Below are 57671 nucleotides of genomic sequence, written 5' to 3'. Positions count from 1 at the left end.
CTTTTCAGAGACTTTGTTCCAATCCTGGGACGGCGAGTCAGGGTCAACCAGACCCATCTTGTTGGCGTCATAATAGAATTGGAGGATTTTCTTGTACATACTGTTGTCGTCAACGAGCGGAACAATATCGCCCTTTGCATTCAACTGAATGGTTGAGGTTCCGTTCGGCTGCTCATAACCGTACCAGTTGCTTAACCAACGGACATTCTCCATACTTCCGTTGTCCCAGTCCTTCCACAGGGTAATCGGAACAATAGGTTTGCCGTCCGGTGTCTTGGGATATTTCTCCTGCATCTGCTTCAGGGCATTCATCAGATCCTTAAGATTGTTCAGCTTGGGAGAGCCAATCCCCTTGTAATAGTCCCAAGGCATAATCGGGCTGGAATAAGGGAGTTCTTCCGAAAAGGTTGTCGGAGAAGTGTCCGATGTAAAAGTCGGCAGCGCATAAATCTTGCCATCCGGATTAAGGCTCCCGAATGCAGCATTGAAAGGCTTAAAGTGATTGTCTACATATTGGGACAGGTATTTCGTATTCTTGATTTTGTCCGTGAGATCCATAATCATACCCGCCGGAATCAATTCCTCCAACTGGCTGTTCTCAATGATGAGCAGGTCTCCTAAATCTCCCGATGCCGACCTTGTCTTGTATAGCTGATCGCCGGCAACCTGCGGAGACAGAATGTTTAAGGTGATGTTGAACTTATCCTTAATCAGCTTTCCGTACCATCCGGTCTGCTCGCCCTGGTAATTTGCCGCGTTGTCGAACACGGTAATGGTCAGCGGTTTGCTGTGATCGATGCCTGCACCCGGATCGGCTGACTTCGTTGCTGTCCCTGCCGCATTGTTGGAATTGCCGCTGCATCCGCTGAGTGCCGTCGCTCCCAGAAGAAGCGTGGTGCCAAAGAGCAGCAGGGATTTTTTTGCCAGCTTATGATGTGTATTCATGTACAGCCCCCCAAATGATTAATGTATTATAATAGTGCAAATTAACCTTTGACTGCACCGATTATAATTCCTTTTACAAAGAATCTTTGGAAAATCGGATAAACCAGCAAAATGGGTGCGACAACGATGATGGTAACGGTCATACGAATGGATGTAGTGGTCTGCTTGGTAGATAGACTGGCAATGGCGGTTGATCCGGCATTTTGCAGATTGACCATGGTGGACAAGGAGCTGGCCTGATTGATGTAGTTATACAGAATAAACTGCAAGCTATACAATTTGCTGTCCGTAACCAGCAGCAGCGTATCCTGAAAGGAGTTCCACTGGTTCACTGCCGAGAATATGGCGACTGTAGCCAATATCGGTTTGCTGATGGGCAGGATCACCTTGTAAAAGATAGTGAAAGTTCCGGCGCCGTCAATGCTGGCGGCCTGCTGCAGTTCCTTCGGCGTGGATTCTACAAACGTCTTTACAAGAATGATGAAAAATGGAGCCACGATAGACGGCAGGATGTATGCCAGGAAATTGTTGGTCAGGTGCAGGGATCTCATGGTCAGATACCAGGGGATAATGCCGGCATTAAAAAACATCGTAATAATGGTAAACCTGTACCAGAATTTTTTCCCCACATATCCTCCTGGGCAAACATGAAGCCCAAAAAGGCAGAGGCCCCGACCGTCAAAATCGTGCCTATTACCGTTCTCCCTATAGAAATGACAAACGCATTCCACAGTCCCGGTATTTTAAATACATCCACATAGTTCTGGAAATGAATCCCCTTCGGCCAAAACACAATCTCGCCTTTGGCGCTGAGATCATTGGCGCTGATCGTATTGATAATAATCGAGTAAAACGGATATACGCAGATAAATGCAAAGAGCGAAAACACGATATAAATCGTCACAGAAATCATTTTGTCGGTTGCACTGACCTGCATTTTAATTTTTTTGGAGTAGCGGCTGTTATGATCTGCAGCATTTGGCGTCAGTCCTGTCAGGTTGTCACTCATACGATGCCCTCTCCTCTTAACATTTTAGACAGCCCGTTTACGGAAAAGAGAAGCACAACGCTAATCAGGCTTTTCAGCATACTGATCGCTACGGAAACGGAATAGCTGCCGCCGCCCATGGCGAGGTTGTATACATATAAATCCAATACCTGTATGGTGTCTTTGTTGAATGCATTCTGGAAAACAAAATACTGCTCCAATCCGTTGTTCAGGAAGCTGGCAATCTGGAGCATCAGCAGCACAAAATAAGTCGGCAGCATGCTTGGCAAAACCACATGCCGGATGACCTGCATTCTAGTCGCACCGTCTACATAAGCCGCTTCATATAGGGATTCATCGATGCTCATAATCGCCGCGATATAGAGAATAGCCGACCAGCCCAATGTTTTCCATGTGGCCCATATCCACATCGTAATCCAGACATGGTCCGAGTTCTGAAGAAAGAGTACAGGAGAGTCGGTAAGACCTAGCTGGCTTAAAAAGCCGTTGACGACACCTTCACTGGAGAACATGGAAAATGCCAGGGAATAGACGAGTACCCAACTGATGAAGTTTGGAAGGGTGGTTACGGTCTGGATAAATTTGCGGAAACGCACCGCTTTGATCTCTGTCAGGAAGATCGCAAAAATCATGGGCAGCCAAGAGAAAAGGATACCCAGCCCGCTCATGCCGAACGTGTTTTTGATGACTTGAAGCAGCTGGTCGACCTTTACCTGGTTTTCTACCAGGGAACGGAACCATTTGAGACCGACAAATGGCGCTTGTGACAGCGGAATCGGCGGCATATAGTCGAAGAAGGCATATACCCATCCATAGAGCGGATAGTATGCAAAGACAGCAAGTAAAACCATAAAGGGCGAAATATAAAGAAATTTTCGGATCGAGTTGGTTTTCATGCTGTGGCTGCGCATCGTTTCACTCCCCTTTGTATAATTGAAGCTTTCGCAGAGCTGCTATACCCTTAAATATACTGTCCGGTATGCCATCCTCCTTCCAATAGAAAAATAATTTTCAACTTGCCCGATGGGCTTTGCCGAACATTATTTCCCCTATCTCTTTTGGATGTTAGCGCTTTCATATCTATGCAACTATAATAAATTATCGTCTGCATTCAAACAATGACCGATCCTCACCAGTTATTGATCTATTATTAGATGAAACCGCAATCGAATAACAGAAATAATTCAAATTTTCAATTATTATATATATTTATTAAATATTAACTTTTGGCGGACGGCTGCTATGCCCGGCAAATGGGCGCCCCTTATGTTAAGAAGAACCAGTGAAATGCTGTTTCGCTCAACACACAAGATTCTGTACAACATAAAAACCGTTTGCGGAGTTGACACAATACATCTTGTTTCATACCGTTGTTCTTTGCATCTGCCAAATCTAAGAATAAAGACAAAAATGCCCAAGTTGATCTTGGACATTTTTGCTGCTGCAACTTGCTTATTTGTCTTTCCAGCGCTGAACGCTGATTGAAACGGTAGAAGCTCCAGCTGTTGTAGTCAATGAACGGTTTGCGATATCGCTTCCGTTGCTGTTTACTTCCACGGTTGCCCAGGAACCTCTGGTGATTTTGTATTGAATATTCGTACCGGCGGCAACGTTCAACTTGATGCTGTAGGTACCGTCAGCGTTTCGAGTCAGCTTATAATTGGCATCTGCGGTATTCCAGCCCGTAAGATTCGAAGTGAGATACAGATCCTCGTTTGCCGGTGTGTTAGCAGGAACTGAGATTACAATGGTAACACCGTCAGGCTGCGGGAAGCCAGATATAATGGTACCATTAATGAATGTTGATACGCCGGCCAAGAACTTATAATTAGCGCCTCCGTTGTTATCCCACATACCTGAACCGTTATTAAAGGCAGCTGTCAACCCGGTTGCGCTGCCCAAAGTGATGGTGGATTTACTGTAGCCGTTGTACTCGGAATCCGCCATCGCTACGCCTGGAGCGGTCGTCCACTTTTCTCCATCAGGCTGATAATGAATGTATGGGGTAGCAAATCCTTTCCGGTAATAAATTGTAGCAGTATTGCTGGCCTTGGCGATAACGGTTATCGTGTTGCTTGCTGAGGATTCATTTCCGGAATGATCCACCGCTTTAACCATAAAGGTATATGAAGATCCGGTTGTAAGTCCGTTTACCTTATAGTTGGTTGACTGTGTAGTACTGATTTTGATGCCATTAGAATAGATATTATATCCGGCAACCCCTAGATTGTCCGTTGATGCAGACCAGGATAATGTGACGGTGGTATCCGTAGTGCTTGTGGCTGTAAGATCACCCGGTGCCGTCGGCTGACTTTTATCCAGGGAAACTTGATATTCGTTCCACAAGGTGTCTACGTCAGTTCCGGTAATTTGCTGGAACACAGCCGGTGTCCAGGTTTGGCCGTCAAACGGATTTAAGCTCGCGTTCAGCTCACGCAGAAATCCGGTATGCTTCTTCTCATCGATCCAGCGAAAAAAGTTGCCGCTCGTTCCGTAGCCGTCATGCCATGTGCCTCCCGGTGTCATGCTGTACCGGTCATGGTAGCCATTCTCAAAACGTACCGCATCGGCCATCCCTTCGATCATATAGCCGATATCCGGCGTACCTCGATCATCGAACTGGTACACATGTGTGAGTTCATGATATAAGATACCTAGAATCTCCTGACGGAGCGGTTTCCCGGAATCTGCATAACTTTTAAGATAGCGGGAGCTTATCGTGAGATCCGCATCTGTCGGACTTCCGCTAACACTTGCTACACCATCATAATTACCGATAGTTACATGCAGAGTTCTCGGACGAATCGGTACATCAGCCGGACTTGCGTATAGCGTATTGCAAACTTGACGAATGACGGCTAGGATATCGCTCTGCGGATCCGGAATGGCTTGATCAAATAAGTAGCCGTTGGTCGTATCCAAATTGTGCATGTCGATAATAGGCGCAACAGTATGCCATGCGTCATCTGGACGACTGAACGCAACTTCCCCGATTTGAAGTGCGTCGCCGGAATGATTGTACAATTCAAAGCGGTAATAACGATACGCCTTTTGATTCGTCGGCAGCACATAGTGGTTGCGCTGGTGCCGATAACGGAAATCTTCGCTGTTTCTGGAGTCGATCGTAATCCAATTCACATTGTCGGTAGATGCTTTCAAATCCCATATTTTCGGGTCGCTGTCCGGAGCACTGTTTGCAGCGCTAAACGCATAACCGTCGATGACGATCTGTTGTCCGAAATCAAATTGAAGCCATCCGCTGCTTTGCGGAGTCAGCCAACTTGTATTGCTGGTACCGTCAAAAGCATTGGCTTTGCCATGATCAGGGAGGGTTTCCCCACTTGCTGAAATGAGTGGATTCGGCTTTGCATAGGTTTCCTGCGATCCGTCGAACAACTCAATTTCCGACAGCTGCACAATAGTCTCGCTTAGGCATTGGAAATTGAATCGGTAATACTTGTAAGCAGTCGTGTTGCTAAATGAATAGGATTTCGATTGAAACCGGTAGGAAAAGTTCTCATTCTGCCGGCTGTCAACAGCGGTCCAAATCACGCCGTCGATGGAAGCCTCCAATGTCCAGGCTTGAGGATCCCGCTCGGGGTGATCGTTAGCAGATGTAATCTTGTAGGAATTAAGAGCATATGTGGATTGGCCTGGGAATTCGTACTGAATCCAAGCTGTTGGCGAAAACACCAGCCATTTTGAGAAATAATTTCGATCCGACGCATTTTCTTTGGTTTCCGCGTCAGGACTCGACGTATCGCTTACAGTGATAGTGCCGATTGGAGCTAAGTTACGCGGATAGGAGGTATCCGCAGCGCGAGCAGGTATAGAAAAAAAGCTGGCGAAAAAAACAATTGTCAATAGAAACAGGGACAGCAGTATGGTTTGCTTTTTCAACATAATCTCTCTCCTCGTATATATCGTAATTGTAAGATCTTTTCGTTCTTTTTCCAGCTGATCCGGGCAGCTAAACAGGAACGGATTGAATTTCCAGTTAGGGCCCTAACTGGAGAGAACCGAATCCGTACCGCAGCCCGAGGGGCGAGGAACGGAACCAGGGACCTTGGCTTGAAGAAAAGCTTTAGCTTCCAAGTACTGCTGTTAAAGCTTGCTACCCGTGATCCATCACTCACGTTCTAACCGTTGGTTGCGCCGCCGCATACGTTCCGGGAAGTAGCATCCCATCAATTGTCGGATGCTTGCAGATGAGTGCTAATGACGAGGCTGAAGTCGGTGGTTTCCACGGGCACCCAGGTCCGGGTTTTGCTTGATTCTCTAAACAACGGGAGGTGATTCTATGTCACCAATGCTGATTGGAATAGACGTAAGCTTATGCTCTCACCATGTGCATTTTATGGATAATTTCGCATATTCAACTACTTGACATGCTCCTTTTTGTATAGATGCAAAAAACTTGTTATTTGTCAAAGCCCCCCTTCTTTGTTTGGACCAATTGGCCATATTTTTTCCTTTGCAAACGCCCGCTAAATATATTGGGAGATCACTCAGGGCAATGGCATGATTTCCATTCAGTCCGAGAATCCCCAAACTGTGGATACGAAATAAAAGCCCTTTCACTCTGCTGCTTTCCTCTGATTCAATTATTAGGTGGTTCAAACGTTTGCATTAATGAAAGAATATCACGGAATAAATGGGAATCATAGTAACTAAACGTATTTTTGTATAATAGATCATAATATTCCATTATTCGACACGAAATAACCTATGTATTCGACAGGATTATCTATTTAACCATAGGTTGAACAAGCTAGAACCATGCAGCTAATTACGCCAGTGTAAATCGTTTGCACTGATTGTAATCGATTCCGTCATTAGCATCGAAATTCATGAAGTTATTCCACATATAAAGAGAGCTGGGGCCTCAATCTGCCCAAAACAATACCTCGCCTGCACCATCCACGTGCGGCAAGCACAGTGGGGGAATTTGATCTTTTTTACGCAAAATGCAACAAATGTCGATATGAAAGCAACGTCACGCTATAGATTCAAAGAGTCGTGTATGATTAAATACGAAATGAACATCGGCCGCTGTTCTTGCACCTACTCTTTGGGTAACACGAAAGGACGAATCTTTGTATGAACAAACAACTACTTGGTTTGAAGCCTCCAATGGGTTGGAATTCATGGAACACCTTTACCTGGGATATTAATGAGCAGTTAATCCGGGAAGCGGCAGATTCCATTGCTGCTGAAGGATACAAGGATGCGGGGTACGAGTACATTGTTATTGATGACTGCTGGAGCCTGAAGGAAAGGGACGGGGACGGCAGGCTGGCCCATGATCCAACCAAATTTCCGAATGGGATGAAGGCGCTTGCAGATTATATTCATTCCAAGGGATTGAAATTCGGGATGTATTCTTGTGTGGGGACACATACGTGCGCCGGGTATCCGGGGAGCTTTGAACATGAATTTCAGGATGCGGCCTCACTGGCTGAATGGGGCGTCGATTTTTTAAAGTATGATTACTGCTTTAAGCCCAGACATATGTCGGGAGAGCTGCTGTACAAACGTATGAGTCTGGCGCTGAAAAACTGCGGCAGAGACATTCTGTTCTCGGCATGCAATTGGGGAGAGGACAATGTATATCATTGGATTCGTGAATCCGGCGCGCATATGTACCGGTCCACAGGGGATATTCAAGATAACTGGGATTCCATCAAAAGCCTGGCTTTATCGCAGCTTGATAAAGCATGCTATACAGGAGCCTATTGCCATAATGATCTGGATATGCTGGTTGTCGGCATGTATGGGGGCAGTAACAGCGATTTTATCGGAAGCCAAATCGGCGGTTGCAGTGATGTGGAGTACAAGACCCATTTTTCTTTATGGAGCATGATGGGATCTCCGCTTATGATTGGCAGCGACATCCGTAAAGCCAGCCAGGCCACCAGGGATATTCTGATGAACCCGGATTTGATTGCCATTAATCAGGATGTGGAAGGACGCGGGGCTTACCGCATCAAGCCGGAGCCACAGTGGTTTCATAAGGATGATGTGTTTATGCTGGTAAAAGTGCTAACGGACGGAGACCTTGCGATAGGGTTCTTCAATCTGAGTGATGGCCAGAGGGAAATGTCGCTGCAATTCTGGGATTTGGGTCTTCCCTATGCTTCCGGCAAATCGCTGTCACTGTATGACTGCTGGGAGCATAAAGAAATCGGTGTATTCAGAGAAAGATATGCTCCTGTAGTTCCGGCTCACGATTGTCTGATTGTGCGGGCCAAGCTGGTTTAAAGAAGAGCATGAACATGAATAGAACATGCCGGAAATGCGGAGTTCCCCTGATGACGGACGATGTGGCAATTTACCTGAAGCTTGTTACGCGGGGTGCGCAAGACTTCCTGTGTATAGACTGTCTTGGGGAACAACTGAAATGCGGCCGTGAGCCTATTGAGCAATTGATCCAATATTTCCGCAAATCCGGGAATTGTGTGCTGTTTCGTTAAGTCGCCGTACTTCTGCCGCTGAATGCTTTTTTATATTCTGACGGGGTATACGAGGTTGCTTTTTTAAATACTTTTGAGAAATACATCGGGTCCTGATAGCCAACCGAGTAGGCTAACGATTTCACAGACAACTGGGAAGTTGTCAACAATTCGCAGGCACGCTGAATCCTGAAATCGGTTAGGTAGCCGGAAATGGATGTGCCGGTTGCCTCTTTGAACAGCCGGAACAAATAGCTGCGCTCAATCTTCACATATTCCACTACGTCCAGAACGGATAAGGGAGCCTTCCAAAAGTTGCTTTCAATATATTCCCTTGCTGATAATACGTAGTCTTTTTTGCGAAAAGCTTTGTTACTGGGGTAGTGCTCCATGTAGTATGACAATAAAAGATGTAGCCCTGCATCCGAACGCTCTCTTTCGAACGGCTCCAGTCCGCCGGTTGTGACCATATGAAACAATGGCTTGAAATCTTGCGGAGATGCCTTTACAAACGGGGAATCGGGCGCAAAATTAATCATCGACAAGAGGCGTGTGGTCTGAGCACCGTTATTGAATTCAATCCAAAAATACTCCCAAGGATCCTGCGGATCAGGGTAATAGTACACTTCCCTATGTGGAAAAATAATGAAGCTTTCGCCTGTTTCCACAGGAAAGGTTGTATGGCCTGTCTTCAAATAGCCCTTTCCGCTTACAATATAATGCAGGGCATACACATCGCGGACACCCGGGCCCCATTTATGTAAATTTGACGGTTTATAGCCATGGGCTTTACAAATTGATTTCATAGGCTGGAATTGTATCCTTTGCATCAAGCTCATATTTTTACCGCAGAGCTGCGTCAACCGCTCTCTAGCTGCAAACATCCCAATTATAACACTATCATCTATTAATTAAAGCCAATTGGAGGAGTTAAAGAATGACGACTGCCAGGAAACACGATTCAGTCACATATAATAATCCGATTATGCCTGGTTTTTATCCGGACCCGTCGGTATGCCGGGTCGGGGAGACTATTATTTGGTGACATCGACCTTTGCTTATTTTCCGGGTGTGCCGATTTTCCATAGCCGTGATCTTGTGAATTGGAAGCAGATCGGCAATGTGCTGGACCGTCCTTCACAATTGAACTTACAGGGAGCCGGGCACTCCCAGGGGATTTTTGCTCCAACGATACGTTATTATGAGGGCAAGTTCTATATGATAACGACCAATGTAACCCATGGGGGGAATTTCGTTGTTACAGCAACCGATCCTGCCGGACCATGGTCGGAACCTCATTTTATTCAAGGCGCGGTAGGGATTGACCCCACGATTTTCTTTGATGATGACGGGAGAGCTTATTATTTGGGTACAAGGCCCAACTCAGCTGGAGTACGCTACGACGGCAACTGGGAAGTATGGATTCAGGAACTGAACCTGGAGACCATGGAGCTTGCAGGTGAGAGCTATGTACTTTGGAGAGGCGCCATGGCGGACGTGATTTGGCCGGAAGGGCCGCATTTGTACAAGAAAGATGGCATCTATTATTTAATGATTGCTGAGGGAGGAACAGGTCTCAATCACGCAGTGACCGTTGCACGCAGCCAGAAGCTGACAGAAGGCTATGCCGGGAACCCGAACAACCCGATCATTACGCACCGCCATCTGGGCAGGCATTATCCGATTATTAATGTGGGGCATGCCGATCTGGTTCAGGCTGAAGACGGTCAATGGTTTATGGTGATGCTCGCTTCACGTCCTTACGGGGGCGGCTATAGTAATTTGGGGCGGGAGACGTTCCTTGCTTCAGTGAGCTGGGAGGATGGGTGGCCTGTAGTTAATGAGGGCCGGGGAATTCTGGAGGAGCAGGGGGTTATGGGACTGACGCCGGTTCCGGTGGAGCCGCAATTGCGCTGTGACCATTTTGACAGTGACAAGCTGGCACTGAAATGGATGTTCTTAAGAAATCCGCAGGCGGATTTGTATTCATTGACAGAACGCAAAGGATATTTGCGGTTGAAGCTAAAGCCTCAAACGTTCAAGGATCAGGATAACCTCAGCTTTGTCTGTTTGCGGCAACAGCATTTTGATTATACGGCTGCCGCTGTGATGGAGTTTGAAGCGCGCAGCATCCATGAAGCGGCAGGGCTTGCTGTCATTCAAAATGATAAGTTTCATATCCGGTTCGAGCGCGTATTGCACGACGACAGGCAAGCCCTGCGTGTTGTGACCTGCTTCAATGGCGGGGAGACGAACGTTGCGCAGACAGATGTAGAGGCTCAGCGATTGTATCTGAAGATGGCTGCGAGAGGCCAGGAGCTGAGCTTCTATTACAGTACCGACGGAGATCAATATCATTTGGTTGCGGAACATGTGGATACGAGCAGTTTAAGCACCGAGGCGGCAGGCGGATTTGTAGGCTGCTGCATAGGAATGTATTGTACGGGTAACGGTACGGCCACTGATAATGTTGCAGATTTTGATTGGTTTGAATATGGTGCATATTAAAGCGTCTATCCAAATTAAAAAGAGTTTGACCATTTGCTGGTCATACTGGTCATATAGAAATAAGGACAGTCGGGGATGGAGAAATTCCGCCCCGGCTTTTTGCCGTTTATATCTGAACAGCGCATTTCCGTGAGATTTTAAAACAAATCGTGCATCGCTCTCATATAAACTTCTATATATAATTGTTACTATAACGGTGTAGCAAGATAATACAGAATAAATTGGAGGGTTAAAGATGTTGAAATGGAAGCGTTCTCTTACAGTCTTGGCCATGACAGCCTTGCTGGGGACGATGACAGCATGCGGCGGCGGCGGGAACAATAACAATGCGGAATCTTCTGCAGAACCTGCTGGTACGAATACTGCCGCAACGGCTGCACCAAGCAATGAACCGGTTAAGCTGCGCATTATGTGGTGGGGTTCCCAGCCGCGCCACGAGGCAACCCTGGCTGCGCTGGACTTGTACACAAAAAACAACCCGAATGTTACGTTTGAGCCGGAGTATTCCGGCATGGATGGATACCTGGACAAATTATCGACTCAAGCTGCGGCTAATAACGCACCGGATATTGTTCAGCTTGATCCGGGCTGGGTGCCGGACTGGATGTCCCGTAAGCAATTAACTGAGCTGGCACCTGAGGTGGATGTCAGCAAATTCGACTCCAAATTACTGGCCGGAGGTCAGCTTGACGGCAAGCAATATGCGGTACCTCTGGGTTCGGTAGCGTTCGGCATGGTGTATGACAAAGCTGCTATGGATAAGCTCGGGATTGCGAATCCGGCCAATGGCTGGACTTGGGATGACTTCTTCGCTTTAGCGAAGGAATCCAAAGCCAAACTGCCAAGCGGACAATATTTTACCCTGGATTATGCAGGCAACTACTTTATGTATTCGGCCTACCAATACGCCAAAGGTAAAGGTCAGGTTATCACGGATGATGGTCATTTCAACGTAGATCAGGCTGCCTACCTGGAATGGACCAAGAAATTTGAAGAGCTGCGCAAGGAAGGGCTGGTTCCTCCGGCGGACGTAAACGCATCTGACAAGGAAAATGATCCGCAAATGGACTTGCTGGCAGCGGGCAAAGTGTTGTTCCGGTACAGCTTCTCCAACAACCTGGGAACATGGGACAGTATTAAACCAGGCGCTTACGCACTTGTAACTATGCCGCGTGCGGAAGAAGCAGGCGGATGGTTGAAACCGTCGATGTACCTGTCTGTCTCCAAAAACTCCAAGCATGCCGAAGAAGCCAAAAAATTCATTAACTGGTTTGTGAACGATCAGGAGGCGGGCAAGATTCTGCAAACCTTCCGCGGCCTGCCGGCCAACAAGGAAATTTCCACTTCCCTGGAAGCAAGCATGAGCGATCTGGACAAGGTTGGATTAGAACTCCTCCGTGCCACGGAAAAGGATGGCCAGACCTGGTCCGCTGGAGCAGGAGGCTGGACGAACTTTATTGACAAGGACTGGGTGCTTGTCCGGGATCAGCTTAGCTTTGGAAAAGTCACACCGGAGAAAGCCTTTGAGCAGTTGAAAGAAGCGGCACAATCTTACGAAAAATAATTTGAGGGACGAAGCCCGGAACAAGCCTTGTTCCGGGCCTTGCATTTGATTTGGCATAAGGAGGATTTAATCATGAGTAATTCTGTGTTGTATCACCCCGGAGACGGATATCTGGCCTGGCAGCAGTACCGCCGGAACAGGGCGGGGGCGAATGTTGATCAATATGCGGTGTACAAACATATTGTAGTTGATGCCCAGGAGGATGTTATTATTCGTTCGGCGGTGACCGAGCTGTCTCAAGGCCTGGAGGGGATCACGGGCACCAAGGTGTCCGTATCAGGTAACACTGAGAGTACTCCCGGTATTATAATAGGAACTTTCGGAACCGGCACCGGTATAGATGAACTGTTCAATGAAGATATAAGCAGTGCTGTAATAGCGGAAGGCTATGCGATTCAAACCAACAGCCTTACCGGTAATATTGCCATCGGAGCAGTCACATCCGCTGGTATATTGTATGGAGTATTTCACCTGCTGCGCATTATGGGGACAGGCGGCTCTGTACAGCATTTAAATATAGTAGAGAATCCTGCCAATCAGCTGCGCATGATTAACCAGTGGGACAATATGGACGGGAGTGTGGAGCGGGGATACGCCGGGGAATCTATTTTTTATGAAGATAACCGGATCACAGGCAATCTTCAGCGTATCCAGGATTATGCCCGCCTGCTGGCCTCCAGCGGGATCAATGCCATCGCGATCAACAACGTGAATGTCCACCGGGTGGAGAGCCGGCTGTTGACGGAATTCCTGCCGGATGTGGCGAAGCTGGCAGCGGTCTTCCGCGCCTATGCAATCAAGCTGTTCCTGAGCGTCAATTATGCCAGCACGATGGAGATCGGCGGCCTGCCATCGGCAGATCCGCTGGATTCAGACGTCCGGGAGTGGTGGAGGGCCGCAGCGTCGGAACTATATGCAGCAATTCCTGATTTTGGAGGATTTCTGGTCAAGGCCGATTCGGAGAACCGGCCGGGACCGTTCACCTACGGAAGAGATCATGCCGACGGCGCCAATATGCTGGCCGAAGCACTGAAGCCGCATGGCGGCATCGTCATCTGGCGCTGCTTCGTGTATAACTGCAAGCAGGACTGGCGCGACCGGACCACGGACCGGGCGCGGGCGGCCTATGACCATTTCCAGCCGCTGGATGGTCGCTTCATGGATAATGTCATCCTGCAGGTGAAGAATGGACCGATTGATTTTCAGGTCAGGGAGCCCGTCTCGCCGCTGCTTGGAGCCATGCCGCAGACCAATCAAGTCATTGAATTTCAGATTGCCCAGGAGTATACCGGACAGCAACGCCATGTGTGCTATCTGGTCCCCCAGTGGAAGGAAATTCTAAACTTTGATACCCATCTCCAAGGTGAAGGAACTACGGTCAAACGCATTGTGGATGGAAGTGTTCACGGCAATGCCTACAGCGGGTTTGCCGCCGTCTCCAATATTGGAAATGACACCAATTGGACGGGCCATCTGCTGGCCCAGGCGAATCTGTTCGGCTACGGCCGTCTGGCCTGGAATCCGGAGATGTCTGCCGAGAAAATTGCTCTGGAATGGATTATGCTCACCTTTGGCACCCATGAGCTGCTGGTTCAGACCATACTGGACATCCTGATGAACTCCTGGGAGATTTATGAATCGTATACAGCCCCGCTGGGCGTCGGGTTCATGGTCAATCCTGACCATCACTACGGCCCTAATGTGGATGGATATGAATATTCAATGTGGGGGACTTATCATTTCGCAGACTGTTATGGGATTGGTGTGGACCGTACCACAGCAACCGGGACCGGGTATACCTCCCAATATGCCCGTTATAACATGGAACTGTACGAGTCGCTTGAAACCTGTCCGGATGAGCTGCTGCTCTTTTTCCACCATGTCCCGTATACCCATGTGCTCCATTCCGGCAAAACCGTGATTCAGCACATTTATGATACACATTTTGCCGGTGCGGAGCGGGCAAGCCAGCTGGCCGCCGCCTGGGAGCTGGTGAAGGACCAGGTAGGTGAACAGGCATACCGGCAGGTAGCGGACCGTCTGGCAGAACAGGCCGGGCATGCCAAAGAGTGGCGGGACCGAATCAATACGTACTTTTTCCGGAAGAGCGGCATTCCCGATCAAGGGGGAAGAACCATCTATTAATGCTTTGGAATGCAGAGGCGGTGAATACCGCTTCTTTTTGAAGGATTGGGCTCCCATCCGCAGACTGAAGCGGACAGAGGAGCCCTTATTTTGCCAAAAATCTTACTTTTTCAGCAGTTACGGACTCAGGAGCCGTTATCTCGTTCGAATGAGCCTGGAATCAAGGGGAAAGGGACAAATAAGGGCATCTCAGTCCGTTTACCTCTGGAATAGACGAATCTTCCTGCAATAACGGCTTTCCTGTCCGTAACGGCTGCGGATCAATCGTGAAGGAATAGGGCGATCCGTCTTCAGCATGCCCCTGTTGATTTTGGAGCGGTTGTTTTTTTTATCGTTATATTTTGAAAGAATTCGAGCATTCCCCTCCTTTAGCGGGCGGTGGGCGGATTATATACTTAAAGTATAAAAATTGACCACAAGAGGTGACCACAGATGAACCGTTCCACAGCCGCTATAGCCCAATCTGCTGCCAAGACGAAAAAAAGCTCATACTTTCGCAGCAGATGGAACGCTCCGCTTGCAGGCTATTTGTTTATTTCGCCTTGGCTGATCGGATTTCTGGCGCTTACGGCGTATCCGTTATTCTTATCCCTGTACTATTCATTCACCGACTACACCTTGTTGCAGCCGATGAAGTGGATCGGGACCCGCAATTATGAGCGTATCTTTACAGCGGACCCCAAATTCATCCAATCCGCCAAGGTAACCTTCATGTATGTGCTGGCTTCCGTACCCTTGAAGCTTATAGCCGCTCTCTTCGTTGCTATAATTCTTAGCAGGGCCGTAAAAGGAATAAGCTTTTACCGCACGGCGATTTATTTTCCGTCGCTGATCGGAGGGAGTATCGGAGTATCGCTGCTCTGGCGCAACATTTTTGGGGTAGACGGGATTTTTAACAAACTGATTGGCGTCTTTGGCTTTGAAGGGAAGGGCTGGATTACAAGTCCCGATACGGCGCTCAGCACGCTGATCCTGCTGACGGTCTGGCAATTCGGTTCCACCATGGTTATTTTTCTGGCGGGTCTGAAGCAGATTCCAAACGACCTGTACGAGGCATCATCTGTGGATGGGGCCAACAAAATCACACAATTTTTCCGCATCACACTGCCGATGCTTTCACCCATTCTCTACTTCAACCTGATAATGGCCGTTATCGGTGCCTTCCAAATGTTCACTTCAGCCTTTGTGATCACGAACGGCGGGCCGATGAACTCCACTTATGTGTATGCGATGTACTTGTATGAAAGGGCATTCAGCCGTTATGAGCTGGGTTATGCTTCGGCACTGGCCTGGATTATGCTGGTCGCTATTATTGCTGCAACGGTTCTGATCTCTTACACCTCGAAGTATTGGGTATTCTATGAAACAGACACTGGAGGGAAAAAACGTAAATGACCACTCTAAAATGGAAGCCGGCGTTCCGTCATCTGTTCATGATTCTCTTCAGCCTCATTATGGTTTATCCGGTGCTCTGGTGGGTCGGTGCTTCACTGAAGCACAGCACTGAGCTGGGCTCTCCGTCGATTTTCCCGACTGCCCCGCAATGGAGCAACTTCACCAAAGGCTGGACATCGGTTCCCGGACACACGTTTACCGATTTCTATCTCAATACCTTCGGACTGGAATTCGCGGTAATCATTGCAACGCTGCTATCCTGTACCCTGGTGGCCTTCGGTTTTGCGAGACTGGACTTTCCGCTCAAGAACTTCTGGTTCTCCATCCTGATGCTGACCCTGATGATGCCCGGACAAGTGCTGATCATCCCTCAATACGCGCTGTTCCATCAACTGGGCTGGGTGAATACGTACTTGCCGTTTATTGTTCCGCATTTGCTTGCTACCGGGGCGGGCGGCAGCTTCTTCGTCTTCCTGCTGATCCAATTTATCCGCGGCGTTCCAAGAGAGCTTGACGAATCGGCGAAAATTGACGGCTGCTCCTGGTTCGGTATCTTCTGGAGAGTCGTTATGCCCCTTGCCTTTCCGGCAATCGTTACCGTGACGATCTTCTGCTTCCTGTGGAACTGGGACGATTTCCTCGGCCATCTCCTGTACATCAACAGCGTGGACAAGTATACGGTCGGACTCGCGCTGCGTATGATCAATGACTCGCAATCTGCGGCGGAGTGGGGCCAATTGCTTGCCATGTCACTGGTATCTATACTTCCGGCAACCATCGTCTTCATGTTCCTTCAGAAATATTTCGTTGAAGGGATTGCAACCACAGGAATTAAAGGATAAAATGTAAAAAAACATTGGTCCGTTAACGGTAAAGCGTCGAATGCCCTTCGCAGCTTTACCGTTTATTGTGTCTGAACGGGAGTACGAAGGAAGGTAGAGCATTTGATCAATCCTTTTAAAAAGTATAGAATCGACCGTCTGTTCTTTCATAGCTTTGCCATTGTCCTTATTGCCCTTATCGTTGTTACCGCATGGACAAGCTACAGCAATTCGTCCAAGGCGCTCGTACAGACCACCTCCCATTATCAGCAGCAGCTGCTGGATGAGCTGAATAATGAAATTACGACCAAGCTGGTCATGATCGAGCAGATATCCCTGTCCAGCTCCCGCGACAGCGAGCTTACTAATTTCCTCCTGAACCGGCAGGATGAATTTGAGAGGTACCGCAGGCGTGCAGGTGTTGAAAGCGCACTCGCGAATTTGACCTATGCGATTCCGCTGATTCAAGGGATTGACCTGTATATGGCTAACCCTATCCCGAGTGAACGGCAAAGCTATATCCAGTTCCGGAACCTTGCGGATCTTAACAAGCAGGTAGGGGCCGGGTGTCTGGAGAAAAGCGATTTTTGCTGGTCCAGGGAATATAAATTCCCCAGCGCGCAAGGTGAGGTTCCGGTGCTCAGCTTTTCCCGGAAAATCATAAGTGAGAATGACTATTTAGGTGTCCTGGTCGTCCACATCAAGGCCAACGAGATCCGGAAGCTGCTGACCGGCAACTCCGACGGATCTAACCGGATTATGGCGGACAGCGAAGGACAGCAGATTATGAAAATAGGCGATGCCATGGACCAGAGTGACTGGTCCCGCTGGATTGATCTCAAAAGCAATAAATCGGGTTATGTCCATATCCCGGCCACCGATGGCTCCCGCGATACGCTGCTCGTCTATTCCAGGATGGATAATTCCATCTGGACCCTGATCGAATTCACCTCCTGGAAGCAGATCACGGCAAGCAGCCTGAAGCTGGCGGAGTGGATCGGCCTGATCGGTATCGCTGCAGTGCTGCTGGTATTGCTGCTGACCCATTTTTTGAGCAAACAGTTTACCAAGCCGATCAAAAATCTTGTAACTGCGATGCGCATGTACTCCGTTGGAGGCGATAATGTGGAACTTCCCGTGGATTATGAGAATGAATTCGGTTATTTATTCTCCGGCTACCGCAAGCAGAACGAACGGATTGAGGAGCTGTATCTCTCGCTTGAGCGGCGTTATGAACAGCAGCGGAAAGCTGAAATTGAGGCGCTTCAGGCCAATATCAATCCGCATTTTCTATATAATATGCTGGATCAGCTTAACTGGATGGCGATTGAGGCCGGACAGGATGAGCTTAGCCGTATTCTGGAGCTGATGGGCCGCATGTTCCGGATCGGCTTGTCTAACGGCAACAGCTTTATCACGATAGCAGATGAACTGCTGCATATAGAGTGTTATCTGGAAATCCAGCAGCTGCGCTGGGGTGAAGGGCTTGAATACAGGATTGAGGCAGCGCCTGAGCTTCAGGAGTTATACATTCCCAAGCTTACACTACAGCCGTTCGTGGAGAATTCCATCGTTCATGGCTTCAACAAGCAGCGCAGCGGCTATGTGTCTATCGTAATGGAGAGACTTGATGATGCTCTGCACATTGTCATTGATGATAACGGAGCCGGACTGAAGCAGCCCGGTCACAGCCCCCATAAACGCCATACAGGCGGCTATGGAATACGCAATGTGCGGGAGAGAGTCGCCGGGTATTTCGGGGAGAGTTACGGGATTACGCTAAGAGAACGTGAAGAGGGTGGAACAAGAGTGGAAATTATGCTGCCGCTGCTGACAGAACCTCCTGCCGGGAAGGACTGATCCTTATCATTCAGATGCAGAGCTGTAGACAAGATACGGAACGGTGTGCGGTAAGCGCTTCCTTACTGTAGAGCAGATATTGTCGTGCTTAGTTTTTACGGAGTTTAAGGAGGTAGGGGTAATGTGGAAAATCGCAATCATTGATGATGAGCGCCAAGTTCTAAAGGGGATGAAAGGGGCGATTCCCTGGGATGAGCTGGGAGCTGAATGGGTTGGGGAGGCTATGAACGGAGAGGACGGACTGGAGGTAATCCGCCGTACACAACCGGACATTGTGATCACTGACCTGTATATGCCCGTGATGAGCGGCCTGGATATGATGGAGCAGCTTAGGAAGGAAGGCTTCCAGGGCAAAATCATTATACTGAGCGGTTATTCGGATTTTGAGCATGCGAGGGCAGCGCTAAGGTTTCATGTGACCGATTATGTCTCCAAGCCGATCAGTCTGCCGACGCTGAAATCGATTCTAAGCAATGTCGTACAGGAGCTTGAGGAAGAAGAGGAGAAGCGGATCAGGCAATGGGAGCTTGAGTTTAAAATGACGCTGTACGAGCCTTTTGTGGAAAAAGAGTGGGTTCGCTCCGCAGCTGTCGGTACTCTGGACCATGCCTACAAAGACAGCACACGCCTTCCGCCGTCATACCTTTACTGGCAGGAGCGTAAGCATGTCACGGTTGGCATCGAACTGATCCGTGATGAACGGGCCAGATGTCTATCCGTCTCCGACTGGAACCTGTTCCGGTTTGCGGTCAGCAATATTGCTTGTGAAGTAGCGCGCAAGCTGTTCCCGGATATGGAATACACAGAGCTGCACAGTACCCGGGCGTTATTGATTATTCATCCGGGTCCAAGGCATCCCGAACAGTTAGAGGGGAAGCTGGAGGAACTGGGGATCAGGCTGAATGACAGCATCGGCGGCTATCTTAAGCTGGTGACACGGATAGGGATCGGGGGAGTGAAGGATACATGGACGAAGCTCTCCGACTCCACGGAGGAAGCTTTCCGCGCAATGGATCAAAGAGCCTTGCGCGTTGCTTCCGCACATGAAGTGTACATGTACCGGGAGGACAGCAGCAGCGAGCTGGGAGATGTCGCCCTCTTTCCGGTCAAGTTCTCTTATAAGCTGGCGACAGCGATGAAGGCTTCGCAGGAGGCCGAAGCCCACCAGCTTGTACTGGACTATATCACGGAAATGAACAAGCAGGAGGGACTTTCCCAAGGATACGTGCAAATGCTTGGAAGCGAGCTGTGGGGAATTATAACCTACTCGTTATATGAATCCGGATTGGTACTGGATGACCTGTTCACCAATGACCAGATTGCCAAGGAGATCAGCAGCCTGATCGTACCGGATCAGCTGGCAAGGTGGCTGATGGATAAGATCACCAGGATCTGCAGCAGCAGGCAATGGAAAGGCAGCAGCAAGCATAGACAGGTTGTCGATTTCATGACCAGTTACATTCATGAGCACTATGCGGAAGAGCTGACACTTGCCGAGCTTTCGGATAAGGTATTCATTTCGCGGAACCATTTGTCCATTATTTTCAAAAATATTACCGGTGAGACCTTCAATAACTACCTGACCCGGGTGCGGATCGAGAAAGCGCGCGAGCTGCTCATGGAGCGGAATATGCTGGTCTATGAAGTGGCCGAACGGGTCGGCTATAAGAACATTCCCTACTTCAGCACACTGTTCAAAAAAATTACCGGTATGAATCCTACGGAGCTGATAAAAAACTAGACATTGACGCAAGCCTTCTACTTCGGGAGGTTTGCGTTTTTTTTGGCGAATCTGCCAGGTGAAATTCCGGCGATCCTGGTAAAACTGCGGATAAAATTGGCATAGTCGCTGAAGCCGGATTGATAACAGGCCTCGGTAAGACTCAGACCTTCACGGAGATAGGACTTGGCCAAGGAAACCCGGCGATCCAATATATAGGAACGGAGTGTTAAGCCCGTGTGTTTTTTGAACTGGCGGCTAATATATGTGCTGTTCAAATGAAAGATTCCGGCAAGTTGTTCAAGCGTAATGTTCTGTCCGAGATGGGCTTCAATATAATCCATAGTTTTGCGGACCAGCTCCGGCATGATATCAGCAGGAATAAAGCTCGCATTGTGAAAAATAGTGTTGGTCAGGACTAATAATTGAGCGATAGCGCTGTTGGCTATAATATCTGATCCATACGCCTCCGATGAGAGTGCCTCCTCCAGAGTGCCTGTGAGCCCGAGAAATTGCTGCAGCTGGGATTCCTCCAGGTGTACGATATTGCCTTTCCCCTTCGGGCGGTAGTCGAAGCACCCGGATAGCTGCGTGGCCGGAGTAGAGAGGCGGTGCAGATAAGACTTCTGGAGGTTAATGGTAATCCGCTCATACTGGGATTCATCCAGGCTGAAGGAACGGTGCATTTCCTCTGGATTGATCACAAGCAAATCACCGCGTACTAAATGGTAGCAGCTGTTTTCAATGTAAAAGTTGACGTTGCCGCGCAAAAACAAATACAGCTCGTATGCTTCATGCCGGTGATAAAAAGTCCCCATGTTATAAGTAGTAATCCGGTGCAGGTAGAGAAAGTCTTTTTTGATGGGATCATAACGAAGTTCAAAAGGATCGTTCATCTGCTACCTCCAGGTCAATTCGCGCAATAAATACCGCGGGATATGCAATGATTATTCTCTGGAACTACTTTAAAATGTCATTATCCTAGCATGTTGGGATGAACATTGCAAGCGATTTTGGGTATACACCAGACTGGAGGATATGCATATGGAGCTGATCATAACTGCAAGAAGCAAATTTCAAGAAGATACTGAATATAACGGATTAAATGGGCATGGACTACACGCATCCATAGAGATCACAGGCGGTACAGGCAGTGCCAAACAGCCGTTTCAGGCAAGGGTACGGATAACGAATCTAAGCGGCGCAACGTGGTCGGGAGTGATTCATGTGGAGCTGCCGTTTGCCAAGGCCAATCCGCGCTTTTTTTTGCCGGCTTTTATGTATGGCCGTAACCGCGGGGAAGCTCCGCAGAATGTTCCGAATGAGTTCCCCAGATTGCGGGAAGGCAGCCCCTCACGCCCTTCCTCTCCTTGGTGGATGGTACGAAGCGACCGGCTGTCACATCCGGCGGCGCTTGTATATGACAACGGCAAGATATTTGGCCTTTGTGCCAGTCCGTATTTTGTAAGCAAGGATGGGGGCAAAACCCAATGGAAGCCGGAGCTGACCGGTGAATTCTACCAATACAGCGGCTATACCTGCTCACTGGCCAAAGGAACGGTCGGGTATACACTCGGGTATGAGAACGCTCCGTTGTTGTTCATCAAATCGCGTCTGGTCAAGGAACGGGCTCCTCTTGGTGAGAATTGTTTTGAACTGGCGGCTTCGGAGTCTGTGGAGTTCACACTGGATTTGTATGAGTACGAAGCTGAATCTGAGCTGGGCATCAATGCTGTAATTGAAGAAATCTATTCCCGCTATCATCAGCCTCCAAGACCGGGCAGCGATCTCCAGACGGCTGCAGCCGATCTGTCTCAGGCGATTTATCAATATGCGTGGCTGCCCGAAGAACGCAGTTATTCCACCTTTGTATATGAGGACAAGGAAACAGACGGATACCGGTACAATAAAATAATCTCGATCAGCTGGACGGACGGATTGCCTGTGGCCGTTCCGGTTCTAATGGCTGCCCTGCGGCTCGGGGACGAGCCTATGCGCCGCCAGGCGCTTTCCTGTATTCAGAATATTGCCGAAAATTCCTTGAACCCGGCTTCCGGGCTGCCTTATGAGGCGTATCAGGAGGGGAAATGGAGCATTAACGGCTGGTGGTTTGACGGAATGCGCACACCTGGACATTCCGCTTATCTGTGTGCGCAGGCTTTATTTTATATTATGAAGGCCTATGAATTTGAGAGACGGCTCCACAATATCCTCCATGAGGACTGGATGGTTTTCGTGAAGAAGGTTCTCCTGGTATTGGAGAAAAGCAAAAATTCGGATGATGAATACCCGGCCATCCTATCCGAGCGGACCGGTGCCGGGCTTGAATATGATTCCTTCAGCGGAACATGGTGCATGGCTGCTATGGCATACTACAGCTGGCTCACCGGGGACAGCACGCATCTGGACAGCCTGAAGCGCAGCGAGAAGCATTATTATGAAACCTATGTGAGACGAATGGAATGTTATGGAACGCCGCTTGATGCGGATAAAGCAGTGGACTCCGAAGGGATTCTGGCATACATCAAGGCAGTCAGATATCTCCACGCCCTCACTGGCGATGCTCTGTATCTTGATCATATGAGAGATGCGATCGGCTACGAGTTCACCTTCAAGTTCGCATACAATTCACCGGTTAAGGTGCCGCCGCTCAGCACCGTGGGCTGGTCCAGCTGCGGGGGAAGCGTTACCTCTGTCGCTAATCCCCATATTCATCCAATGTCAAGCAACCTGGTGGATGAGCTTTATTACTTCGTGCAGCAGCGTAAAGATCCTTACGTCCGGCAGCGGATGCTGGATACCATCGGTTGGGGATGCCAGACCTATAACCGTTATGACCGGGAATTTGATCACGGGAAAAAGGGATGGATGTCCGAGAGATATTGCCATTCCGAAGGGCTGGTAACGGAGACCTACAGCGACGGTTCCCCGGCAAGCACCTGGTTCTGTCTGATGCCTTGGGCCAGCGGCAGTATTATTGAAGGCCTGGTTGGCGATTACTGGGAGGCGGATGTCAAGTAGTCGTTAATTAGCATTTTATGGATTTATATTTCCCCGGGGGCATGCCGGCTATTTTTTTGAAGCTTCTTATAAAATTGGCATAGTCGCTGAACCCGGAAAGCTCACAGGCCTCGGCTACAGTCTTTCCGGCGGACAGGTGGTTCATGGCCAGTGAAATGCGCTTGTCAACAATATAGGAGCGTATCGTCAGTCCGGTATGCTCCCTGAATTGCTGGCTTATATATTTGCCGCTGTAATGGAACTCCTGCTCCAGCTGCTCAGAAGATATAGATTCGACCAGATGCTCCTTGATATAGGTCATCGTATTGCTGACCAGCTCGGGCATGAGATTATTCGATTTGTATGTGGAAGACTGATACAGGGAGTTGACGAACACAAGCAGCTGGGTAACATAGGATTCCGCCAGAAGATCCTGTCCGTATGCCTCCGAGTGGAGGCAGGAGATCAATTTCTCTGTGAGCCCGCAATAAAACGCAATCTGGTCCGGGGAGAGCCGAGTCAGATTGTTCTGCCCGAAGGGATGGGATTCGAAGCAGGATAATAGATTAGAGCGATGGCTTGAAAGCCTCTGCAAGGCGGACTTCTTGATATTCAGCCCGATTCGTTCATACATTTGATTGTCGATACAGATACACCGGTGCATTTCGCTGGGACTGATGATGATTAAATCGCCAGGGGCCAATCTGTAGCAGGACTGCTCAAGATACATGTAGGCATTGCCTCTTAGGAACAAATAAATTTCATAGGCATCGTGGCGGTGATAAGGCAAGGCCGGGTTGATAAGCTCCGTATCTGTTGCTTTATGGAAGCAAATCAATTCCTCTTTAATCGGGGCGAAAATATAGTTTAGATCCAGACTCATAATATCAAATCCTTTTTATTGTATCTTTTGGAATTATAAGTACCCACGCAATATAATGTTGTTTATTTGCAAGGATTATTCAGCAGATACTTAATATAATACAGGAAAAGGAAGCGCTTGCAAGTGCTGCAAGAAATATAGACAAGCTTATTTTAGGTGCTGCTGCCGCTTCGGTCAGACAGGAGGTGACAAGAGCAGGGTTTTGGCGGAAATTACTTTATGAGGAGCTGAGAAGAATGATTTCAGGGGTAAAAAAATCACTGTGTACATTATTGGCATGTGTTACTGTGCTGTCGGTAATGCTGGTACCTGCACCTCCAAAGGCTTCAGCAGCAAGCAATGTGACCGTCAATTTGTCAGCAGAAAAACAAGTGATCCGCGGGTTTGGCGGCATCAACCTCCCGGCTTGGATTGGAGATTTGACTGCGGCGCAAAGAGAAACTGCTTTTGGCAATGGACCAAACCAGCTAGGGTTCTCTGTCCTGCGGATCTATGTGGACGAGAATAAAAATAACTGGTACAGAGAAGTAGAAACTGCCAAATCTGCTATCGCACACGGAGCTATCGTTTTCGCCTCACCCTGGAACCCTCCCAGCAGCATGACGGAGACCTTCAACCGCAACGGGGACACGTCCGCCAAACGGCTGAGGTACGATAAGTACGCCGCGTATGCGCAGCATCTGAACGATTTCGTTACGTACATGAAGAATAACGGTGTGAATCTATATGCGATTTCTGTACAAAATGAACCGGATTATGCACATACCTGGACCTGGTGGACGCCGGCGGAAATGCTTAATTTTATGAAAAATAATGCCGGTTCTATTAACTGCAGGGTTATAGCACCCGAGTCGTTCTCTTACTTGAAGAATATGTCTGACCCTATCCTGAATGATACACAGGCTCTAGCGAATATGGATATTCTGGGTGCGCACACTTACGGCACTTCGTTCAGCAACTTTCCTTATCCGCTTTTTAAGCAAAAAGGGGCAGGGAAAGAGCTCTGGATGACAGAGGTGTACTATCCCAACAGTGACAACAACTCTGCGAACCGCTGGCCTGAGGCCCTGGATGTTGCTTATCATATGCACAATGCTATGGCAGAGGCAGATTTCCAGGCCTATGTGTGGTGGTATATCCGCAGACAATACGGTCCGATGAATGAGGATGGCACAATCAGCAAGCGCGGGGACAGCATGGCCCAGTTCTCCAAATTTATCCGTCCGGGATATGTAAGAGTTGACGCCACGAAGAATCCCAACACCAACGTCTACACCTCGGCATACAAAGGCGATAACAAGGTTGTCATTGTTGCCATTAACAGAGGCACTTCAGCCGTAAGCCAAAACTTTGTCCTGCAGAATGGCACTGCATCGGGCGTATCCACATGGATCACGGACGCCAGCAGAAAAGTTGCCTCCGGCGCATCTATTAATGTGTCGAACAACTCCTTTACCGCCCAGCTTCCTGCCCAAAGTGTAACTACCTTTGTAGCTGCACTTGGGAACGGCAGAAGCACCGTCAGCGAAACTACTTATGAAGCTGAAACCAGTATTACTGTGCCTGCCCAGTAAGATTATGTAGTGCCATAAATAAATTTTATCTTGGCTTGTGAATCAGCAGCTTACCTAGTGCGTTTACAGGCCAAGATTTTTTTTACGGAAATATCGGAATTCACGCAATATATTAACGATAACATACAAGGATACTATCGCGGACACTTAATATAATACAATAAAAAACTATTCAAGTTCCGCCGGCGGGAACCACCGGCGGAATATTTTTTGTCAGAAGGGGGACCCGATCGTGTTCAAAGTATTGCTGGTAGACGATGAGGTATATGTCCGCAAAGGGCTGCTGGAATTAATCCCGTGGGAATCGCTCAAATTGAGCATCGTGGGAGAGGCGAACAATGGCGCGGAAGCGCTGGACATGATCACGCAGCTTGAGCCTGACCTGGTAATTACAGATATCCGGATGCCTATTCTGGACGGGCTGGATCTGATCCGCAGCGTGAACGAACATGCCGGCTTGGATTTGATATTCATCATTATCAGCGGCTTCCACGACTTCAAGTACGCCCAGCAGGCATTGCGCTATGGCGTTCACGACTACATTCTGAAGCCCATTGATGAAGAGGAAATGACCGCAGCGCTGCGGAAGCTGTCCTATGCCATGGGCAGGAAGAGGATCGCCGCTCTGACTAATGAGGATCTCACAACCAGTGCCATCATGGAAGCGCTGGTGCAGGAGAATCTTCAGGCGGAGGATGCCGAACCTTATGCAGCAGCACTGGGACTGGAAGGAAAGAGCGGCTTCCTGTACGCTGTGACCGAGATTCATGCGGGCGTGCGGGACAAGCCAGCCACTGTGAAGCAGTTCCAGGAGGCGCTTCATTCCCTTGAAGAGGGAGGTGCCGGCATTCCGGTGTTTGAGCAGCAGCCGGGGACCTTCGGAATACTGCTCAGTACGGACGGGATCACAGGCGGACACGGCGGTCTTATGCTTCATTTGGAGCAGCTTCGTGCGGCCCTATCGGAACGGCTGGATACGGGTTTGAGCCTCTATGCGGGCGATCCCGTTGACACGCTGGACCATGTTCACCGCTCGTATGCGGAGGCTAATGAAGCAGCCAGGCATAAATATGCCGAGCACACCGGAGTCATTATGTATTCGGACATCAAAGATAAACCCCTGTACGTATTTGATATGAGTCCGGTTCTCGCAAACCAGCTGATCATGCAGCTGGAAGAGGGAAACAAGAAGGACTACCAGGAAACCGTGAACCGCATGTTCCGGTTGTTCCATGAGCAGCGTTTCACCCCGCAAGCCGTGGCCGGCTCCCTCTCCCGGTGCATGACGGGAATCATTGGCGTAATGAAGGAAATGGACGGCAATGAGGAGGAAATTCTGCGGCTTAAGGAGCTGGCTGAACGGAGACACGGGCATTGGAATCTGCAGATGCTGGAGGAGCATTTCCTGCAGGCGATCCAAGAAGCGGCAGAATATATTGCCCGGCTCCGCAAGGAGCACTGCCTGGGAGGAATCAAGCTGGTCAAACGATATATCGATACCCGCTACCGCGAGAATATCAGCCTTAAGAGCATAGCAGCCGAGTTCTATATGAATGCTGTGTATCTGGGGCGGTTGTTCCGCAAAACTTACGGCATCTATTTCAACGATTATCTCCTGGAGCTTAGGATACAGGAAGCCAAAAAGCTGCTGCGGCAAAGCGATCTGAGAATGTATGAGATTGCAGGCAGAGTCGGCTTTCAGAATGCCGATTATTTCGTGACCCAGTTCGAAAAGCTGGAACAGATATCGCCGTCTGAATACCGGAACATGCTGATTGACAAAGAATAGCGGGGCGGTCCTATGAAAAAATTCCTGAACTATTTGAAGCTGCGCGACAAGCTGCTGCTGATGTACGTGCTGTCGGTATTTATTCCCATAGTGCTGACCAATGTTGTGTTCTATAACGTGACTACCTCCAATCTGCGGAATCAAAAAATCCGCGACGCGGACATGGCGCTGGACAATCTGAAAAACGAACTGCGGGTGACTATCGATCAAGGGGTAGGCCTTTCTTACTCCCTGTATGGCGACTCCATTTTCAACAAAACAATTACCCGCAAATTTACCAGCGAGAAGGACTATGTGGAAACCTTCAATTCCTACCTGAGGGGGGCTCTTGCCGATCAAAATGCGCAGGGGGTCCGCTGGTATCAGGTGTATACGGACAATCCTACCGTATTGGCCTCCGGCTATATTGACCGGTTAACCGACAAGCTCCGCGATACCGACTGGTATAGACAGTCCAAGGCCTCTTCCTCCCGTTATCCGACCTTTATCTATTCCGAGCAGAAGTTCAGTCTGATTCAAAAATTAAACAATTACCACACCAGCGGCATCGAGCAGCTCGTCAAAATAGACTTGAACATGGAACGGATTCACCAGATCTTTTTTGGAAGTACATTTAATGGCATGGTCTATTTGGTGGACCCCCAGGGGAGAGTACAGTACGAGAACGATGCGGCGAAGCTGCCGGAAGGTGTTCCTTTTAAGGAGATCAGCTTTCCCAAGAACTCTCTTGCATTCAAAAATGTTTACAGCGGAATTAATTATCTGGAGGGATGGACACTGGAGGGTGTCATGGATGAGGAAAATGTGCTGAAGGAGGTCCGGAAGTCGCGTTCTTTCGTCATTTGGCTGGCCTGCATCAACTTTGTGCTGCCTTCGATCATCATCGCGGCCATGTCTAGGTCAATCCACGTGCGGCTGGTACGGATTCTCAAGCATATGAAAAAGGTGAAGGCGCAAAATTTCCAGACGATTCCCCACGAAGAGGCCAGAGACGAAATCGGCCAGCTGACCATCGAATTCAACCGGATGACCGAGACGGTCAACAGTCTGATTAATGAAGTCTATGTGGCGGATATCCAGAAGAAGAATCTGGAGCTGAAGCAGCAGCAGGCGCAGCTTCATGCCCTGCACAGCCAGATCAATCCCCACTTCCTGTTCAATTCGCTGGAATCGGTCCGCATGCGAAGCCTCATCAAGGGGAAAAAGAAACTGCGAAGATCATTCAGCATATGGCGAAAATGTTCCGCAAATCGGTCTCCTGGAGCCATAACTATGTTACTGTCCGCGAGGAGCTGGAGCTGATTGAAAGCTTTCTTACGATTCAGCAATACCGCTTCGGTGACAAGCTGGAGTACAGTATCGTCGCTGACCCCGCAGCACTTGAGCACCGGATTCCCAAAATGGTTCTGCTGCCCTTCGTGGAGAACGCCAGTATCCATGGTATCGAATCGAGCCCGGATAAAGGGATTATCGCGATCTCAGTCGTAGCGCAGAGGGATAGGCTTATCTTCAGACTGGAGGATAACGGGATCGGCATGTCCCCGGAGAAGCTGGAGGAGCTCAAGGGGTATCTGGAAGAGAATGACGACATCGGCGAGCGGGTCGGCATGAAAAATGCATATTACCGTCTGAAGCTTTGCTTCCAGGACCGCTTTAAGTTTGCGATGGATGCCCGGGAAGGGACGGGAACGCATATTGAGATTTCCCTCCCGCTGATGGAAGCGGCGCCTTAAAATACCGGTGGGATAGATATGTATTTCAAAGTACAAGGTATGGTTTGCCGGGTAATCAAGAAAGCGGTTTCTTGTTATATTGAAAGAGCTTACAAGACTGAAGGTGATTTAAAAAATCTAAAGGGGGATGAAGTCCAAATGTTTAAAGGAAAAATTCTAACCGCTGGATTGGCACTTGTCTTGGCTGCAGCTTTAGGAGGCTGCGGCAATGGCAGCAACTCGTCTGACGGTGCGTCGAACAGTCCGGCAGCTAAGGGGAACTCCGCATCCGGAAGCGGGGATACCTCGCCTGTTACCTACAAGTATTTCAGCTTTGGCGCACCCAAAAAGCAAATCCTGGGCAGTGAAACCACTATTGGGAAAGAATTGCAGACCCAAACCGGTGTTGACTGGAACATAGAATATCTGGTTGGCGATGGCGATACCAAAGCCGGAGTTATGATCGCCAGCGGAGACTACCCAGACATTATCGATTCCAGCGGCCAGATGGCAAAGCTCATGGACGCAGGTGCTTTCATTCCGCTTGATGATCTGATTGAAAAGTATGGCCCGAACATTAAGCGTGTATATGGACCTTACTTTGATAAATTCAGACAGAAAGACGGTAAGCTCTACTTTTTCCCTTATGGAGCCAATATCGGCTACGTTTCCGAGCCTAATTTTCAGACCGGGTTCTATATTCAGCGCTCCATCCTGAAGGAATTCAATTACCCCAAAATTACTACACTGGATGAATATTTCGATCTGCTGAAGCAGTATAAGGACAAACATCCGCAGGTGAACGGCCAGGATACCATCGGGTTCGCTACCTTCGCCGGTGAACAGGGCAGCTTCTTTACCCTTCAGAATCCGGCCATGCACTTGGCCGGTTATCCCAACGACGGCAGTACGATGGTGGATATGAAGACCCATGAGGCCAAGCTGGTGGCGGGCTCCGAATATCAGAAGCGGTGGATGCAGAAGCTGAACGAGGCTAATGCCCAGGGCCTGGTCGATCCGGAATCCTTCACCATGAACAGGGACCAGTATTTAGCGAAGCTGACCTCCGGACGCGTCCTCGGTTATTTCAGCTATTCCTGGCAGGTTGGGGATGCGACCAACAACCTGAAGAAAGCCGGTGACGATGATAAGCGCTATGTTGCGCTGCCTATCGTATTCGACAAAGGAATCAAGGATCAGTATATTGACCCGCCTGGATTTGTCAACAACTACGGGGTTGGCATCACTGTGAAAGCCAAAGATCCGGCCCGTATTATTAAGTACTTCGATAACCTGCTGAAAGAGGAAAATCAGATCCTGGTTCAATGGGGCATCAAGGACCAGAGCTATGCCGTGGATGCGAACGGCCGCTTCACTTACGCCAATGACGAACAGCGCCAAATGCATGAAGATCCCGAAAAAAGTCAAAAATTCGGGTTCGACTATTTCAATTACAGCTGGCCGCGTTACGGCAACAACTCCGTTCTGGAGGATGGCAATGCCTACGGTCCGGGCAATCAGCCGGAAGTAGCATCCTTCGGATATACGGAGGGTGACAAGAAGCTGCTTGCAGCCTATGGCGTGAAGACCTTCAGCGAGCTTTTCAGCAATCCGGATGAGCGTCCATGGTCTCCTGCCTGGTCTATCGCACTGGAACAAGGATCGCCTGAACAGATGTTTATCACCAAAGCGGACGATCTGCAGCGGAAATACCTGCCTGCGATGATTTTAGACAGCCCGGCCAACTTCGATAAGAATTGGGACGACTACATGAACCAGTTCAACAAGCTGGATAAGAAAACGTATGAGGATTTCATTACGAAAAAGGTACAGGACCGAGTCGCCGGCAAATGGTAATGCAATGATTGTGAACGGTTGTTAGATACCCGGGGTCGGATGTCGAGAGGCTTTCGGCCCCGAGGTTTATTCTGTAAGGAGCCGGAAGGGAGTTAATACAAGTGGAGAAACCATTATATTCTCGAAACTCGGACCCGCAAGCCAGCGGTACGGGAATGAATCAAACCCATTTATTCTTCAAACGCCTTATCCAGCAGAAGACACTGGCTTTCATGTGTATTCCTTTCGTAATTTGGGCCTTCGTGTTTAAATATCTTCCCCTTTGGGGCTGGACCATGGCCTTTCAGAATTATAAGCCGGCCAGAAGCTACTCGGAGCAGGAATGGGCGGGGCTGAAGCACTTTAGAATTCTGTTTGAGGACAGTACCTTTTATCGGGTCCTGCGAAACACCTTAGTGATGAGTACGATTCAATTGGTGCTGGGATTCGTTACAGCGATTACGCTTGCCCTTCTGCTAAATGAGCTGAAAAATCTTATTTTTAAACGTGTCGTTCAGACCGTCAGCTATTTGCCGCACTTTATCTCCTGGGTTGTAGCGTCCAGTATTGTGCTGACCGTGTTATCGCCGGACGGCATCATTAATCTGCTGCTGACGAAGCTGCATCTTCTGGATAAACCGGAGCTGTGGATGGGGAAAGGAAATTATTTTTGGGGGATTCTCGGTGTGACCCAGGTATGGAAAGATGTAGGCTGGAACACCATTATCTATTTGGCGGCCATTACTTCGATCGACCCTTCCCAATATGAGGCGGCTGAAATCGACGGAGCGAGCCGCTTTCAGCGGATGCTTAATATTACGCTTCCCGGACTCAAGCCGGTTATCATCATCCTGCTGATTATGAACTTGGGGAATATTCTTGAATCCGGATTTGAGCCGCAATATTTGCTGGGCAACGGGATGAATTTGGATTATTCAGAAAACCTGGATATTTTTGTGCTGAAGTATGGTTTGGGGATGGGCAACTTTTCCTTGGGGACAGCGGCAGGCATATTTAAAACCGTAGTCAGCTTCATCTTCCTTTTCTCCGCTAATCATATTGCCAAGAGAATGGGAGAAAGCAGATTATTCTAAAAGGAGGTCTACGTCATGCAATCCGGAAAATCGTCCCGCTTGCGCAATTCCAGTCTGGGGGACCGGATATTTGATATATGCAATATCATTTTTATGGTGTGTCTGATGATCGTCACCATGTACCCTTTCATTAATATGATCGCCGTTTCTCTTAACGACGCCAACGATGCCGTGAGAGGCGGCATTTATTTGTGGCCCCGGATGTGGACCTTGAACAATTATAAATATATCTTCGGGGAATCAGATATTTACCATGCGACCTTAATTTCACTTCTGCGCACCGTGATTGGAACTGCGGTTTCCGTCTTCTGCACAGCAATGCTGGCTTTCACTGTCAGCCGCCAGGAGTTTGTGCTCCGCAAATTTGTGACCCTGTTCTTCGTGTTCACCATGTATTTCAGCGGAGGCCTGATCCCCGGGTATCTGCTTATTCGTAATTTGGGTTTGACGGATTCCTTCTGGGTCTATATTGTTCCCGGGGTGATCGGGGTGTTCAACATGATTGTCATCCGCTCTTTTATTGAAGGCCTCCCCGAAGGCATTCTGGAATCGGCCCGGATTGACGGAGCCGGAGAATTTACTACTTTTATCCGCGTCGTATTGCCGCTAACGATTCCAGCCATGGCGACCGTATCCTTGTTTGTGGCTGTGGGACAATGGAATTCCTGGTTTGATGTATTTCTGTACAATTCCTCGAATATCAAATTAAGCACGCTGCAGTATGAACTGATGAAAATCTTGCAGACCACCAATACCTCTGCAACGGCAGGAGCGGTGGAAGCCTACCAATCTGCGGAAAATGCGGTTAGGGTTACGCCCACTTCGCTGCGGGCGACGATGACGATTATTGCCAGCGTTCCGATTCTGATGGTCTATCCGTTCCTGCAGAGATATTTTGTTCAGGGGATGACTGTCGGCGGGGTGAAGGGCTGATTCTACGCCCTTTTTCCACTTGGAGTTGCCGTACAATTGGTGGGAGTCGTTCTCCAGGCAATATTAGAATACATCAATTATATTTCTGCTTAGATCATTGTTTTAGACAGGGGTGTAAATTACAATTTTTATTGTAAGGATAAAGATTGTTATTGAAATACATTTAATATTGCTTCAACGCATTTGAAAGTGGTCGCTAAGCGTAAAGAGCGTAATCCATGGATTTAAATGTACGCCAATTTATACACCTGTCAAAGGAGACGATACCATGCTAAGAGTTGTAAAAGTTGAAAATGGGACGGTAAAGGGGCTGCCGGCAGCTGACCCACGGATTACGAGCTTCAAAGGGATACCCTTCGCGGCTCCACCCACGGGCCAAAACCGTTGGCGTGCCCCGCAGCCGGCAAGTGACTGGGAGGGAGTGCTGCAAGCATACGAGTTCGCGCCAATTGCAATGCAGGTAAGACAAGAGCTCGACGATGACAACATCTATACCCGGGAATGGGCCGTGGAACCGGATATCGCCATGAGCGAGGATTGCCTTTACCTGAATGTATGGACACCAGCCAAACGTATGGATGAGAAGCTTCCGGTATATGTATGGTATTTTGGCGGGGGCCTGCAGGTAGGCCATCCGGCCGAAATGGAATTCGACGGCGAACGCATTGCCCGCCGGGGCATCGTGGTGGTCACGATCAACTATCGCCTGAATGTCTTCGGATTTTTATGCCATCCCGAAATAACGGCGGAAGCGCCGGATGCACCGGCTAACTTTGGCAACCTCGATCAACAGGCGGCAACAAGATGGGTCAAGCGCAATATCGCAGCATTCGGCGGCGACCCGGACAACATCACCATCGGCGGACAGTCCGCCGGGGGCGGAAGCGTTATGAGCCAGCTCACATCCCCTCAGAACGAAGGCCTCTTTCAGAGGGCGATTGTTGAAAGCGGGATCTTTACGAAGCTTTACCCGGGAACGCTCATGCCGGCGCTTCGGAGCCATTTGGCAGAAGCTGAACAGGAGGGGATCGCGTTTTTTAATGATCTGGGTGTATCCTCGCTTGCGGAAGCCCGGCAGCTGGATGCGGTTTATCTTCGGGACAAGGCTGTGGAGTACGGGGGATTCTGGGGTACTGTCACAGATCAGGTGTTCAGCGTAGGCAATTCTTTTGATTTGTTCCTGCAAAACAAGCGCTCGAAGGTGCCGGTAATATTCGGACATACCTCCTCCGAGTTTTTTAGTGTCCCGGATGCTGAGACATTTGACGATTTCAAAAAGATGGCCGTCGGCATGTTCGGCGGTGATGCCGCTGCATTTCTGGAGCTTTGCGGCGTTCAGGCGGACAATATGGAGGAAACCAGGAAAAGAGCTTCGGTGAGCGGGATAGAATATGCGATTCGTATTGCTGCGCAGGCCAATGCCGGCACCGGCGGCGAAACCCCGCTGTACTATTATAATTTCGATGCTGAAATACCAGGCTGGGACAACCCCGGCACCTTCCACTCGGTGGATCTCTGGTTTTTCTTTGAGACACTAGCCAAATGCTGGAGACCGTTTGTCGGTAAGCATTATGATTTGGCCCGTCAGATGTGCAATTATTGGGCCAATTTCATCCGTTCAGGAGACCCGAACGGCCAGGACTCGACAGGAGAGGAACTGCCTCGATGGGAGCCCTACACCCCTGAAGCGCCGTACGGGATGCTTTTCGCCGATCGGGCCGAGTTTTCCAGACAACAGCCGGGTGAGATCATGAAGTTTCTCGTGCAGCAGTTTTTCAAGTAAGCGGTGCTGCCCAAATGGAACATTAACCTTTTATATGCTTCTGAAAGTTTCTCGGTGTATACCCGGTCAGTTTTTTGAATTGCCTGCAGAAGTGTTCCACGTTTTGATATCCGCACCGGGAAGCGACTTCAGCTATGCTTTGGGCGTTGTGAATCAAGTATTCTTTGGCCATACGAATCCGGCTGTTGATAACATCATCCATGCAGGAAATTCCAAATGTTTTTTTGTAGATGTTCTGAAGATAGCCCGGGCTGATTCCAAGAGAATCCGCCATTTTTGAAACCGTCCAGTATTCGCCGGGGTTGTTTTGAATAACGGTGCGCAGTTTCAGTAATTTGTAGTATTGAGGCGTAATATCATCATGAAAGTAGGATTCCCATAGCTTGTTGAACAGCGTCCGGAGCAAATAATCGATGGAAGATTCTTTGCAAGCCCGGTTAAAATGATGTTCGATGACAAGCAGTTCAAACAGTTTGTGGCAGAAGTCCGGGTCACTTAGGGCAAAGGGAACGCCGAGCGGAAGGGGAGATTCGGAAACCCACGGGAACATCAATAACAAAATTGCCGGCGTGCGTGGTGTTGGATTCAGCATAGTGAATATGGGCCATCCTTGCCCCTCCTAGCAAGAAATGTCTATATTATAATATCGTCAAATGTGCGATCCGGTTTATGCGTAAACATGCTGAAGAATACGGGATTGATCCGAACAGGGTCGCGGTATGGGGGATTCCTCTGGTGCTGGAAGCTCCCCTGTCGAAACGATTTGAAGCTCAGACTGGGCTAGCCGACATTCTATTGTACTTTATACAATAGATGATCCCTTAATCAGCGGGAAAATGAAATCTGCTGCACTCTGTACTGCAGAATCGGGCGAAACAGGCGTTTTGGACTCCAAATCAAGAAATCTACTGCACGAAATGCAGCAGAAGGCGATTCGGCGCAGAATGCCCGGCTTTCTATTGTACAAAGTGCAATTAAACAGAAAGTGCAGTCCTCAAAAACACTCGACTATCTTCAGTTTGTAAAATGAGCAGAGCCGGCAGACATTGTCCGCAGGCTCTGCTCTTTACATTGGGTCCCCGCAAAGTATCTGAATTAGCTTCTATGCAGGCTCCACTTTGTGGGGGATTTTATTTCGTGTCTCCGCCCTCGGCATGAAGCTTGGCGATCAGCTTGTCGCCCTCGACATCGAGGTTCGGCAGCAGACGGTCCAGCCATTTCGGCAGCCACCAGGCTTTGTCGCCGAAGACCGCCATTACGGCCGGAACAAGCGTCATCCGGATGATGAAGGCATCGATCAGGATGCCGAAGGCCAGCGCGAAGCCGATCTGCTTGATCATGGCGTCAGGGGCAAAAATAAACCCGGCGAAGACGGAAACCATAATTATGCCTGCGGCAAGCACAACGCGGCTGGCGAGATCGTAGCCGTGGACGACACATTCCTTGCCATGGCGTCCGTGGACGTAAGCCTCGCGCATGGAGCTGACCAGGAAAACCTGATAATCCATTGCCAGCCCGTACAGAATGCCGGTGACCAGAATCGGCATAAAGCTGAGCAGCGGTCCTCCGGTGTCAAAACCAAACAGAGAGTGCAGCCATCCCCACTGATAGACGGCTGTGGTCAGGCCGAAGGTGGCAAGGACGCTGAGAATAAAGCCGACCGTTGCTTTGATTGGAACGATGACCGACCGGAATACGAGCAGCAGGATGATCAGCGACAGGATAACGATGATGCCGATATATACAGGGAATGCGTCGGAAAGCTTGGAGGACATATCGATGTTGATGGCGGTGAAGCCGGTCACACCAAGCGTTAGTTCATTTCCGGATGCCAGGCTGGAGTCGGGGTCGCGCAGCTCCTGCACCAGCTCTCTTGTCTCTGTATCCGTCGGGCCGGTTTTCGGGATCAGACTGATGATGGCGATATCGCCGGTTGCGTTGACGCCCATTGGGGACACCAGCGTGACGTTATCATGCATTTGCAGCCCCTGAACCAGCTTGCCCAGCGTCTCCAGCGAAATTTTACCGGATGGGTTTTTCGGTTCAGCTACAAGCAGCAGCGGTCCGTTGAAGCCCTCGCCGAAGCCCTTGGAGATAATGTCATAGCTTTGGCGTGCCGGGGTGTCCAGATTTGCCGAAGCGCCGGACGGAATGCCCAGCTCCATTTTCGTTACCGGAATCGCCGCCGTTCCAAGAACCAGGACCACCAGAATAATGATGACCCAGCGGTATTTCACTGTAGCGTTTGCCCAGCGGTGTGAGAAGCCGTGGTGGGCATTGTTACCTGAAGCCGCTTTTTTCGTGCGGGCTTTGGCGGTGCAGATCCGTTCACCGACCAGACCCAGCAGCGCAGGCAGCAGGGTCAGCGCCAGCAGGACATTGACCAGAACGCTGACAGCGGCTACCAGAGCCATCGTCGATAAAAATCCAATGCCGATGACCAGCATACCGCAGAGAGCGATAATGACGGTCAGTCCGGCGAAAAATACGGCGCTGCCGGCGGTCCCGACCGCCCGGCTTGCCGCTTCGCGGGCGCTTAATTTCTCATCAAGAATCAACCGGCGCTGCCGGTTCACGATAAACAGCGAATAGTCGATCCCGACCGCCAGACCGATCATAACCGCAAGAATCGGCGTAATGTCATTCATCTGGATGAGATTAGAGAGGGCAAAAGCGCCCCCGACGCTGATCGCGACACCGAGGAGTGCGGTGATCAGCGGCAGCCCGGCGGCAACAACCGAGCCAAGCGTAATAAACAGCACAACGGCAGCGACGACAACGCCGACCGCCTCCGTTGATCCGATGGACGGCGTGCTCTTCAGCGAATCGCTCGGAATGGCGGTGATGCCGGAGCCTGCCTGCTCGACCGCAGTCACAGCTTTGATGACGTTATCCGGTACGGAAGAGGGCAGCGACGTCTGCTGTACGGTGAACTGGAACTGGAACAGCGCGATGCTGCCGTCGGCGGACAGCATGACGCCGGGAACCGGAACGCCGTTCGCCATGAGCGGGCCGTAAGGAGCTGCCTGTCCAGCCGCTGCCGGGTCCGCCGCCGCAGCCTGTCCGGGCGCCGCCGGGTCCGCCGCTCCAGCTTGAGCCGCAGCAGCAGCCGCAGCCTCGGCGGCCAGTTCGGCGGGGTTGATGATATAGTCCATGCTGTAGACATCATTGATAGCCTTCTGGATCAGCGCTACCCGCTCGGGTGTGTCCAGACGTTCGCCATCCGGTGCGGTGAAGGCGACGCTCGCCTGTCCGCCGGCAGCGGCGGGAAGCTCCGCAGCCAGCTTATCCAGCACTTTTTGCGATTCCGTGCCTTCAATTTTCATTTCGGAGCTGGAATTTATGCCATTGGCGCCAAGCAGGGCGCCTACAACACCAAGAATGACGATCCAGGCCGCGAGGAAATACCATGGCTTGGAATAAGCCGATTTACCCAATCGGTACAGAAAAGTTGACATGTAATGGTTTCTCCTTTGTATCTCTGATTTAGAAGCCGTTGTGTAAATAAGCAAACATAGAATTTAAGTATTGATCAAATGACATCGCGCCGGAGTCCTCTTCCTGTGATTCACCCGGCAGCAGCACATTTAACCGCCCGTCCAGAATGGGCACGAACGCTCCGTAGACAGCTCCGGCAAGCAGATGGGTATACCCGGCTGCATAGCGTCCATGGGAGAACTGTTCGAGCGTTTCCTGCGCGGCGATCTGCAAGCGGCGGAATACGCTGAGGATATAAGGCTCCAGCGATGGATACTGATTCGCAAGCAATACGAACTGCCGTAATTTATACAGAAACTCAGAGGTGAACTGCAGCTTGAGCAGGTTGTACAAGGCGTCCAGCGGTGTTGCATCCGGAGGCAAATCCTTGAGCAGCATATTCCTGTCCTCTTTTGAAGCGTTGCCGATAAAATACTCCGCTACCGCTTCCTCTTTGCAAGAGAAGTAATTGGCAAAAGTCCGCCGGGAAAAGTTGGCCTTCCGGACAACATCGTCGACGATGAAGCCGTCCATACCCTGTTCAAGCGCAAGCTCGAAGGCAGCTTCAGCCAAGGCATAGGCAGTGGCTTCCTTTTTTTGTCACGCAGCGTCGGCTTGGGATTCAAGTTCTATGCGTCCTCCTTTCTTGAGTACAGACAACCGCCTGGGCTCTTTTTGATATATTCTATTATTGCCCAAAGAGCAAAAATGCACAATGGGCAATTTGATATACGCTTTGAGCGCTCTTGGGCGAAAAAAATCTTAAATCTACAGTCAAACTACAGATTACTATGCTATCTTTTTTCAGGAGGGATATTTATGGGCATACGAATTCTGCTTGTCGAGGATGATGAGCATATATGTAATACCGTCAAAACCTTTTTAAGCGAAGCCGGATATAAAGTAGACGCCTGCTTAGATGGCAGCGAAGCGCTTAAAAACTTTTATGATAATGTTTACCACCTTGTCATTCTCGACATCATGCTGCCTGGCCTAAGTGGTCACGAGCTTTTACGGGAGTTTCGCAAGCTGAATAATACGCCTGTTTTGATGATGACCGCCCTTTCAGACGACGATAATCAAATCCGGGCGTTTGACGGCGAAGCGGACGATTATGTGACAAAGCCGTTCAAAATCCAGCTTTTGCTGAAACGTGTGGAAGCCCTGCTCCGGCGAAGCGGGGCGTTGGCGCGGGAAATCCGCTTTGGCAAGCTGACGCTTCTGCCGGAGGATTTTAAAGCAATCTACTACAGCAAGGAAGTGCCCCTGACATTAAAAGAATTTGAAATCCTTATGTTATTGGTTCAGAACACGGGGAGGACGCTATCTCATGAAACTATCTTATCCCGCGTGTGGGGTTATGATTTTGACGGTGACGGCAGCACTGTGCATACCCACATCAAAAACCTGCGTGCGAAGTTGCCTGATAATATCATCAAGACGGTTCGCGGCGTAGGTTACCGGTTGGAGGAAGAAGCGACATGAAGAGAAGCGGTATATTCATCAAGGTATTCATATACACCATAATTTTCTCGGCATTGTTGGTCGGCGCGACGGCAGCCCTGTTTTCGCAGCAGCTTATGTTCTACTTCTCACGTCTCCGGATGGAGGGAATCAGCGACACCTTTCAGCGTATGGCCGACCAGTCGCAAGGGGAAGACGACATAACTGAACTGGCAAGACGATTCTATGAAAGAGACCCGTCTTTTCAATTTTATATCAGAGATAAAGCCGGACACATTATTTACGAAACGCCCGGTGCCGGTATATCCGGCATCGCTATTGGCCAGCAGCCCCCTGGCGGCAAGAACTCCACGATTCTTGTGAATCTCAACAAAGACTATAATTTTCACGCTCTGAGAGATGACGTTTTTGCGGTGAACTATGATAAGTGGATTGCGCGTGCGCTTGTTATGTTGTCTGCCATGCTTGCCGTCTGCGTCATAGGCGCGTTTGTCTTTGCCCGGCAGATGACGAAACCAATCCAAACTTTGGCGAATAATACAAGCAAGATGTCTAATCTCGAAGAAGTCCCGCCCCTGCCGGAGCGTAAAGATGAACTTGGCACATTAGCCCGCGACATTCATTCCATGTACGATAAGCTGAAAGACACTATCTCCAAATTAGAGGACGAAATCTTACGGGAACGCGAGCTCGAGGAAACACAGCGGTATTTTTTCTCGGCAGCTTCCCATGAACTTAAAACGCCTATCGCAGCCACAAGCGTCTTGTTGGAGGGAATGCTTGAAAATGTAGGCGACTACAAAGACCACCCCAAATACCTGCGCGAATGCGTAAAGATGATGGACGCGCAGAGCAAAATGATTTCTGAAATACTGGAAATTGTGAATCTGAACAACGGGAAAATCGTACCCGTTCCTGAAAGACTGGATATAAGACATATAGTTGCTGACATGCTGCCTAATTACCGGACATTGTCTGAGGCAAACGGTCAGCGTATGGTTATGAATATTCTTGAAGGTCAGATTTGCTTTACTGATCCTCAAATGTTAAAGAAGGTGCTTTCCAACATCATATTGAATGCGGTGCAGAATACTCCTGAAGGCGGCGAGATTCGGATATGGAGCGAGCCTGTTGCTGACCGATACCGCCTTTGCGTACTGAACACAAGGGCGAGAATTGGCGATACGGTTCTGCCGAAGCTATTTGACCCATTCTACCGTGTAGATCAGGCGCGGAGCCGAAAAAACGGACGGAGCGGCCTGGGACTGACCATTGTTCAGAAAACGCTGGAAGCAATGGACATTGGTTTCGCTTTGGAAAATACCCCGGACGGCGTCTTATTTTGGATTGAATTGCCTAAGGCATTATAATCCGTAAACTCTTATCTTGACCGGCAAGGTATGCTTCCGGGCATACTTTTGTTGCGAAGGATGAAAGAAAGAAAGTAGGTATTATGAATAAACGAGAGAGAATTGAAACGGTCTTTTTATCTGGAGTTTTCATTTGTTACATGCTTTTTTTAATTAAATTATTGTTATTATCAAGAGTTTCGCTTTCGGATTTGTTTAATAGTCAAAGAACGATAGCCAGGTCAATCAATCTCATTCCTTTTAATAGCATAATGGAATATTTATTTAGCAGCTATGCCGCTATTAAAAAATTCTCATTTGCTAATGTGGTTGGCAATATAGAGATCTTTATTCCTCTTGGCACCTATTTGACATTATTCAAAAAAGATAAAAGAGCAACAACCAATCTGCTATTTATATTTATAGTAAGTTTATTTGTTGAAATTACTCAGGGGCTTTTAGGCATCGGAGCAGCAGATGTTGATGATATAATTCTAAATTGCATGGGTGGATTAGCTGGTGTTTTAGGTTACAAGTTTTTACTGCTAATATTACGGGATCAGAAAAAAGTACGTGCTGTAATCACAATACTATCCGCAATAGGATTACCTTTTTTATTATATTTGTTATTCTTCGTGAAATTACGCCTCTGAGTAACCTTATTGAATATACAAGTTTGATCGGCAGGTATTCCTGCCGGTCTTTTTTATTTCCCGTCGCTACAGAAGAACTACAGTTTGGCTACAGGGGAAATACAGATTGGGCAGCCATAATAGCAATCGTGGAACACACAATTACAAAAATCTGTATCCCCTGCCGGAGAACGTAGAAATCAAGGAGGCGAAAAATTTATGAACAACATTGGCATTACTGTTTATGATTGCGAGCATGATGAGGCGGATGTGTTCCGCAGACTGTCACCCCGCTTTGGCGTCATGCCTGCTATTATAAGTGACCCCCTATCAGAAACCAACGCCATATCAGCCCCCCGCAATCAATGTATCAGTGTGAGCCACAAATCCGAGGTCTCCGCTTCTATTCTTCTTGCGCTAAAGAGAGCCGGAGTGAAATATATCTCTACCCGAAGCATCGGTTGCAATCATATAGATACAACTGCCGCTAAGAAAATGGGCATCGCTATCGGCAATGTGGCGTATTCGCCGGATAGCGTTGCTGATTATACCCTAATGCTGATGCTTATGGCGGTACGCAACGCGAAGTCCATTGTACGCTCTGTGGAAAAATATGATTTCAAGCTGGACAGCGTCCGCGGAAAAGAACTGCGGGACATGACCGTCGGTGTGATGGGAACTGGCCGCATAGGCAAAGCGGTTATTGAGAGGCTGCAAGGGTTTGGATGCCATGTGTTGGCTTATGACCGCTGCCAGAAAATAACGGCAGATTATGTTCCGCTTGACAAGCTGCTGCGAAACAGCGATATTGTTACGCTTCATGTGCCGCTGGGTGCGGATACGCACCATATCATCGGCCACGAACAAATAAAGGGAATGAAGCAAGGAGCGTTTATTATCAATACAGGGCGCGGTGCGCTTTTAGATACCGCTGCGCTTATTAAAGCACTGGAAACCGGAAAACTGGGCGGGGCCGCATTGGATGTATTGGAGGGAGAGGAAGGGCTTTTCTACTTTGATTGCACACAAAAAACAATTGATAATCAATTTTTACTGAAACTTCAAAGGATGCCGAATGTGATAATCACGCCCCATACGGCTTACTATACCGAACGGGCGTTGCAAGATACTGTTGAAAAAACACTCGGGAACTGTTTGGATTTTGAAAGGAGCCTGACTCATGGATAGATTAAAGGTTGCAATCCTGTTTGGCGGTTGCTCGGAGGAGCATGACGTGTCGGTAAAATCCGCAATAGAGATCGCCGCTAACATTGACAACGAAAAATACGAGCCGTTATACATTGGAATTACGAAATCCGGTGCTTGGAAAATGTGCGAAAAGCCTAGCACGGAATGGGAAAACGGCGATTGCTGTTCAGCCGTGCTTTTGCCGGATAAAAAAATGCACGGTTTGCTTGTGATAAAGAGTCATGAATATGAAATCCGCCGTATTGATGTAGCGTTTCCGGTTTTGCACGGCAAGTGGGGTGAAGATGGAGCAATCCAAGGTCTGTTTGAATTGTCCGGCATCCCCTTTGTGGGCTGCGATATTCAAAGCTCGGCGATTTGTATGGACAAATCGCTGGCATACATCGTTGCAAAAAACGCTGGTATAGCTACTCCCGAATTTTGGGTCGTCAATGAAAACGACACGCCAACGGCAGATAGGTTTACATATCCTGTTTTTGTTAAGCCGGCGAGGTCCGGCTCATCCTTTGGCGTAAAAAAGGTCAATAATGCAGGCGAATTGGACGCCGCAATTGAATCCGCAAGACAATATGACAACAAAATCTTAATTGAGCAGGCTGTTTTGGGCTGTGAGGTCGGTTGTGCCGTATTGGGAAACGGTTCCGGGCTGATTGTTGGCGAAGTGGACCAAATCAGGCTGCGGCAAGGTATCTTTCGCATTCATCAGGAAACCGAGCCGGAAAAAGGTTCTGAAAATGCAGTTATAACCATTCCCGCAGACCTGTCGGCAGAAGAGCGGGGACGGATTCGGGAAACGGCAAAAAAAATATACAAGGCGCTCGGCTGTAGAGGTCTTTCCCGTGTTGATATGTTTTTACAACATGACGGCCGCATTGTGCTTAACGAAGTTAATACCCTGCCCGGTTTTACGTCATACAGCCGTTATCCCCGTATGATGGCCGCTGCAGGTATAACGCTTCCCGATCTGATTGACCGCCTGATCGTAATAGCGTTAAAGGGGTGATGGGCATGGAAAAGGGATTTGTTTTTTTAGATGAAGTATTGCACGGTGTTCGTTGGGACGCCAAATATGCCACGTGGGACAATTTCACAGGGAAACCAGTAGACGGATATGAGGTCAATCGCATAGTGGGAACACATGCCTTAGCTCTTGCGCTGCTGGAGGTGCAGAAGCAAGCGGCGGCTCTTGGGTACGGTTTGCTGTTATGGGACGGGTATCGGCCTAAACGTGCGGTAGAGTGCTTCCTGCGTTGGTCCGAACAACCGGAAAACAACCTCACCAAAGAAAGATACTATCCGAATCTCGAGCGAACCGAGATGTTTGCAAAGGGATATATAGCGTCACAATCAAGTCATAGTCGCGGAAGTGCTATTGATCTTACGCTTTACCGCTTAGATACGGGTGAGCTTGTTTCCACGGGAAGCAGCTTCGACTTTATGGATAAGCGTTCACACCATGCGGCAAAAGGGATTACAAGCATGGAGGCGCGAAATCGCAGACTTTTGCGTTCCATCATGGAAAACAATGGGTTTGAACCATATAGCTTCGAATGGTGGCACTATGTATTAAGAAGCGAGCCATACCCCGACAGCTATTTTGATTTCCCCATTTTATAGCGAAATACAACAAAGAAGCCGTCGATTTTCACGATGGCTTCTTTTCGCTTTTGACCCAAAAAGCATGATAGAGGCCTTATCCGGTATTATAACCGGGTGAAAAGTTTGAAATAATATTACATGAAGTTAACAAACATATTGTAATAAAATTACACGCGAGATATAATAGGGCCAACCAAATAAATAAAGAAGGATTAGTTTAGAGGAAAGGATGAATATTTTGCTGGAGAATTTAACCACGGAAACACGGAATCAACGGACTTTGGAGCTGGACCGGTTATCCCCTGCAGCTGTACTCAAGCTTATGCAGGAGGAGGATGAGAAGGTATCCCTGGCAGTGAAAGAAAAACTGGGGGAGATCGAAAAGGTAGTCACCTGTGTGGTACAAAGCTTCAAGCAGGGCGGACGCCTGATTTATACCGGGGCAGGAACAAGCGGAAGGTTGGGGATTCTCGACGCCGTAGAGTGTGTGCCTACATTTGGAACCGGTCCGGACATGGTGCAGGGGTTGATCGCAGGTGGAGAAACGGCAATCAGACAGGCAGTTGAAGGTGCGGAGGATTCAGGGGAACAAGGGGAAGCTGATCTTAAACAGCTAAATCTGACACATAATGATACTGTACTGGGAATTGCCGCCAGCGGGCGGACACCGTATGTCATTGGCGCACTGAAATATGCTGCCCGGATTGGGGCATCTACAGCCAGCTTGTCCTGTAATCCCAATGCAGAGATCAGTAAATATGCACAATATCCGGTCGAAATTTTGACAGGGGCGGAGATCTTAACAGGTTCTACCCGCTTGAAGGCCGGAACCGCCCAGAAGATGGTGCTGAACATGATTTCTACCGCAGCCATGATCGGCATAGGCAAGGTATACAGCAATTTAATGGTGGATGTGCAGCCGACGAATGAGAAGCTGGTGATCAGAGCCAAATCGATGATCAGCGAGATCACAGGCTGCGATATGGATACAGCCTCCATTTATTATGAAAGAAGCCATCATCAGGTCAAAGTAGCTGTAGTGATGCTGCTTGCGGGACTTGGGCTTGAAGAAGCACAGCAAAGATTGCAGGAAGCGGGAGGATTTATTCGTCAGGCGGTACAACACCACAAGGGGGAATAACCATGTCAAAGGAAAAGGATTTGGCACATGGCATTTTGAGTACGGTGGGAGGGATTCAGAATGTGGAATTGATTACCCACTGTATGACGCGGGTCCGGATCACTTTAAGAGACGAAAGCTTGGCGAGCATTGAGGATTTGAAGCGTGTTCCCGGTGTAATAGGCGTAATCGAGGAATCCACACTGCAAATTATTGTCGGCCCCGGCCTGGTGGAGAAGGTCTCCCGGGTGATTGCAGACATCAGCGGAGTGGAGCTGGGAGAACCCGTTCCCTTACAGGCTGCCCATGCATTCCCGAACCCGGATAGCCGGATAAACGGATTAAGCGACAAAGAAAAGGCAGAGCAGCTTGCGGCTAAGAATAAAGAGAAATATAAGGAAAAAAACAATACGCCTGTGAAAAACTTCCTGAAATCGATTTCAAATATTTTTATTCCGCTGGCACCTGCATTTGTTGCGGCTGGTCTCCTGGCGGGGATTACCTCCGTGATCGGCAATTTCATTACAGCGGGACATCTGTCCGGTGATGGCTGGGCGCAATTTAACTTGATTCTCAATGTCATCAAAAACGGCATCTTCTCCTATATGGCTATTTTTGTGGGCATCAACTCTGCCCGAGTATTTGGTGCAAGCCCGTCATTAGGCGGTGTAATTGGCGGTGCGACGCTTCTCACCGGGATGAAGCCGGAGCTGCCTATCCACAATTTATTTACGGGAGAACCGCTGATTGCCGGGCAAGGCGGTATCATTGGTGTTGTCTTGGCGGTGTGGATTTTATCCTTGATTGAAAAAAGATTGCATAAAATCATGCCTAACTCCATCGATCTGATTGTTACCTCATTTCTGAGTGTACTGGCAACCGGCTTGCTGACCATCTTTTTGATCATGCCATTAGCCGGGTTTGTTGCCGACAATCTGCTGGTAGCCGTTAACTGGATATTATCTGTAGGCGGGGCGTTTGCAGGCTTTTTCCTCGGCGGAATCTGGCTGGTTATGGTTATGCTGGGTCTGCATCACATCATGACACCCATTCATATCGAATTGATTGCACAGACCGGGATGACCATATTGCTGCCGATTCTGGCCATGGCCGGGGCAGGTCAGGTAGGTGCGGGGCTGGCACTTTGGATCCGCTGCCGTAAGAACAAGCAGCTTACGGGCATTATTAAAGGGGCTTTGCCTGTAGGTGTGCTTGGCATCGGCGAACCGTTGATCTATGGTGTAACCCTTCCTTTGGGCAAGCCATTCGTAACTGCGTGTCTGGGCGGGGCGTTCGGGGGTGCGGTCATCGGATATTTTGGCAATGTAGGCGCCATGTCCATTGGCGCGTCGGGTATCGAAATGCTGCTGCTGATCGCTGACGGTAAATGGTGGGTGTACCTGCTGGGATTGATTACAGCATACTTCTTTGGATTTATTTGCACCTATTTGTTCGGTACGCCAAAGGAAGCCCGTCAAGCAAAGGAAGCTTGAACCAATAAATTACGATCCGACAAAAGGGAGTGTGAGCAAGTGAGTGGTGTATTGGTATCACTAACCGAGCAGAGCCTTGATAAGACAATGGAATATTTGCGCTACATGCAGCTGAATGGATTCAATTCCATTTTTACTTCTCTGCAGATTCCGGAGGAGGACCCGCGGGAGCTGCTGGAGCCGCTGACGAGAATCGGGCAGTTTGCCCTCAAACACAATATGCTTTTCATGGTGGATGTATCTCCAAGAACCTTTAAGCATTTCTCGCTGCAGCAATTGAAAGACAGCGGAGTTACCGGATTAAGAATTGATAACGGGATGGAGATTGCTGAAATTGCCGGGCTGACCCGCGAATGGCGTGTTGCTTTGAATGCGAGTACGATCGATCAGGCATTTTTGGACGGCTTGCGCGGGCAGCAGGCGAATTTCGCTTCCCTGGAGGCTTGGCACAATTATTATCCGAGACCGGAGACAGGTCTTGAGCTGACCATTTTCCAGAACCAGAACCGCTGGCTGCAATCCCAAGGCTTAACCGTTGCTGCCTTTATTCCCGGGGACGGGGATTTAAGAGGCCCGCTGCATGAGGGGCTGCCAAGCCTGGAGAAGCATCGTCATCTGTCTCCTTTTGCCGGTTACTTGGAATTAGTGCAGGAATGTTTTGTGGATCATGTTCTCATTGGCGATTTATCGGTAAGCTCCTGGACGATGCAGCAATTTCTTGCCTGGAATGAAGGAGCAGTGTTATTAGGCGTGGAGGACCAAAGGCCATCACATGTATGGGAGGCTGTCCACCGTAACCGTCCGGATATAGCACGTGACGTGATTCGTTCGGAGGAAGCGCGGCATCATTTTAGAGGAAGCATGCTACCGGAGCATACCGTGGAACGCCCAGCCGGAGCGCTAACGATCGATAATGATAAATATTTACGGTACCGCGGGGAATTTCAGATTGTCCTCCATCCTTTGCCCGCCGATGAACGGGTTAACGTCATCGGGTATGTCGCCCGAAGGGATATTCCCCTGCTGCCGCTGCTCCATAAGCACCGGCTTCCCTTTCGGTTTCTTGCCACGGCATCCTATTGTGAATAATATTAAGGTATAAAATTTATTGTTCACGTCATTACGGAGGTGTTGGTATGGGTGTCGGAGTGGGTCAAATTTTATCAAGAATTGAAAATGTGATGCCAAAATTAACACAATCCGAGCAAAAGGTAGCGCGCTTTGTACTGGAGTCCCCGGAAGAAGCGATGATTATATCCGTACAGGAGATGGCAGCACGTTCTCTTTCCAGCAGTGCGTCAGTCGTGCGTTTTTGCCGTTCAATCGGCCTGAAGGGCTTCCCCGAATTAAAGGTAGCTTTGTCGGCAGATCTGGCTCAGGGGCAAAAAACAGGTTACTTCGATTTGAATAAAAATGAAAATACGGCGGAGATCGTCGATAAAATTTTGTCTAATGTGATCCAGTCTCTTAAGGATACCGTAGGGCAGCTTGACGTAGCCATGATTGAAAAAGTGGCGCACAGCCTGTACATGGCCCCCGTCATATTTGCCTACGGGATTGGCGCATCGGCACTGGTTGCAGAGGACATTGCCCAAAAATGGCTCCGGATGGGGAAAAATGTATATGCGTTTCATGATATCCATGTGCTCACCATGAGTATGGCTAATGCACCCAAAGGAAGCGTATTTATTGGAATTTCGTATAGCGCTGCGACCAAGGAAGTGCTGGAGCTGATGAAATTTGCCCAAAAAAGCGGATTGACCACCGTTAGCTTTACCGGGTTTGGCCGCAGCGAGTTATCGGATATAAGCGATTTCAATCTGTTTACCTCACTTGCTCCTGAAGCAAAGGTGAGAAGTGCGGCAACCAGTTCCAAGCATAGCCAGTTTTTTGTCGTGGATGTGCTGTATTATGCATACGCCTCAATTAATATTAACGATTCTATTGATAAAATTACGAGAACCCGCAAGGCGACTAATGAATTGAAAAACTTGCCGGAGACCTAATTCAGCGAGGAGAGAATTAAATGTTTGGCTGGAGAAAAAACAAAATTGAAGAAAATACCCTGGATATTATCTCCCCAGTCCCCGGACAAGTGGTGGGTCTTGAGCAAGTCCCGGATGAAGCGTTTTCTACGAAAGCCATGGGGGAAGGGTTTGCTGTTCAACCTATTAAAGGAGAGGTGAGGGCGCCTTTTTCAGGGAAAATATCCCATATCATGAATAAAAGCAAACATGCAATTTTGCTGGAAAATGAAGCCGGCATACAGATTCTCATTCATGTTGGGGTAGACACGGTATCGCTGAAAGGTGAAGGTTTTGTGTCCCATGTTGTGACAGGGCAGACGATTGCGCAGGGGGAGCTGCTGCTGGAATTTGATATAGTCAGGATTCAGGAAGCAGGGTTATCCGACATCACCTCAGTAATTGTGCCAGGCGGCCAAGAGAAGGTTCAGCGGATTGAAGGCTTACAGGATGAGGATGCTGTATTACGTATTTATTATTAGACAAAATGAGTCCGAAAAAGCGGCCGTATGTGGTGAACAGGCAGGAATTAGGTGTACAAAATCCGCCATAGTACGGGTTAATTGAAAAGCTTTCGCATTCCCATTTCGGGAAACTTCCCGGAATGGGAAAACCCGTGCGCACCCTTTCCCTTTTTGGGAAAGGGTGTTTTTGTGCATCCGCCGTTCAACCGGCGGGGTAACCCCTCTGGCGGCTGTAATTTCAGAGAATCCGCAACAAAAAATAAAAATAGAGAATTTTGCAAAGTTGGCACGGAAATTGCTCGGTATATAGATGAGGGCCAAATCAAGAGGAGGGATTCACTTGCGTATTTCAAAAGAATTGCTTAGCGGAATGTACCGGAAGATGCTGAGTATCCGGAAATTTGAAAAGACGGCATCCACCTTTTTTGCAGAAGGGAAAATACCGGGCTTTGTCCATCTTTACATCGGGGAAGAGGCCATCGCCGTCGGGGCCTGCGCCAATCTGCGGGATGACGATTATATTACGAGCACCCACCGGGGGCATGGACATATCGTCGCCAAGGGCGGAAATCTGAAATATATGATGGCAGAGCTGTTCGGCAAGGAAACCGGCTACTGTAAAGGCAAAGGCGGTTCGATGCATATCGCGGATGCGGAGCTGGGCATACTCGGCGCCAACGGAATTGTCGGTGCAGGCCACCTGATTGCAACCGGGGCGGCGTGGAGCGCAAGTTACAGGGGAAGCGATCAGGTCAGCGTGTGCTTTTTCGGAGACGCCTCCACGAATCAGAGCACTTTTCATGAAGCGATGAATTTAGCGAGCCTATGGAAGCTGCCGGTTATTTTTGTATGCGAGAACAATCTCTACGGGATATCGGTCAGCCAGGCCAGACATCAGACGATCAAGGACATTTCGAAACGGGGCGAGGGCTATTGCATGCCTTCCTTTACGGCGGACGGCAACGATGTGGTTACGGTGTACGAACATGTGCAAAAGGCGGTCCGGCGGGCGAGAAACGGCGAAGGCCCTACCCTGCTGGAATTCAAAACGTACAGACAGCATGGCCACTTCGAAGGTGATCCCGGAGCTTATAGACCGAAGGAAGAAGTGGAGGCCTGGCTGCAAAAGGACCCGATCCCCAGATTTGAAAAGTACCTTACGGAGAACAAGCTGATGACGGCGGACGAGTTAAAACAAATCGGGGATGAGGTTGACGGAGAGATCCAGGAGGCGCTTGATTTCGCTTTTGCCAGCGGTTATCCGGCTCTGGAGGCTTCGGTTCAAGGGATTTATTCCGATATCGTGGAGGAGGCTAGAAGCAGATGAGAAAAATGACCTATGGTGAAGGAATCCGTGAAGGAATGCGCAGCAAAATGCTGGAGGACCCGAATGTGGTATTGCTTGGAGAGGATGTCGGGCCGTATGGAGGAACCTTTGGGGTAACGAAGGGACTCTGGGAGGAATTCGGCGAGGAGCGGGTACGGGATACCCCGATTTCTGAAGGAATTATTGTCGGAGCTTCCGTGGGGGCTGCCGCAACAGGGCTGAGACCCGTGGCTGAGCTGATGTTCATTGACTTTCTGACCTTTGGCATGGACGGACTGGTAAATCAGGCTGCGAAGATGAGATACATGTTCGGCGGTAAAATCTCCGTTCCGCTCGTGCTGCGGCTGCCGGCAGGCGGCGGAATCAGTGCGGGGGCACAGCACTCCGGGTCGCTGGAGGCCTGGGTTACGCATGTGCCGGGACTCAAGGTGGTCTATCCATCCAATGCCCAGGATGCCTGGGGCATGATGCTGACTGCGATTGAAGATGATAATCCGGTGGTCTATATCGAGAGCAAGGTTCTGTATTCGAAGAAATTCGAGGTGGACGACACGGTTGCCGCGGTTCCTTTTGGCGTTGCCAGTATCAAGAGAGAAGGAAGCGACGTTTCCATTATTACGTACGGCAAGCAAGTGGATGATGCGCTAAATGCCGCAAAAGTACTGGCTGAAGAGGGGATTGAAGCAGAGGTTATTGATCTGCGCTCGCTCTATCCGCTGGACAAGGAAGCGATATTTACCTCAGTCGCCAAGACGCACCGGGCGCTTGTGGTAACCGAAGAAGTGAAGCGCGGCGGCTACGGGGGTGAATTGTCCGCCATGATCTCGGAGCTGTGTTTTGATGAGCTGGACGCTCCTGTTGTCCGAATTGGCGCATTGGACACCCCCGTCCCTTATTCTCCGGCCCTGGAAGCCTATGTGCTGCCAAATGCGGATGATATTATTCAGGGCATTAAGAGCATGTTCTGACCCGGCCCAGGAAACGTCAATAAGCAAACTTGCGGAGGTGCACAATGGCTGAACTTATCGTTATGCCCAAATTAGGGCTCACTATGACCGAAGGGACAATCTCCAATTGGCGAAAAGCCGAGGGGGACACCGTGACCCAAGGGGAAATCCTGTTTGATGTGGAGACGGACAAAATCTCCAATGAAGTTGAAGCAAAGCTTGGCGGAGTGCTGCGGAAGATTATTGTAGCGGAAGGCACTGTGGGCATCTTCCGGCCGGTGGCGGTCATCGGCGATGCCAATGAGGACATCTCCGCTCTGCTTGGCGGGGGTGTGCCGGCGGTGGCGCCTGCACCTGAGCAGGCAGGCCCCCCGGCGGATGGGGCGGCTGCGGCCGCTGTAGGTGAAGCGGCGGTTCCTGCCGCCGGTGGCCGTATCATAGCTTCGCCGTATGCGAAGAAGACAGCCGCGCTGTTGTCCGTTGAGCTGCAGCAGGTGAGAGGGAGCGGTCCGCAGGGCAGAATTACCGCAGGAGATGTGCGCAAGCATGCCGCAGAAGGCGGCAGCGGAGCCGCGGCCAAAGTGAAAATATCTCCGGCGGCAGCCAAAGAAGCAGCAGCCCTCGGCATTGATCCTTCCGGGCTTCATAAGGAAGGAAGAATTATGAAGGAGGATATCCGTTCCTTCGCGGCAGCCTCCACTAAGACAACTGTACAGCCGGCGGTACAGGCAGCCATACAGGAAGTCACACGGGTGCCGATGAACAGCATGCGCAGAATTATCGCCAAGCGGATGCTGGAGAGCCAGGCGGTCTCTCCGGCTGTGACCTACAATATGAAGCTGGATACAACCGCCCTGGGTCTGCTGAGACAGCAGCTGAAGGATACGCTCAAGGTTACTTATACTGATCTGCTGGTCAGCATTGCAGCCAAGGCACTGCTGGAGTTTCCGCTCCTGAATTGTTCTGTTGAAGGAACGGAGCTTGTGCTGCGGAATTATGCCAACATTGGAGTAGCCGTGGGACTGGAGGAGGGACTTATAGTCCCTGTGGTCAAGAACGCCGCCCAAAAGGGACTGGCTGAAATATCGCAGGAAGTGAAACGGCTGGCGGCAGGAGCCAGAAATAACAGCCTGACCCCCGAGGAGTTGACCGGAGGCACGTTCACCATTACCAATCTGGGCATGTACGGCGTGGAGTCCTTTTCGCCGATTATTAATCAGCCTGAGGTCGCCATTCTGGGCGTCAATGCCATCGTGGACACCCCGGTTGCCGTCAATGGTGAGATCGTCATCAGACCCTTGATGAACCTCAGCCTGACCGCTGACCACAGAGCTGTGGACGGGGCGGTTGCGGCGCAATTTATGCAAAAAATCAAAGCCTATGCGGAAAAACCGGCCCTGCTGCTGCTGTGATAGGCCTAAGCTTCTGAAGTGGATGCTCACAAAACATAGAAGGAGAGAGAACCATGAGGATCGTTGTGCTTGGAGGCGGCCCGGGCGGATACGTGGCTGCGATACGGGCTGCGCAATTGGGAGCGGAAGTTACACTTGTAGAGAAAAAGGCTCTGGGCGGAACCTGCCTTAATGTCGGCTGCATTCCAACCAAGGTGCTGCTTCATACCACGGAACTGTACACTCACCTGAAGCGGGAGGGTAAGGCGCTTGGGATCGAGGCTGCGGACGTCTCTGTGAACTGGGGCCAGCTGCAGAAACGCAAAGATAAGATCATCAGAATGAACACCGGCGGCATTGAGGCGCTGCTCACCAAAAACAAGGTTGCCAGGCTGAGCGGCTCAGGCAAATTCATCAGCGCCCGCGAGCTGGAAGTCACCGCAGCCGACGGCAGTGTCCGGACGGTTGGCTTCGACCGGGCGATTATCGCCACAGGCTCAGAGCCGTCCTCCGTGCCTATTCCCGGTGCCGGGCTGGAAGGAGTTATTACAAGCGATGGAGCACTTTCGCTTCCTGCGGTACCGCCGAGCCTCTGCATTATTGGCGGAGGGGTCATCGGCTGCGAGTTCGCCAGTGTCTACAGCAGCCTGGGCTGCAAGGTTACGGTTATTGAGATGCTGCCTGAACTGATTGCAGCCATGGACGGCGATATTGTGCAATGCCTGCGGAAGGAATTCGCAAGCTCCGGCATTGAGGTGCACACAGAGACCAGAGTGGAGAGAATTGAACAGACGGCGGCGGGACTGCGGGTAGTCACTTCCTCCGGGAACGGCAGCCATGTTATAGAAGCGGATAAGGTGCTGCTGTCCATCGGCCGGAGGCCGGTGACTGCGGGCCTGGGACTGGAGGACATCGGGGTGCAGCTTACCCGTGGGGCAATCCAGGTTAACCGGAATATGGAAACCAGCATACCGGGCATCTATGCTATCGGGGATTGCAACGGAGGAATCATGCTGGCTCATGTAGCCTCCGCCGAAGGGGTTATTGCTGCCGAAGCGATTATGGGCGAGCCCTCGCCGGTTGATTTCAGAACGGTTCCTTCCTGTGTCTACACCCGGCCTGAGCTGGCATCCGTGGGAATGACGGAGGCGGAGGCCAGACAGCAGGGATTCCGGGTGAAGACAGGCATATTCCCACTTCAGGCCAATGCCAAATCCATGATTATGGGTGAGAGCAGCGGACTGGTGAAATACGTTGTGGACGCCGGCAATGATGAAATTCTGGGGCTGCACATTGCCGGACCACGGGCAAGAGACATCATTGTGGAAGGAGCGCTGGCGATTCGCCTTGAAGCAACACTGGAGGAAGTCGTGACCACCATTCATGCCCATCCGACTGTAGCGGAATCGTTGCACGAAGCCGCACATGCCGTTCATGGCCGGGCCATTCATCTTCACGTTTAACGGATAGCCTTCCATCCTCCGGAGCAAATTCCAATACGATGAACAAAGTATGCCGATCCCGGTTTGCCTGCGGATTGTCATATTAAGTTCATCGTATTTGTCTTTATTAGACTATGTGGCGTTTTATAATAGAGAAAGGATATGTAAGCGCATACAGTTTGAGGGGTGAGCAAATGAGGCTGGTTATGGATACCAAGCAAAAAATGGGTTTGTCTCCCGGGCTGCGGCAATCCGTCGAGGTGCTGCAAATGGATTCGCAAGAGCTGGACCAATATGTACACCGGTTGTCAGAGGAAAATCCGTTGATTGAGGTGCAGTATTCTTGGGGCGGCAGCAGCGTTAAGGGCTGTAAAAGCACGCAGCATTTGCTGCAGTATGCGGCAGGTCCCCGGCACAATCTGCAGGATCAGCTGCTGTCGCAATTAACGCTGCTGCCGCTGACCAAGAGTGAACGGCTTCTTGCGGCTTATCTGATTGGCTGCTTGGATGACAACGGGTATTTTGCGGAACAGGTGGAGGTGGTTGCAGCCGGACTGGGAGTCGGCTGTCAGGTTATCGAAGCCGGACTGAGACGTGTCCAGTCCCTGGAGCCTTACGGAGTCGGCGCCAGGAATTTGCAGGAATGTCTGCTGCTGCAGCTGGAGCATTCCGGCAGATTGACGCCTTTATTACGGCTGCTGATCGAACACCATCTTGAGCAGTTGGGCGGCAATCAGCTGGTCCGTGTCGCCAAAGAACTGAACACTTCCCTAAAAAGGGTTCAGGAAGCATACAGTACGATTAAATCTTTAAACCCCCGTCCCGCGTATGTCTTGGATAACGGGGAGACAACGGTGTACATTGTACCGGATGTGTACGTTATGCAGAAGAACGGCGCGTACGAAGCCGCCGTGCATCCCTTGTCCAGCCCGCAGATTACCCTTGCCGAAAGCTATCAGCGCCTGCTCAGCCTGAGCGGTGACGAAGAAACGCGCCGCTATTTGCAGGAGAAGAATGAACAGGCAAGCTGGATCATGAGATGCCTCGAAGAGCGCAAGAAGACTTTGTGCCGCGTAGCCGGCGCCATATTGAAGCTGCAGCGGCCTTTTTTTGAAAGGGGACAGGATTATCTCGCTCCCTTAACGCTCGGCAGGATAGCCGAAGAGCTGGAGCTTCATGAGTCCACGGTAAGCCGGGCGGTCCGGGGCAAATATATGCAATGTGTATGGGGAACCTTTGAGCTGAAATATTTTTTTCCTTCCGCAATTGCGGGGAAGACAGCGATTGGACACCGGATGCCCTGAAGCGGGTCATCCGTGACCTTATAGAGGGAGAGGATAAGCAGGCAGCCTACAGCGACCGCCGGATCGCTGAGCTTCTGCTTGAGCAAGGCGCGGTCATCTCCCGCCGGACGGTTGCCAAGTACAGGGAATCCATGCGGATTGCCTCTGCTCCGGGCAGACGTGAATTTCCGGTATAGACGCTGCAGGCGATGGAAAGGAGCTGTAGACATGCGAATCAGCAATACGGAATCGCTTGGAAACTGGAAGCATTTCATATCCAGCGGTGAGTGTGCCGCCGGGACAAAGCCGGTCATAGCCGCTTCATGGAGAAGATGCCGTAAGTCCGGAGTCGATCCGATGAGCGGCAAGGGAATGCAGGTGTCAGAAGAGGAGCTGGCTTTCCGCCTGCAGGAGAAGAAGCAGCTTCTTTCCGTTGCCAAGCCGGTCATGGACAGCATCTATCAGATTATCAAGGATACGGTCTATGCCATTGTCCTGACCGATCAGGACGGTGTTCTCCTGCACACGGTACTCAATAAGGAGCTCGAACCGGAATGTGTCAAGGTGAATTTCGTGGAAGGGGCCAAATGGGATGAGCTCAGCGTAGGCACCAATGCGGTGGGTACCGCGCTGGCTGTCAATGATGCGGTTCAGGTGCTGGGCAGCGAGCATTACTGTACGTCGCATCATGCCTGGACCTGTTCGGCTGCACCGGTTCATGACAGCCGGGGCAACGTGATCGGCTGCCTGGATCTGTCGGGCAAGGCGGAGGATGTTCATGCCCATACGTTCGGCGTTGTTGTATCGGCGGTCAGCAGTATCGAGAAGCAGCTTCATATGCTGGAGGCAAGCCAAATGATGCATGCCGTATTCCAGTCCATGCAGGACGGGCTGCTTGTTATTGATACCGAATACCGCGTGCGGCATTATAATGAAAGGCTGGCCTCGATCTTCATGCTCAGCCTGGAGCAAATGGAAACCTTGAGTATCAAAGAGCTGCTGGAAGAAGTCGATTTGGAGAGTGTGTTTGCCGGCGAACGGAATTTAAGCTATGCCGATTGTACGCTCACCGTAGGCAGCAACAAAATTGATTGTATGGTAAACATCTATCCGTTCACCTTCGATGACAAGATTCTGGGCGCTTCGCTCACGATCCGGGAAGCCGGGCAGGTGCGCAAAGAGGTCAATCAATTGGCCGGCTTCAAAGCGAACTACCGGTTCGCGGAAGTCATCACGGACAATTCCTATATGCAGGGGCAAATCGCATTTGCCCAGAGGATCGCGAAGACCAACTGTACAGTGCTGATTGAAGGGGAGAGCGGAACAGGCAAGGAGCTGTTTGCCCAATCGGTTCATAATGCGAGTCTGCGGGCCGGTGGTCCGTTTATTGCCATCAACTGTGCTGCGCTCCCCAAAGATCTGGTAGA

At 49.8% G+C, this 57671-nt stretch carries 45 protein-coding genes and 2 pseudogenes (2 of these 47 running past the window's edge); 36 read left to right on the top strand and 11 right to left on the bottom strand.

All coding sequences use genetic code 11. The features are described from left to right. The 5 genes from JI735_RS32645 to JI735_RS32630 all read right to left on the bottom strand — a co-directional run. Positions 1–945 carry the 5' portion of a type 2 periplasmic-binding domain-containing protein gene (locus tag JI735_RS32645; protein WP_051051514.1) on the bottom strand. The gene continues 822 nt to the left of window position 1, outside the view, so only the first 945 of its 1767 coding nucleotides appear in the window; the start codon lies at positions 943–945; its stop codon lies off the left edge, out of view. Between the two features lie 41 nt (positions 946–986). Next, complete coding sequence (locus JI735_RS36645) at positions 987–1574, bottom strand: carbohydrate ABC transporter permease (RefSeq protein ID WP_233476172.1); 588 nt, start codon at positions 1572–1574, stop codon at positions 987–989. Continuing rightward, positions 1499–1954, bottom strand: a complete 456-nt coding sequence (locus tag JI735_RS36640) for an ABC transporter permease family protein (RefSeq protein ID WP_233476171.1) — start codon at positions 1952–1954, stop codon at positions 1499–1501. The genes JI735_RS36645 and JI735_RS36640 overlap by 76 nt, the downstream gene beginning before the upstream one ends. Beyond that, positions 1951–2865 (bottom strand): ABC transporter permease subunit, encoded by a 915-nt coding sequence (locus JI735_RS32635; RefSeq protein WP_039833187.1) that lies wholly within the window; start codon positions 2863–2865, stop codon positions 1951–1953. The genes JI735_RS36640 and JI735_RS32635 overlap by 4 nt, the downstream gene beginning before the upstream one ends. Before the next feature lie 541 nt (positions 2866–3406). After that, positions 3407–5857 carry a basic secretory protein-like protein gene (locus JI735_RS32630; protein ID WP_051051515.1) on the bottom strand — a complete coding sequence of 817 codons (2451 nt, stop codon included), beginning with the start codon at positions 5855–5857 and terminating at the stop codon, positions 3407–3409. 1197 nt (positions 5858–7054) lie between these two features. On the opposite strand from JI735_RS32630, the gene JI735_RS32625 reads away from it, so the two are divergent. Both JI735_RS32625 and JI735_RS32620 read left to right on the top strand, forming a co-directional pair. Beyond that, positions 7055–8215 (top strand): glycoside hydrolase family 27 protein, encoded by a 1161-nt coding sequence (locus JI735_RS32625; RefSeq protein ID WP_039833189.1) that lies wholly within the window; start codon positions 7055–7057, stop codon positions 8213–8215. Positions 8216–8229: 14 nt separating this feature from the next. Further along, positions 8230–8427: a hypothetical protein gene (locus tag JI735_RS32620; protein WP_202677733.1), complete on the top strand. Its 198-nt coding sequence runs from the start codon at positions 8230–8232 to the stop codon at positions 8425–8427. Here the strand turns inward: JI735_RS32620 and JI735_RS32615 are convergent. Further along, the gene (locus tag JI735_RS32615) at positions 8424–9212 is read right to left on the bottom strand and encodes an AraC family transcriptional regulator (protein ID WP_233476170.1); all 789 of its coding nucleotides are present in this window, start codon (positions 9210–9212) and stop codon (positions 8424–8426) included. The genes JI735_RS32620 and JI735_RS32615 overlap by 4 nt on opposite strands. Positions 9213–9447: 235 nt before the next feature. Between JI735_RS32615 and JI735_RS32610 the strand changes: the two genes are divergently transcribed. From JI735_RS32610 to JI735_RS32580, 7 genes are all read left to right on the top strand, one after another. Next, entirely contained in the window at positions 9448–10914 is a 1467-nt protein-coding gene (locus JI735_RS32610; RefSeq protein WP_325175646.1) for a glycoside hydrolase family 43 protein, read from the top strand. A 235-nt stretch (positions 10915–11149) separates the two neighbouring features. Continuing rightward, complete coding sequence (locus tag JI735_RS32605; protein WP_039833198.1) at positions 11150–12478, top strand: ABC transporter substrate-binding protein; 1329 nt, start codon at positions 11150–11152, stop codon at positions 12476–12478. Positions 12479–12550: 72 nt separating this feature from the next. Then, positions 12551–14623: an alpha-glucuronidase family glycosyl hydrolase gene (locus tag JI735_RS32600; RefSeq protein WP_039833199.1), complete on the top strand. Its 2073-nt coding sequence runs from the start codon at positions 12551–12553 to the stop codon at positions 14621–14623. Between the two features lie 432 nt (positions 14624–15055). Beyond that, on the top strand, positions 15056–16018 hold the full coding sequence (locus JI735_RS32595) for a carbohydrate ABC transporter permease (protein ID WP_039833200.1): 963 nt from the start codon (positions 15056–15058) through the stop codon (positions 16016–16018). Further along, complete coding sequence (locus tag JI735_RS32590; RefSeq protein WP_039833201.1) at positions 16015–16860, top strand: carbohydrate ABC transporter permease; 846 nt, start codon at positions 16015–16017, stop codon at positions 16858–16860. The genes JI735_RS32595 and JI735_RS32590 overlap by 4 nt, the downstream gene beginning before the upstream one ends. Before the next feature lie 102 nt (positions 16861–16962). After that, positions 16963–18699: a sensor histidine kinase gene (locus JI735_RS32585; protein ID WP_039833202.1), complete on the top strand. Its 1737-nt coding sequence runs from the start codon at positions 16963–16965 to the stop codon at positions 18697–18699. Between the two features lie 121 nt (positions 18700–18820). Further along, entirely contained in the window at positions 18821–20440 is a 1620-nt protein-coding gene (locus JI735_RS32580) for a response regulator transcription factor (RefSeq protein WP_039833203.1), read from the top strand. Positions 20441–20457: 17 nt separating this feature from the next. Here the strand turns inward: JI735_RS32580 and JI735_RS32575 are convergent, their stop codons facing one another. After that, positions 20458–21315, bottom strand: a complete 858-nt coding sequence (locus tag JI735_RS32575) for an AraC family transcriptional regulator (RefSeq protein WP_039833204.1) — start codon at positions 21313–21315, stop codon at positions 20458–20460. 148 nt (positions 21316–21463) lie between these two features. Between JI735_RS32575 and JI735_RS32570 the strand changes: the two genes are divergently transcribed. Next, complete coding sequence (locus JI735_RS32570; RefSeq protein ID WP_202676819.1) at positions 21464–23440, top strand: hypothetical protein; 1977 nt, start codon at positions 21464–21466, stop codon at positions 23438–23440. Positions 23441–23447: 7 nt separating this feature from the next. On the opposite strand, the gene JI735_RS32565 is transcribed toward JI735_RS32570, so the two are convergent. Further along, the gene (locus JI735_RS32565) at positions 23448–24302 is read right to left on the bottom strand and encodes an AraC family transcriptional regulator (RefSeq protein WP_039833207.1); all 855 of its coding nucleotides are present in this window, start codon (positions 24300–24302) and stop codon (positions 23448–23450) included. Positions 24303–24538: 236 nt separating this feature from the next. Here JI735_RS32565 and JI735_RS32560 point away from each other — a divergent pair, with 236 nt between their 5' ends. The 8 genes and pseudogenes from JI735_RS32560 (at position 24539) to JI735_RS32530 (ending at position 35023) form a co-directional block, all read left to right on the top strand. Beyond that, on the top strand, positions 24539–25876 hold the full coding sequence (locus JI735_RS32560) for a glucuronoarabinoxylan endo-1,4-beta-xylanase XynC (protein ID WP_039833208.1): 1338 nt from the start codon (positions 24539–24541) through the stop codon (positions 25874–25876). Between the two features lie 232 nt (positions 25877–26108). Beyond that, positions 26109–27665: a response regulator transcription factor gene (locus JI735_RS32555; RefSeq protein WP_039833209.1), complete on the top strand. Its 1557-nt coding sequence runs from the start codon at positions 26109–26111 to the stop codon at positions 27663–27665. Positions 27666–27677: 12 nt separating this feature from the next. Then, positions 27678–28954: pseudogene (locus tag JI735_RS32550) on the top strand (sensor histidine kinase); the annotation flags it as partial. Positions 28955–29065: 111 nt separating this feature from the next. Further along, on the top strand, positions 29066–29398 hold the full coding sequence (locus tag JI735_RS36635) for a sensor histidine kinase (protein ID WP_411830146.1): 333 nt from the start codon (positions 29066–29068) through the stop codon (positions 29396–29398). A gap of 138 nt (positions 29399–29536) precedes the next feature. Beyond that, positions 29537–31234: an ABC transporter substrate-binding protein gene (locus JI735_RS32545; RefSeq protein ID WP_039833215.1), complete on the top strand. Its 1698-nt coding sequence runs from the start codon at positions 29537–29539 to the stop codon at positions 31232–31234. A gap of 155 nt (positions 31235–31389) precedes the next feature. Beyond that, complete coding sequence (locus tag JI735_RS32540; RefSeq protein ID WP_083886397.1) at positions 31390–32307, top strand: ABC transporter permease; 918 nt, start codon at positions 31390–31392, stop codon at positions 32305–32307. Between the two features lie 15 nt (positions 32308–32322). Next, on the top strand, positions 32323–33240 hold the full coding sequence (locus JI735_RS32535; RefSeq protein WP_039833212.1) for a carbohydrate ABC transporter permease: 918 nt from the start codon (positions 32323–32325) through the stop codon (positions 33238–33240). Between the two features lie 268 nt (positions 33241–33508). Further along, a complete protein-coding gene (locus tag JI735_RS32530) occupies positions 33509–35023 on the top strand; it encodes a carboxylesterase/lipase family protein (RefSeq protein ID WP_039833214.1) in 1515 nt (504 codons plus the stop codon). A 22-nt stretch (positions 35024–35045) separates the two neighbouring features. On the opposite strand, the gene JI735_RS32525 is transcribed toward JI735_RS32530, so the two are convergent. Beyond that, on the bottom strand, positions 35046–35573 hold the full coding sequence (locus JI735_RS32525; protein ID WP_233476167.1) for a helix-turn-helix transcriptional regulator: 528 nt from the start codon (positions 35571–35573) through the stop codon (positions 35046–35048). Positions 35574–35620: 47 nt separating this feature from the next. On the opposite strand from JI735_RS32525, the gene JI735_RS37610 reads away from it, so the two are divergent. After that, positions 35621–35836 carry a hypothetical protein gene (locus JI735_RS37610; protein WP_411830145.1) on the top strand — a complete coding sequence of 72 codons (216 nt, stop codon included), beginning with the start codon at positions 35621–35623 and terminating at the stop codon, positions 35834–35836. A 317-nt stretch (positions 35837–36153) separates the two neighbouring features. Here the strand turns inward: JI735_RS37610 and JI735_RS32520 are convergent, their stop codons facing one another. Both JI735_RS32520 and JI735_RS32515 read right to left on the bottom strand, forming a co-directional pair. Further along, positions 36154–38481, bottom strand: coding sequence for an MMPL family transporter (locus JI735_RS32520; RefSeq protein WP_202676818.1), 2328 nt, complete (start codon positions 38479–38481; stop codon positions 36154–36156). A 28-nt stretch (positions 38482–38509) separates the two neighbouring features. Beyond that, on the bottom strand, positions 38510–39073 hold the full coding sequence (locus JI735_RS32515; protein ID WP_233476166.1) for a TetR/AcrR family transcriptional regulator: 564 nt from the start codon (positions 39071–39073) through the stop codon (positions 38510–38512). A gap of 246 nt (positions 39074–39319) precedes the next feature. Here JI735_RS32515 and JI735_RS32510 point away from each other — a divergent pair, with 246 nt between their 5' ends. The 17 genes and pseudogenes from JI735_RS32510 to JI735_RS32425 form a co-directional block, all read left to right on the top strand. Continuing rightward, positions 39320–39985 (top strand): response regulator transcription factor, encoded by a 666-nt coding sequence (locus JI735_RS32510; RefSeq protein ID WP_039833220.1) that lies wholly within the window; start codon positions 39320–39322, stop codon positions 39983–39985. Then, on the top strand, positions 39982–41334 hold the full coding sequence (locus tag JI735_RS32505) for a HAMP domain-containing sensor histidine kinase (RefSeq protein ID WP_039833221.1): 1353 nt from the start codon (positions 39982–39984) through the stop codon (positions 41332–41334). Before JI735_RS32510 ends, JI735_RS32505 begins: the two co-directional genes overlap by 4 nt. An 83-nt stretch (positions 41335–41417) precedes the next feature. Then, a complete protein-coding gene (locus JI735_RS32500) occupies positions 41418–41966 on the top strand; it encodes a VanZ family protein (RefSeq protein WP_039833222.1) in 549 nt (182 codons plus the stop codon). Between the two features lie 198 nt (positions 41967–42164). Beyond that, positions 42165–43133 (top strand): D-lactate dehydrogenase VanH, encoded by a 969-nt coding sequence (vanH, locus tag JI735_RS32495; protein ID WP_039833223.1) that lies wholly within the window; start codon positions 42165–42167, stop codon positions 43131–43133. Then, a complete protein-coding gene (gene vanA, locus JI735_RS32490) occupies positions 43126–44157 on the top strand; it encodes a D-alanine--(R)-lactate ligase (RefSeq protein WP_039833224.1) in 1032 nt (343 codons plus the stop codon). Before vanH ends, vanA begins: the two co-directional genes overlap by 8 nt. A 5-nt stretch (positions 44158–44162) precedes the next feature. Further along, positions 44163–44771, top strand: coding sequence for a D-Ala-D-Ala dipeptidase VanX (vanX, locus tag JI735_RS32485; RefSeq protein WP_039833226.1), 609 nt, complete (start codon positions 44163–44165; stop codon positions 44769–44771). A gap of 211 nt (positions 44772–44982) precedes the next feature. Then, positions 44983–45894 carry an N-acetylmuramic acid 6-phosphate etherase gene (murQ, locus tag JI735_RS32480; RefSeq protein ID WP_083886399.1) on the top strand — a complete coding sequence of 304 codons (912 nt, stop codon included), beginning with the start codon at positions 44983–44985 and terminating at the stop codon, positions 45892–45894. A gap of 2 nt (positions 45895–45896) precedes the next feature. Then, a complete protein-coding gene (locus JI735_RS32475; protein WP_039833227.1) occupies positions 45897–47366 on the top strand; it encodes a PTS transporter subunit EIIC in 1470 nt (489 codons plus the stop codon). 39 nt (positions 47367–47405) lie between these two features. After that, positions 47406–48455: a MupG family TIM beta-alpha barrel fold protein gene (locus JI735_RS32470; protein WP_039833228.1), complete on the top strand. Its 1050-nt coding sequence runs from the start codon at positions 47406–47408 to the stop codon at positions 48453–48455. 47 nt (positions 48456–48502) lie between these two features. After that, on the top strand, positions 48503–49372 hold the full coding sequence (locus tag JI735_RS32465; RefSeq protein WP_039833229.1) for a MurR/RpiR family transcriptional regulator: 870 nt from the start codon (positions 48503–48505) through the stop codon (positions 49370–49372). Positions 49373–49392: 20 nt separating this feature from the next. Next, entirely contained in the window at positions 49393–49872 is a 480-nt protein-coding gene (locus tag JI735_RS32460; protein ID WP_039833230.1) for a PTS sugar transporter subunit IIA, read from the top strand. A gap of 352 nt (positions 49873–50224) precedes the next feature. After that, positions 50225–51181: a thiamine pyrophosphate-dependent dehydrogenase E1 component subunit alpha gene (locus JI735_RS32455; RefSeq protein WP_411830144.1), complete on the top strand. Its 957-nt coding sequence runs from the start codon at positions 50225–50227 to the stop codon at positions 51179–51181. After that, complete coding sequence (locus JI735_RS32450; RefSeq protein WP_039833232.1) at positions 51178–52149, top strand: alpha-ketoacid dehydrogenase subunit beta; 972 nt, start codon at positions 51178–51180, stop codon at positions 52147–52149. The genes JI735_RS32455 and JI735_RS32450 overlap by 4 nt, the downstream gene beginning before the upstream one ends. 44 nt (positions 52150–52193) lie before the next feature. Continuing rightward, positions 52194–53540 (top strand): dihydrolipoamide acetyltransferase family protein, encoded by a 1347-nt coding sequence (locus JI735_RS32445; RefSeq protein ID WP_039833233.1) that lies wholly within the window; start codon positions 52194–52196, stop codon positions 53538–53540. A gap of 53 nt (positions 53541–53593) precedes the next feature. Continuing rightward, a complete protein-coding gene (lpdA, locus tag JI735_RS32440; RefSeq protein WP_202676817.1) occupies positions 53594–54982 on the top strand; it encodes a dihydrolipoyl dehydrogenase in 1389 nt (462 codons plus the stop codon). Positions 54983–55095: 113 nt separating this feature from the next. Then, positions 55096–56441 (top strand): annotated as a pseudogene (gene rpoN / locus JI735_RS32435) (RNA polymerase factor sigma-54). Positions 56442–56472: 31 nt separating this feature from the next. Further along, positions 56473–57671, top strand: the 5' portion of a protein-coding gene (locus JI735_RS32425; protein ID WP_051051519.1) for a sigma-54-dependent Fis family transcriptional regulator. 757 nt of this gene lie beyond the right edge of the window; only the first 1199 of its 1956 coding nucleotides appear in the window; its start codon is at positions 56473–56475; its stop codon lies beyond the right edge, outside the window.

The organism is Paenibacillus sonchi (assembly GCF_016772475.1).
In the GTDB taxonomy this organism is placed as follows: Bacteria; Bacillota; Bacilli; order Paenibacillales; family Paenibacillaceae; genus Paenibacillus_AQ; species Paenibacillus_AQ sonchi.
Note: the sequence above shows the minus strand (reverse complement) of the source record. Positions and strands in the feature narration are given on the sequence as shown.

Bases quoted from the DNA above. Each gene is read 5' to 3' on its own strand.
- JI735_RS36635 (WP_411830146.1), top strand. From the start codon at position 29,066: ATGGTTCTGCTGCCCTTCGTGGAGAACGCCAGTATCCATGGTATCGAA.
- JI735_RS32630 (WP_051051515.1), bottom strand. From the start codon at position 5,857: ATGTTGAAAAAGCAAACCATACTGCTGTCCCTGTTTCTATTGACAATT.
- JI735_RS32520 (WP_202676818.1), bottom strand. From the start codon at position 38,481: ATGTCAACTTTTCTGTACCGATTGGGTAAATCGGCTTATTCCAAGCCA.
- vanA (WP_039833224.1), top strand. From the start codon at position 43,126: ATGGATAGATTAAAGGTTGCAATCCTGTTTGGCGGTTGCTCGGAGGAG.
- JI735_RS32510 (WP_039833220.1), top strand. From the start codon at position 39,320: ATGGGCATACGAATTCTGCTTGTCGAGGATGATGAGCATATATGTAAT.
- JI735_RS32530 (WP_039833214.1), top strand. From the start codon at position 33,509: ATGCTAAGAGTTGTAAAAGTTGAAAATGGGACGGTAAAGGGGCTGCCG.
- JI735_RS32525 (WP_233476167.1), bottom strand. From the start codon at position 35,573: ATGTTCCCGTGGGTTTCCGAATCTCCCCTTCCGCTCGGCGTTCCCTTT.
- JI735_RS36640 (WP_233476171.1), bottom strand. From the start codon at position 1,954: ATGAGTGACAACCTGACAGGACTGACGCCAAATGCTGCAGATCATAAC.
- murQ (WP_083886399.1), top strand. From the start codon at position 44,983: ATGAATATTTTGCTGGAGAATTTAACCACGGAAACACGGAATCAACGG.
- JI735_RS32615 (WP_233476170.1), bottom strand. From the start codon at position 9,212: ATGAAATCAATTTGTAAAGCCCATGGCTATAAACCGTCAAATTTACAT.
- JI735_RS32625 (WP_039833189.1), top strand. From the start codon at position 7,055: ATGAACAAACAACTACTTGGTTTGAAGCCTCCAATGGGTTGGAATTCA.
- JI735_RS32590 (WP_039833201.1), top strand. From the start codon at position 16,015: ATGACCACTCTAAAATGGAAGCCGGCGTTCCGTCATCTGTTCATGATT.
- vanX (WP_039833226.1), top strand. From the start codon at position 44,163: ATGGAAAAGGGATTTGTTTTTTTAGATGAAGTATTGCACGGTGTTCGT.
- JI735_RS32455 (WP_411830144.1), top strand. From the start codon at position 50,225: ATGTACCGGAAGATGCTGAGTATCCGGAAATTTGAAAAGACGGCATCC.
- JI735_RS32475 (WP_039833227.1), top strand. From the start codon at position 45,897: ATGTCAAAGGAAAAGGATTTGGCACATGGCATTTTGAGTACGGTGGGA.
- JI735_RS32540 (WP_083886397.1), top strand. From the start codon at position 31,390: ATGAATCAAACCCATTTATTCTTCAAACGCCTTATCCAGCAGAAGACA.
- JI735_RS32635 (WP_039833187.1), bottom strand. From the start codon at position 2,865: ATGCGCAGCCACAGCATGAAAACCAACTCGATCCGAAAATTTCTTTAT.
- JI735_RS32535 (WP_039833212.1), top strand. From the start codon at position 32,323: ATGCAATCCGGAAAATCGTCCCGCTTGCGCAATTCCAGTCTGGGGGAC.
- JI735_RS32565 (WP_039833207.1), bottom strand. From the start codon at position 24,302: ATGAGTCTGGATCTAAACTATATTTTCGCCCCGATTAAAGAGGAATTG.
- JI735_RS32450 (WP_039833232.1), top strand. From the start codon at position 51,178: ATGAGAAAAATGACCTATGGTGAAGGAATCCGTGAAGGAATGCGCAGC.
- JI735_RS32500 (WP_039833222.1), top strand. From the start codon at position 41,418: ATGAATAAACGAGAGAGAATTGAAACGGTCTTTTTATCTGGAGTTTTC.
- JI735_RS32580 (WP_039833203.1), top strand. From the start codon at position 18,821: ATGTGGAAAATCGCAATCATTGATGATGAGCGCCAAGTTCTAAAGGGG.
- JI735_RS32560 (WP_039833208.1), top strand. From the start codon at position 24,539: ATGATTTCAGGGGTAAAAAAATCACTGTGTACATTATTGGCATGTGTT.
- JI735_RS32570 (WP_202676819.1), top strand. From the start codon at position 21,464: ATGGAGCTGATCATAACTGCAAGAAGCAAATTTCAAGAAGATACTGAA.
- JI735_RS32620 (WP_202677733.1), top strand. From the start codon at position 8,230: ATGAATAGAACATGCCGGAAATGCGGAGTTCCCCTGATGACGGACGAT.
- vanH (WP_039833223.1), top strand. From the start codon at position 42,165: ATGAACAACATTGGCATTACTGTTTATGATTGCGAGCATGATGAGGCG.
- JI735_RS32600 (WP_039833199.1), top strand. From the start codon at position 12,551: ATGAGTAATTCTGTGTTGTATCACCCCGGAGACGGATATCTGGCCTGG.
- JI735_RS32595 (WP_039833200.1), top strand. From the start codon at position 15,056: ATGAACCGTTCCACAGCCGCTATAGCCCAATCTGCTGCCAAGACGAAA.
- lpdA (WP_202676817.1), top strand. From the start codon at position 53,594: ATGAGGATCGTTGTGCTTGGAGGCGGCCCGGGCGGATACGTGGCTGCG.
- JI735_RS32460 (WP_039833230.1), top strand. From the start codon at position 49,393: ATGTTTGGCTGGAGAAAAAACAAAATTGAAGAAAATACCCTGGATATT.
- JI735_RS32545 (WP_039833215.1), top strand. From the start codon at position 29,537: ATGTTTAAAGGAAAAATTCTAACCGCTGGATTGGCACTTGTCTTGGCT.
- JI735_RS32445 (WP_039833233.1), top strand. From the start codon at position 52,194: ATGGCTGAACTTATCGTTATGCCCAAATTAGGGCTCACTATGACCGAA.
- JI735_RS32465 (WP_039833229.1), top strand. From the start codon at position 48,503: ATGGGTGTCGGAGTGGGTCAAATTTTATCAAGAATTGAAAATGTGATG.
- JI735_RS32575 (WP_039833204.1), bottom strand. From the start codon at position 21,315: ATGAACGATCCTTTTGAACTTCGTTATGATCCCATCAAAAAAGACTTT.
- JI735_RS32505 (WP_039833221.1), top strand. From the start codon at position 39,982: ATGAAGAGAAGCGGTATATTCATCAAGGTATTCATATACACCATAATT.
- JI735_RS32605 (WP_039833198.1), top strand. From the start codon at position 11,150: ATGTTGAAATGGAAGCGTTCTCTTACAGTCTTGGCCATGACAGCCTTG.